Genomic DNA, 57671 nt, shown 5'->3' with positions numbered 1-57671 from the left:
AATGCTTACCAATATTTCCGATAGTAGGAATATTTCAATTGAAAATTTAAATCATATTGCGGATACCTTAGGGACCAGGACACCAAAATACGCGGCTTTGTCGGGATTGATTGATGATGTCATATTTTTTGATGAATATGAATCAAAGATCAAAGAGGCTTTGGCAATTGAGGATGATGTGGATATTAACTATGTTGCCATATCAGATTATATTAATACCGCAAGCAAAATAAAAATCAATAGTGGCAAGGATAAGATTGCGGTGATTTATGCCCAAGGCGAAATATGGTACGGTGAGGGTGGTTCGGATGTAATTGGTCAAGGAATTATTAATGGTGCACTCAAAAAGGCCAGGGAAGATGATGATGTTAAAGCAATAGTGCTGAGGGTGAATTCTCCAGGAGGAAGTGCATTGGCTTCCGATATTATCTGGCGCGAAATTGAAATTACCAAGGAGTCCAAACCAGTTGTGGTTTCTATGGGCGACGTAGCCGCTTCTGGAGGATACTATATTGCTGCAGGAGCCGATAAAATTTTTGCGGAACCCACTACCATTACTGGGTCTATAGGTGTTTTTGGTACCATACCCAATATTAGTGAATTGGCCAAAAATATGGGTGTAAATGCGGAACAAGTGGGTACCAACAGAAACTCAGTGGAGTATTCCCTATTTGAACCCATGAACGATAATTTCAGAAAGAATGTACTTGAGGGGATAGAGGCAACTTACGAAACGTTTTTGGATAGGGTAGCTCAGGGCAGGGGTATTTCCATGGCCCAGGCAGATAGTTTGGCCCAAGGTCGCGTATGGAGTGGGGTGGATGCTTTGCGTCTGGGTCTGGTAGATGAATTGGGTGGACTGGATGAGGCTATTGCCGAGGCAGCTAAAATGGCAAAACTAGACAATTATGGAGTTAAAAAACTTCCAAAGTATAAATCGGATTTTGAGAAATTTATGGAAGATATGGGAGGTGCCAGTGCCAAAAGCAAAGAGATTTTTATTCAGCAGGAAATTGGACTGGAAGCCTATGCAATTCTTAAGGAAATAAAATCCGCAATGGAAAATAAAGGGGTTCAGGCCAGAATGCCTTTTACATTGAATATCAAATAGAAAATATTTAATCCAAAAATGGATTGAGACCAAAAGACCGTTCAAAAACATTTGGACGGTCTTTTTTTATTTTTAATAAGTTTCGGGACTTTCGGTTTTAAGCAATATAATCTTAATTTTTGCCCCAAAGTTTCTGATGTTTCAAATAGCAGGGCTGCCCCTTACGGTAATCATCAATTGAACCATTACTTAGATTTTTGTGATACGTCCAAAATCACATCTTTATGCGATTTCGGAAAGAGATTATGTTCTTTAGGTTTAACACAAATTAAATCATTAGGTACGATGACTAAAACAACTTTGATGTGTATATTTTTTTTATGTTCCAGTTTTGTTTCCTTAGGACAGAAATCATTGGATGAAATTAAGAAGGAATATGACAGTTTAACAAAAAACTGTAATTATGGCAACAATCCGGATACAGGAAAATATTATGACATCCGGGGCTTTAAAATGTATTGCGAAACTTATGGTGAAGGGCATCCATTGCTTTTAATTCACGGCAACGGAGCAAGTATCAGTGCTTTTGTTAAACAAATACCCTTCTTTTCAAAAAAGTATAAGGTTATTGTCGCCGATAGCAGAAATCACGGTCAATCTGTAGATAAGTTGGATTCCCTTTCCTATGAAATGATGGCAGATGATTACGCCGCCTTACTTTCGCAAATGAAAATTGATTCCGCTTACGTTTTGGGATGGAGTGACGGAGGTGTAAATGGTTTGCTAATGGCGATAAGACACCCTGAAAAAGTAAAAAAGTTGGCTATAACAGGAGCTAACCTGCAACCGGATTCTACGGCAGTTTCACCGGATGTATTGAAAAGGGTTGCCAAGACATATAATATGTTTGAGGAAATGTTTAGTACAAAAGATGCTAAAACTCCACTGGATTCCATAGTTTATAAGTATATAAAGTTATTGGTGGAACAGCCAAATATAACGGTGGACCAACTACATAAAATAACCGTACCAACACTGGTTATCGGAGGAGATCACGATGTTATTAAACCAGATCATACCTTAAAGATATTTCACAATATTCCTAATTCATATTTGTGGATTTTGCCAAATTCCGGGCATTATACATTGGTGACCCATACAGATGAATTTAATAAAGTTGTCGATGATTTTTTCACCACAAAATACAGGAAAATTGAGGATAGGGATAGGGATTTTTAATTTTAGAAACCTAAGTTTCGCATTTAAGCTTTGAAATTGATATAATAAAAAGGCCATCCCACTATTTGTGGAACGGCCTTACTCTATTTGGGTTTAATTATTTATTAGTTTTTCACCAAGTTTATTTCCACACGCCTATTTTCTGCACGTCCTGCTTTGTACATATTGGTAGCAATTGGTTTGCTTTCGCCATATCCAATGGAAGTCAATCTAGAGCTGTCGATTCCTTTTTCAACTAAGAAGTTTTTAACGGAAAGTGCCCTTTCCTCGGATAGTTTCTGATTGAACGGCACACTGCCTATGCTATCTGTATGCCCCTCGACCGTGAATTTGGCATTGGGATATTCGTTAAGTATTTTTATGATATCTACTAAAACATTAGTAGACTCAATTTTGATCGTGGCCTTTCCAGAATTGAACAAAATGGTCTTGGCATACTCGTTTAAGGTTTTTTGTACCTCCTCAGTAACTTCGGGACACCCGTTGTTGGCTACTGTTCCAGCTACATCAGGGCAATTGTCATCTTTATCCAGTACTCCGTCACCGTCCGTATCAGGCCAAGGGCATCCATTATTATCGGCTACTCCCGCTTCTTCCGGGCAGTTGTCGTCCTTATCCAATACACCATCATTGTCCGTATCTTCCCAAGGGCAACCATTGTTTTCTACAGGTCCTGGAACCTCTGGACATTGGTCGTCCTTGTCCAACACCTTGTCATCGTCTGTATCCTCCCAAGGACAACCATTGTTTTCTACAGGTCCTGGAACCTCAGGACATCCATCTACCTTATCCAATACGCCATCTTCGTCCTTGTCTTTTGGTCTGGATTGGTAAATTGGAATTTTTAATCCTGCATAGACATCCGCACCTTTGGATTTGTCACTGGTCAATACTGTTAAAATGGAACCAGAACCAACATACAGTGGTCCTGCTCTTAATCCAGCTCCCCACTGTACGCCTAAGTTTTGTACATAGCTTACAGGAGAATAAAAACTAAACCACTTGGTTTCAAACCTAGGGGTAAGCGAGACAATGTTGGCAATACTATTGGTATTGGTATTGCTTTTTGAAGTTATTGATAAATCGGTATTTAGGTTCATATAAAAATGATTGTTGATATTCCAATCAGCATTTAGATGTAAGGCTGTAGGCAAAACTGCTTTTGATGCGTTTCCAGACCTGATTTGTGTGTAAAGGTTGTTTAGTTTATCTTCAAATCCTTCATCGTTGTCAAAATCGTCTTCACTTATAGAATTGGTAATGTCATAGGCATTTTCTGTGCCTTTATATTTTAGGCTACCTAGGTCTGTTAAGGATAGTCCAAATTTCAATTTGTATTTATTGATATCTTTTGCAGCATAGGGGTTGCCATCCTTGTCAGTAACCGTATAGTCTGCAAAATTAGGGCGCCATTCATAAATAAAACCTAGGTCTACTCCAAAGCCGTCTGCACTCTTAACAAATTCATAGTCTTCAAAATCGTTAGTTATGTTATCACTATTACCGTAGGATATTTCACCTTGGGAATCAATGCTTCCTGTAGTTCCGGAACCGTCCGCATCATAATCTATAACTATATTCTTTCCGCTTGAATAAGCGTTGCCATATCCCATTAAGTATTTTAGAGAGATACCTCCCTTAAGAAAATGTTGTTCCTCGTTCATTAGCACTGTGGCATAGGTGATTCCTGTTTCTGCCCAGGCATTGGCGCTCATTTGATAGTCGCCTTCATTCACATTGAAATCTTCATTTTCGTCGAACTCATTGGAAATATTATCATAGGTATCGCCATTTATTTCGTTAACATTGAAAAATACCCTGCCTCTAGTAAAGACAGCCAATGAATTTCTGGAATTGATGTTGAACATAAATGAAGGTCCCAAAATATCAACATTGCCATAAGCGTTATTGGCATTTTTTGGTGATTTTGTTCCATCATCATCAAAATCAAAACTGTCCTTAAAGATATCTCCAAACTTTGCACTGTAATAGTCGTTTCCTATTAAGCCGCTTACCCCTATAAGGTTTATATCCGTCTTAAATCTAGAGTCCACTATATTGGCCGGATTGGAAATTATGCCATGTACCCCATTGTAATTGTCAGTGCCTAGTCCAATATAGGATTGGCCCTTCACCATTGTGGTAAATAGAATTAGGAATGCTACTAAAATACTTTTGTTCATGCTTAAAAATTTAGTTTATTTCTTTTTTATTGTTAATCGCCCCCTGTTCTCGTAAATTTGAGTTTTTTCAAGCGTCAAATTGTAGGAACGCTTTAATTGGGATTAAATTATAATATGTTAAAATTTTTAATTTTTCTATGGGGAATTCGGTCTTAAAGGAAGAGGATAAGAAGCTGGCTTTTAGGATTTATCTTTATTTGGGAGCTTTGTTCATTACCTCCTTGGTAGTTTCCAATCTAATTTTTCAAAAGTTTTTTTATTGGAGGCCTTTTGGGGATGTTACCGTTTTAGGAGCTTCCTTATTTGAAATTTCGGTTGGTATTTTGCCCTATCCCCTTACTTTTTTGATCACCGACCTTATTTCGGAAATATATGGTAGAAAAAAGGCGAACCAAATTGTTACTGCGGGAATTTTCGCATCCTTTTTTTCTATGGGGATTGTATTGTTGGCCAACTGGGTGCCTGCATTGCCGAATTCACCGGTTAGCGATGAAGTGTTTAGCCATGTTTTTGCACTATCTCCAATTGCCGTTCTTGCTTCAATGTTGGCCTATCTTTTTGCCCAATATATAGATATAGGTATTTATCATTTCTGGAAAAAATTGACCAACGGGAAACATCTTTGGCTACGTAATAATTTTTCGACTTTTCTTTCCCAATTCATCGACACCTTTACGGTAGTGGGTCTTCTGTGTATATTTGAAGTGTTGCCATGGTCCATGTTCTACGGACTCGTTGTAAGTGGTTTTGTTTTTAAAGTAATTGTGGCCTTCTTCGACACCCCTTTTCTGTATTTTTTCGTATATCTATTTAGAAGGCGGTTTAATTTGAAAGTAAACCAGGAAATTGATCTTGAAGCATAATAAAACTTGCTTTTCTCTGTTCTTAACGAATAGCCCAATATTGTAATTATTATCTAGGGTTATAATGGTAGGGGTCCAAGCTAAGACCGTTATTTGTCTTAGTGTTAAATATTATTTAAACTGGATGGGAATTTGAATTTTGCTTGGCGATTTATTGTAGAATTGCGTCAATATTTTAATGCATATGTTTAATCTAATGTCCGTGTTTTAAGTATAATATGGCATTAGGTTTAAATGAAGCAATATATTGATGGACGATTTGGGATTGCTTAGGGATATTTTAGGTTCTAATATATTTCTCAAATAGTTGAAAATACAAGATATAAATATCTAATGACCCCAACTAATGGGGTTGTTCTAATTAGTAAAACAAAAGGCTAAGTGAGCCTGTATAACCAACGTAGGTCAGATATATAGGAAAATTATAAATAACAACAGATGAAAAAGAAAATTTTAAAGATTGTTGGAGGCTTTTTTTTGGTAATAGTTTTATTGCTAATTGCAACCCCATTTTTCTTAAAGGGCAAAATTGCGGATATAATTAAGAATAAGGTGAATAATAGTATTAAGGCCACGTTCGATTTTTCCGAAGCGGATTTAAGTCTATTCAGAAGTTTTCCCAATGCCACCGTTACCTTAAATGATATAACCTTAATTAATAAGCCACCTTTTCTGGGGGATACTTTATTTGCTTCCAACAAGGTAACCTTGGATATGTCTATAAAGGAACTTTTTAAGGATGCCAATGAGCCAATTATAATAAAAAGTTTAATCCTGGATGGTCCACAATTAAATGTGAAAGTGGACAAGGAAGAAAAGGCAAACTATGATATTGCCATTAACGACGGTTCTTCCTCAGTGGATACATCTTCCACAGAAAGTGGTTTTACCTTGTCCATGGAATCCTATGCAATTAATAATGCGAATATAAAATATAATGACCTTTCAAGTGGAATATCCTTTGTGATTTCTGAAATGAACCATAGTGGTAATGGTGACCTTTCCTTGGAGAATTCTGAATTGGATACAGAGACCAGCGGTTTGGTTTCCTTCGAAATGGACAGCACACAATACCTAAATAAGAATCCGGTTCAATTGAAGGCCCTTATTGGGGTGGATTTAAAAGAAAATAAATATTCCTTTTTAAAGAATGAGGCCATGGTAAATCAACTGGCCTTGATATTTGAAGGTTTTGTTAAATTGAATGAAGATAATCAGGAGGTGAACATTAGTTTTAAAACACCTTCTTCCGACTTTAAAAACTTTTTAGCGGTTATCCCAGCGGCATATTCCAAAAATATAGAACAGGTATCCACTACCGGAAACTTTACGGTTGCGGGTGAGTTTAAGGGCAATGTGGACGATGATCATATTCCCCAGTTCAAAATCGATATAAATTCTGATAATGCTTCCTTTAAATATCCAGACTTGCCAAAATCAGTTCGAAACGTATTTATAGATACTGAAATTTCCAATAATACTGGAATTGTGGAAGATACTTATGTAGATATCCGTAAGTTATCCTTTATGATAGACGAGGACAAATTTAATATGGTTGCCAAAATAAGTGACCTTATGGGTAATACTAAGGTGAATGCCAAGATAGATGGTAAGATGAATTTGGCAAATATTTCCAAAGCTTATCCGGTGCCGGCCGATTTAAATTTAAAGGGAATTTTGAATGCCGATATTTCCACTGCTTTCGATATGGCATCCATAGAAAAAAAGAAGTATGAGAATACTAAGACCAACGGTACCCTAAATTTAAAGGACTTTGAATATAAATCTGATGAATTTCCAAACCCTATTATTTTAAAAAGCACTTCAGTTACTTTTAATCCAGCCACGGTAACCCTAAACAAATTGGAAGGGGCAACTGGCAAGACCGATTTTGATGCCTCCGGGACCATCAATAATCTACTGGGATTTATGTTCAACAATGAGAATGTTGAGGGCAATTTCAATCTAAAGTCCAACACTTTTGCCATTAATGATTTTATGGTGGCTGAAACAGCCACTGGGAAAAGTGGAGGAGAAAATGGGTCCCCAACTACATCTACAGAGGAAAAAATAAAGATACCTTCCTTTTTGGATTGTACCATAAATGCCAGCGCCAATACCGTAATCTATGACAATCTTACCTTAAAAGATGTAAAAGGAACTCTACGAATTAAGGACGAGAAGGCCATTCTGAGCAATATGACATCTTCAATATTCGATGGTAAATTGGCCTTGAACGGTGAGGTGTCCACCAAGGATGCTACACCTACCTTTGCCATGAAATTGGGGATGGAAAGTTTTAAGATCGCGGAGACCTTCAAGGCATTGGAAATGTTTAGGACATTGGCGCCTATAGCTAAGATTCTTCAGGGAACCTTAAATTCAGATGTGCAGATATCAGGAAGTTTAAATGATGATTTTACTCCCAATTTAAGTACCATTTCTGGTAATATTTTGGCCGAGTTAATGACCAACCAAATTGATGCCAAAAGCGCACCTTTGCTTAGTGAGTTGGATAGTAAGCTAAGTTTTTTGAATCTTGAAAAATTAAATTTAAAGGATTTGAAAACGACCTTGACGTTCGAGGACGGTGTGGTAAAGGTTAAGCCATTTACGATTAAATATCAAGATTTTGCCATAAATGTAGCCGGTAGCCACACATTTGATCAAAAATTGAACTATGCGGCAACCATTGAAGTGCCTGCTAAATATTTGGGAAAGGATATTACCAATTTAATCGCTAAAATTGATGAGAAATCCCTGGAAAATTTAACAATTCCAGTGACAGCCAATATAGGTGGTGGGTATACCAGTCCTACGGTGACAACCGACCTTACTTCGGGCATTAAAAATTTAACGGCCCAACTTGTTGAGATTGAGAAACAAAAATTGATAAATAAGGGCAAGGACAAGGCCAAGGATTTTATTGGGGAACTGATCACTAAAAATCAGAAAGCAACAGATTCCACCAAAAAGAAAAATCAAGAGAGCGCCAAAGAGGTTATCGGAGGCCTATTGGGGGGCACAACCAAAAAGGTAGACTCCACAGGGAAAACGGATACTGCGGTCATAGCTAAAAAGGAAGCCCAGAAAGAAGTGGCTAAAAAAATATTGGGCGGGCTTTTGAGCAAAAAGAAACAAGTAGCAGAAAAACCAAAAGATAGCGTACAGTAATCAAATACTGGATGATTTAAATCCTAAATGCAATATTTTAATTGTTTAAGGGTGTAAATTAATAGGTGCATACCAATATGGAGGATTGGAATGCACCTATTTAATATTTAGTCATAATAGTTGCTCCAATGTTAAGATCGCTCAGTGGTGGTGTTTTAATCCTGAGTTGATGACAAAACCTCTTCCAAAACTGTAATTAAATCCTTTGGACTTTTCAGGTAGGTTACCATTTTGTCATTGTTTTCTCTTTCAAGATTAATTGGACTTCCAGAGAATAAAAGGGGGGTTTTGGTCTCCGATGATAATCTATGAAGCTTTTCTTCAACCACTGAAGGGGTTGTGGTAATAAAAAAGGTTAATAGATAATTGGGCTTTACCAGCTCTGCCATGGTCTTTACGTTGTCATATGGTACATTTTGTCCGAGGTAAAAAACCCTCCAACCCAGTTTTTTTGCAATAAAGGAAGCTAATAATAATCCTATTTCATGGTTTTCCCCTTCGGCAAGGAACAAGATTATCTTTGGTGCGTTGTCCGGAGCGATCGGCAATAAATCTATTGCAGAACATATTTTTTGACGGATTAAATTTGAAACAAAATGCTCCTGTGCCGGCATAATCTTATTTATACCCCAAAGAACTCCAACTTTATGTAGAAATGGATAAATTACCTCGGTAAAGGTGGTCAATATGCCATTTTTAATAATTTGGGATTTAATTATATTGTCAAATTCCTGTTCATCCAAATTAATCATGCTTAATACCAAGGCCTTTACTTCATCCTCTTGGCTTGAGTTGATTAAAGATTCTGCAACTTTTTTGTGAATTTCTTCGTCGGACATCTTTCCTATTGCCGATAATCGAACTCCTTGACTTCTTAAGATACTTATGTTTAATAACTTCTTTAATTGACTGTCCGTATAAAATCGAATATTGGTTTCAGTTCTTTCCGGAACTAAAAAATCATATCTACTTTCCCATTTTCTCAAGGTATGTGAATTAATTCCTGTTAAGGAAACGATTTGTGCCATGGAATACCTGCTCATAGTATTGTCTAATAAATTATAGTGTAAAGTTAAACAAATATTATAAATCAGAGGGGCATTTAGTTAAAGTGTCTAAGTTTGTGTTTAAGAAAGTTGTACAAAAGAAAATAAAGACTATATTTGTCTAAGTATAACCCTAAAATAATTAGACATGACAAAAATTAGCATTTACTTTTTAGCATTATTCAGTTCTCTGTTACTGGTTGTATCATGTAGTAATGATGATGACAATAACATAATTGATGAGCCCACTTTGACCACCATTGTGGAAACGGCTCAGGACACGGACATTTTAAGTAGCCTTGTTGCTGCTTTGGCAAAGGCGGATGAAAACGCTGATTCAGATTTGATAGGAGCATTGAATGGTAATGGACCTTTTACCGTTTTTGCGCCTACCAATGGAGCCTTTACTGCGCTCTTGGCAAGTTTGGATGGATTTGATAGCTTAAGCGACTTTGATACACCGGAAGAACGGGAACTTCTTGCTATGATATTGAAATATCATGTAGTGGTAGGAGCGGCGGCTACTTCTAGTTCGCTTACCAATGGTCAAGAATTTACCACCCTACAAGGAGAAAAAATCACGGTTAGAATAGACGGAGATGTTTACGTACAGGATCCAACCGATACGGATGCAAAAGTAGGGCCTGCAGATGTCATGGCTTCCAATGGTATAGTCCATGTAATAGACAAAGTATTGGTTCCTCAAGCAGTTTTGGACGCCTTAACGCCTGAACCAATGCCTAACATTGTAGAATTGGCAATGGATACCGAATTTTTATCTCTATTGGTAGGAGCCTTGGTACAGGCCGATGCCGGTTTGGTAGACATGTTGCAGACAGACGGTCCTTTTACAGTGTTCGCACCCACCGATACCGCCTTTGTTGCTCTATTGGAAGCATTGGGTGACGACTACAATAGTTTGGCCGATTTTGACACTACTGAGGAAAAAGCATTGTTGGCACAGATCTTAAAATATCACGTAGTCGCAGGAACGGCAGCCTTTTCTGGGGATCTGTCCAATGAACAAATGATAGAGACCGCCCAGGGAGAATCTGTAACGGTAAGTTTGACCGGAGGAGTCTTTATACAGGATAAAACCGATGTGGACGCGGCCGTGGCACCGGCCGATATCGCTGCCAGTAACGGGGTGGTACATGTGATTGATAAAGTGTTATTGCCACAGGAAGCATTGGATGCTTTAATGTCATCAACACCAAATATTGTTGAATTGGCAATGGATACCGAATTTTTATCTCTATTGGTAGGAGGATTGGTGCAGGCCGATGCCGGTTTGGTAGACCTGTTGCAGACCGATGGTCCATTTACAGTGTTCGCACCCACCGATACCGCCTTTGCTGCCCTTTTGGAAGCATTGGGCGATGACTACAACAGTTTGGCCGACTTTGACACTACTGAGGAAAAAGCATTGTTGGCACAGATCTTAAAATATCACGTAGTCGCTGGAACGGCAGCCTTTTCTGGAGATCTGTCCAATGATCAAATGATAGAGACCGCCCAGGGAGAATCCGTAACGGTAAGTTTGACCGGAGGAGTCTTTATACAGGATAAAACCGATGTGGACGCAGCCGTGGCTCCGGCCGATATTGCTGCCAGTAACGGGGTGGTACATGTGATTGACAAAGTATTATTGCCACAAGAAGCAATAGATGCCCTATTGCATTAAGATTAGGGTTAGTATGCTTTAGTTTGGTTACCGAAACTGACGGCCATTCAATGGTCGTCGGTTTCTTTTAATAATTCACCTTATTAATATTATTTAAACATTAAATATCTTATATTTTGAAAGCGCTCTTCGATTCTTCTAGTTTAAGGTGCAGTAAATTGGTTACCCGTACCTATAGTACTTCATTTTCTTTGGGCATTAGATTATTCGCGCCCAAAATAAGACCTGCAATCTACGCCATTTATGGTTTTGTAAGATATGCCGATGAGATCGTGGATTCATTTCACGACTACGATCAAGAGGAATTGCTGACCGAATTTATCCAGGAATATAAACTGTCCTTGAAAAGAAAAATTAGCCTAAATCCAATTATCAATTCTTTTCAGGCCGTGGTACATAAATTTGAACTTTATGAATATGCCGATGTTTTTTTAGAGAGGATGCAATATGACTTGGAGGTATGTGAATACACCACAAAAGAAGCTTATGAAAATTATATTTATGGATCGGCCGATGTTGTTGGTCTTATGTGTTTAAGGGTGTTTGTGGATAATGATAATGAAAAGTTCAATTCCCTTCAATCGTCAGCCAAATATCTTGGGTCAGCATTTCAAAAGGTTAATTTTTTGAGGGATATTAAAGAAGATCTTGAAAGTTTGGGCAGGTCCTACTTTCCCAATGTACATCAAAAGGAATTGACCGATGAAGTGAAACAGGAAATCATTGCGGATATTGAGCAAGACTTTGAAAAGGCCTATCAAGGACTGGTTCAATTGCCGATTGAAAGCAGACTCGGGGTCTATATTGCCTATAAGTATTATTCAAATCTCTTGAGAAAACTTAAAAATACCAAATCCGAAAAAATACTGACAGATAGAATACATATTTCCAATCCTATGAAAATGGTAATATTGGCAAAGGGCTACCTGAGGTATAAGTTAAACGCTATTTAGTGATTATTTCGAAATTTCCAAGTAATGGTACTACTCCAATACCCATAACGATAAGGCCCTTATTAAAAACATGAATTAGATTAATAGAAGTAGATGGTAGCTATAATATACTTGCTTATTACATTGGTGACTTTTCTTTTTATGGAAGTAGTTACCTGGTGTACCCACAAATTTGTAATGCATGGCTTCTTATGGACTTTACATGCAGATCACCACGAGCCCAAATACCCGCACATATTTGAAAAAAACGATACATTTTTTGTGATTTTTGCCATTCCCAGTATTGCGCTTTTTTATTTTGGAGTTTCCCCAACACTTAACTATTTGTTTTTTATTGGCTTGGGGGTCCTTCTTTACGGCATGGCCTATTTTTTAGTTCATGATGTGCTGATTCACCAAAGGTTTAAGTGGTTTAATAATGTCAAAAATAAATATCTACTGGCTTTGAGGAAAGCCCATAAAATTCATCATAAGAACATGGGTAAGGAAGATGGGGAATGTTTTGGGATGTTATTGGTCCCCAAAAAATACTTTAGGTAAAACTGAAGAAAGTTTTTCCAAATTAGGTTGATAAAATAACTTCTAATTCGATTTCTATCCGAATTGGTCTAGGTAACGCCATGCAACCCCATATCAGGATAAATAATCCCTCAAGGCATTCTTCCTATTGTTTATATATGTGGAACATCACAATATTATATTCGCTATTACCCCTCAATTCCGCTTTTATAAGCGGCTAAAGCTCTTTCCCTAGCAAATTTATGTTCCACTATGGGTTCGGGATATTCAAGGGAGTCAAACTCAGGAATCCACTTTTTTATATATTTGTAATCCTTGTCAAACTTTTTTTGTTGGGATAAGGGGTTGAAAATTCTAAAATAAGGAGCTGCATCGCAGCCAGTCCCTGCTGCCCATTGCCAGTTACCATTGTTGGACGATAATTCATAATCCAACAATTTTTCGGCAAAATAACTCTCTCCCCAACGCCAATCGATTAGTAAATGTTTGCATAGAAAGCCCGCTGTAACCATCCTTACCCGGTTATGCATAAAACCAGTTGTATTAAGTTGCCTCATTCCGGCATCCACCATAGGATAACCTGTTTTGCCTTGGCACCATAGTGAGAACTCTTCCTTGTTGTTTCTCCACTTAATATTATCGTATTTAGACCTAAAATTTTCAGTGATTACCTTGGGAAAATGAAATAGTATTTGCATAAAGAATTCGCGCCAAATTAATTCACTTAAAAATACGGCATTGCTTTTATCAATTCTGGAAATTATCTGTCTAATGCTTATTGTCCCAAATCTTAAATGAGGACTTAGGTAACTTGTAATATCTTCATAGGGAAAATCCCTTTTGTCCCCATAGAGATGCAACTGTGATAAATCAAAGTCCTTCACTTTTATTTCCGACTTTTTAAACCCAATTTCTTCCAAAGACATTGTGGTGTAATTAGCCTGATAAAGATTATTAAGCTTTGAATCCTTTAGCTGTTTGGGGTTATCCCCTTGAAATTTAGTAAGCCATTTATTTTTGTAGGGTGTAAAAACAGTATATGGTTCTTGATTGCTTTTTAAAATTTCATTTTCCTCGAATACAACCTGATCTTTAAAACTCAAAAAATTAATCCCTTTTTTGTTGAGTAATTCAGAAATTTCTTTGTCCCTGGCTATGGCATAAGGTTCATAATCCTTATTCGTATAAACATTGGTAATATTAAACTTGGAGATCAACTCCAACCACACTGTATATGGCTCTCCGTGTAAACATAATATGTCCGAACCTTGGGCCTTTAAGGAATCTTTTATTTTTAGAATTGATTGATGGATAAAACCAACACGGGCATCATCTTTTGGTAATTCATTTAAAATATGGCTGTCAAAGATAAAAATGGGCAGGACGGGAAGGTTGTTGTCCAGCGCTTCTGCAAGTGCTGTATTGTCCTCGATTCTTAAATCGCGTCTAAACCAAAAAATAGAAATTGGTCTTTGGTCATTGGAGGCTGTTGAAATGTCTGGAGGGCTTTTTTCTGGCACAATATTTTAGATTTATTACAATTAATTTGATGTCATGGTTTGGAGAGCAATGGGAGTCGAGCTTTTTTGTTTAAACCATAATGCTATTTATTATTTAAGGGTAATAAGCAATTAATTCATTAGCACATTAATTTAATGTTTAATTGCTCAGCGCTTGCCGCCCTTTTATTAAATTATCTAATGTACTTCCAACCCCACAACATACCCCTCACTCCCCCTAACGTTAAAGACTGTATTGTCCCCAAAAATCAGATACTGACCTTTAATGCCTTTTAATACCCCTGAATATATTGGTGTTTTGTCCAAGTTAAGGCTTTTTACTTTTTTCGGATATTGTAGCACTGGAAATTCCAAATGGGTTTCTGTATTGCTTTCTATATAATAGTGGGCAGCCTCCTCCGGAATATATTTTTTTAATTTATTTCTATATTCCACTAAATCCTCATCGTCAACCTCATTGGTCAACATTTTTCTCCAATTTGTTTTGTCGCCAATGTGTTCTTTTAAAGCCACCTCTGTAACTCCGGCCAAGTAGCGATTGGGGACTTCAACAATTTCTATTGCTTCATGGGCGCCTTGGTCTATCCATCGGGTAGGGACCTGGGATTTTCGTGTTACACCTACCTTAATATTGCTGGAATTGGCAAGGTAAACGATATGTGGTTGTAACTGCACCTTTTTTTCGTATTCCAAATCACGATCTTCCTTGTCCAAATGTGCGGTACTCAATTCGGGCCTCATGATCCAGTCCCCCGCGGTCGGAGTTTCGTAAAAACATGTTCTGCAGAAACCTTGTCTAAAAATGGGACGATCCTCGCCACAATTGAGACATTGGTGTTTAATAAAAGTAATTTTAATTTCTTTGTTCAATACTTGGTTGAGGTTTAAAAAGTCCCCTTCAAATATTAAGTAATATTGTATGGGATCTGCCAATTCGGTTTCCATTTTTCTTAAAACACCTTGATACTGCATATTTTTTGCTTAATGTAAAATCTATTTGAATATGAATTCAATTAAAGCTATTTTTAGCTAATTTAACTTAGGGCCTGTTTATAAATTTTTAAACTTGTTCTTAACCCAAAACCCTGCTCTAATAAGGGATAAAGATACCTAAAAATGCCAATAACATTATTCAATTCCATCGCTTCTTGGCTGTTGAAAAAGCGTTATCATCAGATAGAACTTTTTTTAAAGTACCCTGAGGAGGTACAGGATGAGGTGTTGCACCAGTTGTTGTCCTTCGCCGAGGATACGGAAATAGGAAAAAAGTATGATTTCGAATCTATCAAAAATTATGAAACTTTTATTGAGCGGGTGCCTATTGTCTGTTATGAGGAGGTAGAACCTTTGATAGAGCGGTCAAGAAGAGGTGAGCAAAATATTTTTTGGCCAACCACCATTAAGTGGTTTGCAAAGAGTAGTGGTACTACCAATGCCAAAAGTAAGTTTATTCCGGTGAGTTCGGAAGCCTTGGAGGATTGCCATTATAAATCCAGTAAGGATTTGCTATGTCTGTATTTGAACAACAATGAAAACTCGCAATTGTTTACCGGGAAGAGTTTACGGTTGGGTGGGAGTAAGGAATTGTATCAGGATAACGGCACCATTTTTGGTGATCTTTCGGCAATTCTTATAGATAATATGCCATTCTGGGCGGAATTGAGTAGTACACCAAGTAACAAGGTGTCGCTTATGAGCGAATGGGAGACTAAACTACAGGCAATTATTAGGGAAAGTGTTCAGGAGAATGTGACAAGTCTTGCGGGGGTGCCCTCATGGATGTTGGTGCTGTTGAATAATGTCTTGGAGGAAACTGGGAAGAATCACCTTTTTCAGGTTTGGGAGAATTTGGAAGTTTACTTTCATGGAGGGGTTAGTTTTAATCCGTATATGGACCAATATTCCAAATTATTGCCCAGGAAGAATTTCAACTACTATGAAATCTACAATGCCTCGGAAGGTTTTTTTGCCATTCAGGATAGAAATCATGCGGACGATCTTTTGCTGATGTTGGATTATGGTATTTTCTATGAATTTATTCCCATGGAAACATATGGCACAGATGAACAAATTACACTTCCATTGTGGAAGGTGAAGATAGATCAAAACTATGCGGTAATAATTACGACCAATGCAGGGCTATGGCGTTATAAGATTGGTGATACGGTAAGATTCACCTCTATCAACCCATATAGAATCAAGGTTACTGGCAGAACCAAGCATCATATTAATGTATTCGGGGAAGAATTGATTATCGAAAATGCGGAAGAGGCATTGAAAACAATATGTAAAAAAACAGGGTCCGAAATAAAGGATTATACCGTGGCACCTATATTTATGGATGGTAAAGAAAAGGGCGCGCACGAGTGGATCATAGAATTTAGAACGGCCCCTGAAGAATTGGCATATTTTACCGAAATTCTTGATAATGCACTAAAATCCTTGAACTCAGACTATGAGGCCAAGCGTTATAACAATATTACCTTAAAGCTTCCCAAGGTGCATATTGCAAGACAAAATCTATTCTATGATTGGCTAAAATCCAAAGACAAGTTGGGAGGGCAACATAAAATTCCAAGATTATCCAATAAAAGGGACTACATCGAGGAATTGCTTCAGATGAACAAATAAATGAGGTTAACACTCTCTTTATGTTCATCTTAGAGGTATCAAATGTTTCCCGTTAACTTTTTAAACTTTTTATTATGGCGAATAGATTAGTAATATTGTCGGATATGTGGGGGTCTAAAAAAGGGCTATGGATTACTTCTTATTTAGGTTACCTACAGCAATATTATAATATTACGTTTTACGATTGTCAGCATTTGGCTGATATAAGTTTGGCGGTGGACTCTCCAGAAAATATCCAAAAGGAATTTATAGATGGTGGAGTGGAAACAGCGGTGGCCCATTTGCTAAAAAAGGAAAATGAACCTAGTCATTATTTGGCCTTTGGCATAGGAGGCACCATTGCATGGAAAGCTGCACTTAAGGGATTGCCGATGAAATCGCTTTATGCCATTTCCAGTACAAGATTGCGTCTGGAAAACCACAAACCACAAGGGAATGCACAATTGCTTTATGGACAACATGATGAGTTTAGACCAACCACGGAATGGTCGGTTCAATTAGGTGTAGAGTTGGAAATTGTTAAGAATTTTGGACATGAACTATATACCGACGAGAAAATAATCAGCAAAGTATGCCAAGATTTGTTGGCTAAGGTAATGCAAAAGCAATCCGTGGCCTGATGACCTGAATTCTTCTTTTGAGAAGAAGGAATATAATTAATAAAAGCTAAAAGCAGTCTTATGAGACTGCTTTTAGCTTTTTAATAGTTTCAAAGGATAATTTCTCCTCGGCATAAGGTTTTGTTACCTTAAATTCGGTTTCGTTCGTACTTGGAAATTCGAACATTGCGTCTGTGAAAATGGCTTCACATAAGGAGCGCAAACCTCTTGCACCCAACTTATATTCTATGGCCTTTTCTACAATATAGTCCAATGCCTGATCCGTTATTTTAAAGGAAATCCCATCCATCTTAAACAATTTTTCGTATTGTTTAATTATGGCGTTCTTAGGCTCCGTTAAAATGGCCCTTAAGGTTTCCTTATCCAACGGATTCATATGTGTGAGTACGGGTAGTCTACCAATAATCTCAGGTATTAATCCAAAATCCTTTAGATCCTTGGGTACAATGTATTGTAAAATATTTTCGTTGTCTACCTTTTCTTCAGCTTTGGACGCGCTATAGCCTACGGCCTGCATGTTCAACCTTTTGGTGATGTGCCTTTCAATTCCGTCAAAGGCACCTCCGGCAATAAACAAAATATTTTCTGTATTTACTTCTATAAATTTTTGATCTGGGTGCTTTCTGCCTCCTTTGGGCGGTACATTAACTACGGTACCCTCCAACAATTTAAGAAGTCCTTGCTGTACGCCTTCTCCGGATACATCTCGGGTAATAGAAGGGTTGTCGCTTTTACGTGCAATTTTATCAATTTCATCAATAAACACGATACCGCGTTCTGCCTTTTCCAGATTATAATCCGCAGCCTGAAGTAAACGGGTAAGTATACTTTCCACATCTTCCCCTACGTAACCTGCTTCGGTAAGAACGGTAGCGTCAACAATCGCCAAAGGAACATTTAGCATTCTGGCTATAGTTTTGGCCATTAGGGTCTTACCGGTCCCGGTCTGACCTACCATTACTATGTTACTCTTTTGGATTTCTATATCGTCCTCCTTGCTCTTTGGTTGTAGCAATCTTTTGTAATGGTTGTAAACTGCAACCGACATTACTTTTTTGGTACGGTCTTGACCAATAATATACGTATCCAAAAATTCCTTTATTTCCAAAGGCTTTTTTAATGTTAGCTCAGAGGAAAGGTCATTGTTCTTGGTCTGCTTGGATTCCTCTGCAACTATTCCATGTGCCTGCTCTATACAACGATCACATATATGCGCATCCAGGCCAGCAATCAATAAATTGGTTTCTGGCTTTTTCCTACCACAAAAAGAGCATTCTAAATTTTCTTTTGCCATATCATTTTATCACTTTCAATAATAGTAACGAAAAAATCTACATTTTGGTTCATCCATAAACGAAGGAACAGTGATTTTTCGATACTTTTAGTCGTCTCTAATCCTTATCCCTTACTAAGATCTCATCGATCATGCCATATTCCTTGGCTTCGTCTGCTTTCATCCAATAATCCCTATCGCTATCATCACTGACTTTTTCAAGGGGTTGTCCTGAATGTTTTGCAATTATCTGGTACAATTCATCTTTAAGTTTCAATATCTCCCTAGCCGTAATTTCGATATCACTGGCCTGTCCTTGGGCACCGCCTAGAGGTTGATGGATCATTACCCTGGAATGGGTTAACCCGCTGCGCTTTCCTTTTTCTCCCGCGCAAAGAAGTACAGCTCCCATAGAAGCCGCCATTCCTGTACATATGGTGGCAACATCTGGTTTTATGAACTGCATGGTATCATAGATGCCCAAACCGGCATAAACACTTCCGCCAGGCGAATTGATATATATTTGTATGTCCTTGGAAGCATCGGTACTTTCCAAGAATAATAACTGTGCTTGTACAATGTTGGCAACTTGATCATTGATTCCTGTTCCCAGGAAAATAATACGGTCCATCATTAATCGGGAGAAAACATCCATTGCTACTGCATTTAGCTGTCTTTCTTCAATAATGTTTGGAGTAAGGTTGGTGGGGTACATACTACTTAGAATAGTATCGTAATACATGCTATTTATTCCCTGATGTTTAATAGCGTAGTTTTTGAATTCTTTCCCGTAATCCATATTTTTAATCAATAGTTTTTTAAAATAAAAAAAGTGTCGAAAATAAAATCTTCGACACTGTAAATATACTTATTTTTAGTGAAACTTGATTTTAATAGCTCTTATCTCGGCGTAATTAAAATGTAATGTTCAACTAAATTGAATTACCCGTATACTTCCTTCACAAAGTCTTCGTATGTAACTTCTTTTGGTTTTAAATTTGCCTTTTCCTTATAAAGGGTCAATAGTTTTTGACTCATTAATTGCTCCGATAGTCGTTTTACCTCATCTTGGTTGGAAAGGACCCTTGCAGCAATACTATCCAATTCTTCCTCTTTGGGATCCAACTGGCCAAATTGTGCCATCTGTTGCTTTATAAAGCCCTTCGCAAATTCTTTAAGCTCGTCAAATTGGATTTGAATACCGTTTTCTTGGATGATTTTGCCTTCGATAAGTTGATAGCGCAACCCTTTTTCGGATTTTTCAAATTCTTCGTTCGCTTCTTCCTCTGTCAATTGTTTTTCACCTGTCATCTGAATCCATTTGGTCAGGAATTCGGTAGGAAGGTCAAATTTGATATTTTCTATAAAATGTTCCGTAACATCATTTAGCAACTTCTGATCGGATTGTTGCTCAAATTGCTTTTCGGAATCTTCTTTGATCCGCGCCCTAAGTTCCTTTTCAGAGCTAATGGCATCCTTCCCAAATAACTTGTCAAAAAGCTCCTGATCTAATTTTGCAGGTTCCTTTTCGTTTATTTCCTCAATAGTGAAGGTAACATCGATATCCAATTTTTCGGATTTTTCACCGTCGATACCTAAGGAACTGCCCAGTAAATGATCTTCCTTGAACAACCCTTTTGTTTTTAAAGTAACAACATCGCCCACTTTTTTGCCCAATAGGCTTTCAAGTGCTTTTTTACTTTTTATTTTTTCAATCTCGATAACGGTCTTATTGTCTATTTCCTCCGCTTCGTTCTTGAAAACACCATTTACTTCATCCTTTTTTCCTACTTCAGTCTTGCTGATCAATTTGCCGTATTGCTTTTGGATACGTTCCACTTGCTCATCGATCATTTTTTTGTCGGCAGTAATCTTGTAGTGGGTTATGGCCTTTTTCGATTTAAGGTCTACATTGAAATTTGGAGCAAGTCCCAATTCAAATTCAAATGCGAATTCTTCAGAATCCCAATTAAAGTTGTCCTGTTGTTTAGGAAGTGGATTTCCCAAAACATCCAACTTTTCTTCCGTAAGATATTTGTTGAGATTGTCTTGCAAAAGCTTATTTACTTCATCAACCAAAACGGCTTTTCCATATTGTTTCTTGATCAATCCCATAGGTACTTGACCTTTTCTAAAACCTGGTATATTTGCTTGTTTTCTGTAGTCTTTTAAGATTGTTTCTACCTTGTCGTAGTAATCCTCTTTGGTTACCGCAACTTTTACTACTGCATTTAGTTCGTCAATCTGCTCTTTAGTGATGTTCATTTCTATGTCTAATTTTGCTAAAATAAAATGGGATGCAAAAGTACTACATTTTCTAATCTCCAACAAGTTTTTAAATTACTGAATGTCAAAAAGGTACCCTATATTTTTTTGTCATCATTTAGAAATGAATAAAATATAGATTGTAGAAAGGATAGTAAAAGGCTAAAAAGTAGTGCCCACCATATATTATTTACCTGAAAACCATCAATAAAATAGTCGGCCAAAAGGATTATTACGGCGTTTATGATGAGTAAGAATAGTCCTAGGGTGAGAATGGTGACCGGTAGCGTTAAAATGACCAAAATTGGTTTTACTATAAAATTTAATAAACTTAGTACAATGGCGACAATGATGGCCGTGGTATAAGAGTCCACACCGACCCCAGGTAATATTTTTGCCAAAATAACAACGGCTATGGCACTAAGGAGAATTCTTAAAATTAGATTCATATTTCTATTTTTTTTGAGTTAAACAATTGTTTTGGACAAGGGAATAATATCATTAAAAGTAAACATTTATTTCTTCAGTTATAATAAGATCTTACCGGGCTGGATTTCGTGGATTTAAATGCCCGCTCTAAATTCTATCCTGAAAAATACCCAGTTCTACTTGACAAATTTAAGTGATTTCTCTAAAAACTGGCTTGGATTCTCCGCATGCAGCCAATGCCCCGCATTATCTATTGTTCCTATAGTAGCCAATGGGAAATGTCTTTTTACAGTGGCCAGGTCCTCTTGTGTTATGTACTCTGATTTGTCTCCCCTTAAAAAAAGTGTTGGGCCTGTATAGGTGTCCGTAGACCCGATGTTTTCACCAATTTCCTCCATTTTTCCACTTAAAACCTTGAGATTGAAACGAAAACCCAAAACTCCTTTTTCCTTCCAGTACAGATTCTTTAATAAAAATTGGCGAATCCCGACATTTCCGATGTATTTGGACAATTGTTCGTCAGCGTCATTTCTAGAGCTAATATGGCCAATATCTATGGCATTGAGGCCATTGATAATTTCTTGATGATGGGGTGGGTAGTATTTTGGTGCAATATCGGCTACAAGAAGCTTTGATGTTAAATTTGGGTAGTGACAGGCAAAAAGCATGGCAGTTTTTCCTCCCATAGAATGACCGAGTATAATGGCGCTTCCCAAATGATGGTGTTCCATGTACTGTTTTAGGTCCTCTGCCAATACTTCATAATTGAACTCATTGGAATGGAAGCTTTTTCCATGGTTGCGCAAATCTACAAGATGGGCCTGAAAACCCTCTTCGGCATATTTTGCTCCCATCGATTTCCAATTATCCGACATTCCTAGAAATCCATGTAAGATAATTATAGGTTGACCTTCCCCTAAAATATTGGAATGTAAAATAGGCATTATTTTAACTTGTTTAGATACATATTAACTACATTTTCCAGACCTAGATAGAGGGATTCGCATATTAGGGCATGGCCAATGGAGACCTCCAATAAGTGAGGGATATTTTCCTTAAAATATTTAATGTTATCCAAACTAAGGTCGTGTCCGGCATTTAGTCCCAATCCCAATTGATAGGCCACTTTGGCAGCTTCCGTAAATGGAGTTACCCCATTTTTGTTTCCTTTGGCATATTCATGGGCATAACTTTCGGTATAAAGTTCAATACGGTCGGCCCCGGTTAAGGCTGCCCCTTCTATCATTTTAATATTGGCATCCACGAAAATGGAAGTTCTGATTCCATTATTTCTAAAGGTATCAATTACTTCTTTTAGAAAATCCTTGTGCTTTACAGTGTCCCATCCGGCGTTGGAAGTAATGGCGTCAACAGCATCGGGTACTAAGGTTACTTGTGTTGGTTTTACTTCCAAAACCAAATCTATAAAGGACCTTATAGGGTTTCCTTCAATATTATATTCCGTTTGGACCACTTTCTTTAAATCCCTGGCATCTTGGTATTTAATATGTCTTTCATCCGGCCTAGGGTGTATGGTGATGCCCTGTGCTCCAAAATCTTCAATGTCTTGGGCTACTTTTAACAGATTGGGCACGTTTCCCCCTCGTGAATTTCTTAATGTTGCAATTTTATTTACATTAACGCTAAGCTTTGTCATAGGACTTTAGTATAATTAAAAAAGCAAAAATACAAATTAGGCATACCTTTTGCTCTTTTTAGTATGAAAGAATTCGTTTTCCAGACCTTACTTTGTCCATAGGATGCACTTTTGTAAATTATTAATTGGTGGGCATTTTAAACATAAGGGTAAGAAAGAGTTTGGAGTATTAATAATTAATCTGGATTGATTTTTTATAGCTGTTAAAAGACACTGTCTTTTGACAATAATACTTTGGAAGTTTAGGGTTCTTAGAAATTTTTATTAGTATTTTGCGTTATAATATGAAGTTATGAATATTCAAAACAACATAATTGCCACATTGCCGATTTTTAAAGTAGGTGATTCCTTGAAAAAAGTGATCAAATTCTTTAAGAACTCGACCTATTCCCATATTGCAGTGGTAGAAGAGAATTTATTTATAGGTGTTTTGGATGAAAAGGATCTTGATAACTATGAAGCGGATAAAAAGATAGAGGATTACCGATATAACTTGGAAACTTTTTTTGTCCGAAAAGAAACCTCTTGGCTCGATGTATTGGAAATATTTTCCAAAAATGAGGCCAACTTATTGCCAATCCTGGACGAGGAAGGCCAGGTGGTTGGTTATTACGATTTAATAGATATTGTTGATGAGTTTATAGACACGCCATTTTTCACCGAGCCAGGGGGAATCCTAGTCTTGGCAAAAGGTGTAAAGGACTACTCTTTTAGTGAAATTGCCCAAATAGTGGAAAGTAATAACGTTAAGCTTTTAGGTGGTTTTATTACGGATATTCGCAATGATGTTATTCAGATTACCGTTAAAATAGGTACTTCCCATTTAAATGAAATTATACAATCTTTTAGAAGGTATAACTATACCATACTTTACGGTAATAACGATGATTTATTTATTGAGGATTTAAAACAGAGGTCCGATTACCTGGATAAATACCTAAATGTCTAACTCCTATGAAAGTTGCCATTTACGGACTTACCTGTCAGAATAGTGCATTGGATTATATTGTAGAGTTGCTGGACGAACTTCACAAGGAAAATGCCGAAATTTACTTTGAAAAAGATTTTTACAAGCTAATAATGGCCAAGCGGAATGTGGGTGAATTTCCTGTATTTACGGATTCCAATGGCCTGGATTCCACTTTTGACATGTTTGTCAGTTTTGGTGGGGATGGTACAATTTTAAGGGCAACGACCTACGTTCGTGATCTAGGGATACCTATAGTAGGGGTAAACACGGGTAGATTGGGTTTTCTATCCACATTTAGGAAAGAAGAAGTGCGTAAGGTGGTCAAGGAATTTGTATCTGGCGCCTATACAATAGTGGAGCGAAGTTTGGTGGAGGTAAGTTCCCAGTCCAATATTCCCGAATTTAAGATATTAAATTTTGCGCTAAATGAAATTACGGTGAGCAGGAAAGATACTACCTCTATGATTACTGTAGAAACTCACCTGAATGATGAATATTTAACCTCTTACTGGGCCGACGGCTTAATTGTTGCAACCCCAACTGGTTCAACAGGTTATTCCCTTAGTTGTGGTGGGCCGGTTATTGCCCCCACTGCAAAATCATTGATACTTACCCCAATTGCCCCCCATAATCTCAATGCCAGACCTTTGGTGATTTCCGATGATACGCTTATAAGGCTTAAGGTTTCGGGGCGTGAAGAAAGTCATTTGGTGTCCCTTGACTCAAGAATAGCTACAGTGGCAAGTGGTAAGGAGATTTTTATACGAAAGGCCCCTTTTACCATTAAAATGATCGAGTATACTTCCGAAAGTTTTCTAAAAACGTTGCGAAATAAATTATTGTGGGGCGAAGATAGACGTAATTGATTGTTTTTGGTGCGACAATAAAATAGGACAAAATCTGTTTATCAAGTGAGAACATGAATGTAATAATTTACTAGTCTAAACTACTGAAATTGTTATATTTGCAAACTTTTATAAATAATGAGGTTATTTTTTGCGGCAATTCTGCTTTTCATTTTTAGTGAAACTAAGGGACAGACATACGAAGTTGGCCTATTTGCTGGGGGTGCCAATAATATAGGTGATGTTGGAAGGTCTAATTTTATTTTACCATCGGGTCCGGCTTTTGGTGGTTTGTTTAAATGGAACAAAAGTAAGCGCTATGCATGGAGAGCCAGTATAATTTATGGCGAGTTTACGGCGGACGATGCCAAATCGGATATCCCGTCTAGACAACAGCGGAATTTTATAATGGACAATAGTGTTTTGGAGGCGTCGGCAGGTTTGGAGTTTAATTTTGTAGAGTATAATTTGCACCAATTAGGTCCGGCATTTACACCTTATCTATATACAGGTGTCACCTATTTTAGATATGGTTATCATTATTTTGATGCGGCACAATTGCAGGATATTGGACAAAAAGATGGGTCATTTGCGGTACCTATGACGGTTGGAGCAAAATTAAGGATTAGTCAGTTTTTTATAGTCGGTGCCGAAATAGGGGCTAGATATACGTTTACGGATAATCTGGATGCAAGTAATCCAGAAGGGTCCAATTATGAAGAGTTTAGATTTGGAAATATTTTTAGTGATGATTGGTATGTTTTCTCAGGGGTTACTTTAACGTATACGTTCGGAAGGAAACCTTGTCAGGATTGCTTTCAGTAATTTTAAAATAAATAGTTTGGAAGAGGTGAAAATGAAATCATTGCCAAGACACTTAGCCATAATAATGGATGGTAATGGGAGATGGGCTAAAGAGAAAGGAAAATTAAGGGTATTTGGCCATGAACAAGGAGTTAAAACAGTTAAAAGAACTGTCGAGGACTGTGCTAAATTGGGATTGGAGTATCTTACCCTGTATACCTTTTCTACTGAAAATTGGAACAGGCCCAAGCTGGAAGTGGATACCCTAATGCGGTTATTGGTGTCTTCCCTTAAAAAGGAATTAATAACCTTGAACGACAATAATATAAAGTTAAATACCATTGGCAATATAGCCTCCTTGCCTAAAAGTGCCCATAAGGAATTGTTGGATGTGATGGCGAAAACCAGTGCGAATACCGGTATGACTTTGACCCTTGCACTTAGTTATGGATCTAGGGAAGAGATAAAAAATGCTGTTCAACAGATAAGTATCAAAGTTAAAAATAATATAATTTCTCCCGAAAATATTGACGAAACCATTATTAATACCCATCTTTACACGCACAATTTACCGGATGTAGACTTGATGATTCGAACCAGCGGAGAGCATCGAATCAGTAATTTTCTACTTTGGCAGATTGCATATGCAGAATTGTATTTTATTGATGTATTTTGGCCGGATTTTTCGGAGCAGCATTTATTGGAAGCCATTAAAAATTACCAGAACAGAGAACGAAGATTTGGAAAAACTAGCGAACAACTCACCTAGCGACATGAATAGGTTCATGTCCCTTGAACTTTTTATTACACTTTTATTCTTAATTTTTACTACAGTTATCTCGGCACAGGATTCCTCCTATGAAGATGGTAAAAGGTATATACTTGGAGGATTGGAGGTAACCGGATTGCAAAGTTACAATGAACAGACCGTAAAGACCTATACGGGCTTAAGGATTGGGCAGCCCATAACCGTACCTGGCGATGAAATCAGCGCCGTTATCAATAAATTATGGGGACTGGAACTTTTCACGGACATTAGCTTTTATATTACCAATATTGAAGGTGAAAATGTTTTTCTTGAACTTAATATAATTGAGAGGCCTACCCTTTCCAATGTAACCGTTTACGGGGTTAAGAAAAGAAAGATAGATGAAATTTTAAAGGATACGGATCTTAAGAAAGGGAAGAAGATAACCGAGAGTTTAATTGCCAATTCCAAGAATTACATCCAGAACAAGTACAAAAAGAAAGGTTACCTTAATGCGAAGGTTACCATAGCTACGGCAAAGGATACTACCGATGCCAATACCCAGACTATGGTCATCAATGTTAAGCAAGGTGACAAGGTGAAAATCAACGATATTGTTTTTGAAGGAAACGAAAAGTTGTCCGACAAGCAACTTAGTAAGGCCTTGAAAAAGACCAAGAAAAGAAAGTTCTACCGATTTTGGAAAAAATCCAAGTATATCGAAGAAGATTACAAAACCGATCTTGTTTCCCTAGTAGATAAATATGCTGAAAAAGGTTTTAGGGATGCCCGAATTATATCGGATACCTTTGTAAAGGTTTCTGATGATCTAATCGATGTGAAAATCAAGGTAGAGGAGGGGAATAAATATTATTTTGGCGATATAGATTTTGTAGGAAATACTGTTTATTCGGACCGTCAATTGGCTCAAATGCTTGGGATTAAAAAGGGGGATACCTATAATGGGGTATTGTTGAGGAAACGAATCGCAGATGATACAAAACCGGATGCCGAGGACTTGACCAATATGTACCAAAATTTTGGTTATCTGTTTTCCAGTATCAACCCCGTCGAGATCTCTGCAGAAAATGACACCATCAATTTTGAAATTAGAATTATAGAAGGTAAAGAGACGTTCCTTGATCATGTGACCGTAGTTGGTAATGATAAAACCAATGACCACGTTATTTTTAGGGAGTTGCGTACCAGACCGGGCCAACGATACAATAAATCGGATATCATTAGAAGTATCAGGGAATTGGGACAATTGGGATTCTTTGATGCTGAACAGATAAAGCCGGATATCCAAAACCCTGATCCAAATGCTGGAACAGTGGATATCGCTTATAATTTGGTGGAGGCAGGCTCCAGCCAGATAGAGCTCCAAGGTGGTTATGGAGGAGGTGGTTTTATAGGTACGTTGGGACTGTCTTTTAGTAATTTCTCCATGAAGAATTTATTTAATGGGGAGGCATATAAGCCGGTACCTATGGGTGATGGGCAGACATTTGCCCTGCGTTTGCAAGCGAGTAGGACCTATAGGGTGTATAGTTTAAATTTCTCCGAGCCATGGCTAGGGGGTAAAAAGCCGGTAAGGTTTAATATGTCCCTTTCCAGAACCCAACAGTTTTATTATAACCCTTACGTAAGTAGTAAACCGGATAAGAGCAAGCAATTTTCCATCACTGGCATTACGGCCGGTTTGGCAAAAAGGGTGCAATGGCCAGATGATTTCTTTACCATATCTCACTCTTTGGGATATCAATTATATAATTTCCAAGATTATAATTTAGGACTTTTCAATTTCGGAAATGGAAAATCGAATTCAATAGCATATACCCTTGGAATCTCGAGAAATGCTACTGGCGGTGGCCGTATTTATCCAAGAACTGGGTCTAATTTTGAGCTGACAGCTAAGTTTACCCCTCCATTTTCTTTGTTTAATAATATAGATTATAAGCAACTTAATGAAGATCAGGAGGTAGCCATTGAGGAGTTGGATAGTGACGAAATTGAGCGCATAGATCAAGAACGCTTTAGGTGGTTGGAATTCTATAAGGTTAATTTTAAGGGAGATTGGTATACTACTTTAGTAGATAAATTAGTTTTGAGGACCAATGCCGAATTCGGATTTCTAGGAAATTATAATGAAGATGTTGGCAAGGTTCCCTTCGAGCGATTTTTCGTAGGTGGTGACGGAATGGGTTCCTATACTCTGGACGGAAGGGATGTTATTTCCTTGAGGGGTTATGAAAATCAATCCTTAACGCCTTATAGTACAGATCCATTAAGTGGCGGACAAGTACAGGATGGCGGTGTTGTATATAATAAATATTCTTTGGAGCTAAGATATCCGTTGACGCTAAAGCCGTCAGCTTCCATTTATGGGCAGGTATTTTTAGAGGCTGGAAATGCCTTCAACAATTTTCAAGACTTTAATCCGTTTGAATTGAAAAGATCTGCCGGAGTGGGACTTCGTATTTTTATGCCAGCATTTGGATTATTGGGAATTGATTTTGGATATGGATTTGATCAAGATTACAACCCCAATTCGACTGGTCCTAGCGGTTGGCAAACCCACTTCATCATTGGACAACAGTTTTAATATATAGAAATTTGCAATTGTTTTATATGTTAAATGGTTCATTCTAAAATATTTAGTTATTTTGGCACGATATTTTCTATAGTATAAAAAGAAGATAGCATGAGAATTAAATCAAAAGTACTTTTGTTCCTAGTTGCAACTACGTTTGTTGCTACTATTTCAGCGCAAAGAGGGGTTAGGATTGGTTATGTGGATATGGAATATATCCTAGAGAATGTGGAGGAGTACAGGGAGGCTAATGAGCAACTGGCCACCAAAGTGCAGAAATGGAAATTGGAGCTGGATAAGGAGAAGGGTGAAATTGATCAGATGAAGAAGGATTTAATGGCAGAGAAAGTGCTGTTAACGGAGGAATTGATTTCAGAACGTCAGGAAGAAATCCAGATTTTGGAAAAGGAGATGTTCGATTATCAGCAGGATAGATTTGGTCCCGAGGGCGATTTGGTTCTTCAAAAAAGACGATTGATCCAGCCTATTCAAGATCAAGTTTTTAATGAAGTTCAGAAAATAGGGGCAAATAAAAAATATGATTTTATTTTTGATAAATCGGCAGATGTTGTAATGTTGTATTCCGAGAAAAGACACGATATTAGCGATCTTGTTTTAAGAGGAATATCAAGGACCAGAAAAATAAGTGCACCCAATAAAAAACAGGGGGTAAGAAATAATTTTGAGGATCTTGAAGAAGAGGAAGCGGAGGAAAATATAAGCGATGCACTGTTGGAAAGACAGGAAAAGGCAAAGCAGGCGGAAGAGGCCAGGACCAAGACCGCAGAAGAAAATAGGGCAGAACAGCTTAGGATTAGAGAAGAACGGAAAAAGGCTTACGAGGAAAGAAGGAAAAAATTATTGGAGGAAAGAGAGGCCAAAAGAAAAAAGGAAATAGAAGAGAGAAGTGGTAAAAGCGACTCAAAGGAAGATGATGGAGAAGAATCAAAAGAAAATTAATAGCATTGAATTAATTATAAACCAAATTACTTTTATATAACTAAATCTTTAAATTAACACTCAAACATTAATTAAAATCATGAAACAAATTAAAAAAATAGCAGTAGCCATAGTTTTGTTCGTAGCAGCATCCAGTTTTGTTAACGCACAGGCAAAAATTGCGCATATAGATGTACAGAAATTGTTGTCTGAAATGCCGGAAATGAAAGCAGCGGATGCGGAACTTAAAAAATTACAGGAAACCTATAGGGCGGATATTGAAAGTTCTATGACAGAACTAAAAAATAAGTACACGCAGTATTCAAATGAGTCTTCTTCCAAATCTGAAGAGGAAAACCAAAAAAGAGCTTTGGAACTTCAAGGTTTTGAAAAGAATATTGGTGAGGCACAGCAAACGGCTCAACAAGAATTGCAAAAGAAACAAGCTGAACTTTTAGGTCCAATCACTGAAAAGGCTAAAAAAGCTATAGAATCTGTAGCTGCAGCTTTAGGAATCGACTACGTTATGGATGCTACCCAAGGAGGTGGATTGATCGTGGCCAAAGGAAAGGATATATTACCAGATGTTAAGAAGCAATTAGGCTTCTAGTCAGGGAATTAAATAAATAGGAAAAGGCCATGCAATTGCATGGCTTTTTTTGTTTGTGAAACGCTGTTTTAAAAAATTGCTTTGCCTCGAATTTAAAGCAGTTGCTTGGGCTGATCCTACTTTTCGGCGGGATTAATATGCGTACAGTGTCTAGATGCTTGAGTAGATAATTTTAAAAATATCTTTTTTATATGGGCTCTAGCGGTTTTAACCCGTGGCTTATTACTGGTGCTAAGTCTTTGTTAATGCTGATTTGTTATTTGGAATGGACTTGGGAAAATTTATAAAAAATTCCTTTGAAAACCAGTAAAAGGGTAGGGCCCTAAGCGTTTTAAAAGGATATAACAAGAGATATCGACATGAACACCCTTTCATGATCTTACCCTATTCAACGTCATTCCAAGGCGTCTACCTTTAGTGTTCCCAAGTATTCTACGAGATCCACTAAATCCTGTTCTAGCATTATTTGGGCCAGACCTTGTGTCATTAAAGATTGTTCCAGGGCCTCCTGTTCGGCAATATCCTTTAATTCCAATGTCTTTTGGGTGCCTCCCATCATTTTTATAGTAATTTCATCTTCGGTCCTGCTTAATATGTAACCCGTATAGGCCTTGCCGTCTTTCATTTTGAAGGAGTACCCTTCAAAGCCAAAATTGATACCCGTACTAGGGTAAATTATACTGGAGTATAGGAATTGTTTTGAGAGCTTATTGCCAATATCCGATAATTCCGGTCCAAATTCTATTCCTGTGTCAGCGGCCAAATGGCAAGAGCTGCAATAAGTGCTATAAATTTCCTTACCATGAAGAGCATTGCCTTTGCGTTCTGCCAAGGCAGCAATATTCAAGGTTCCCTCTCCTTGAGTGCTTAAGAATTTTGGAGCCTTGGTTCTGATCTCATTATTCCAACTGGTCATCAGCTTTAGTACTGCCGTTGTTTTATACTCTTCGGCTAATTCACCATCCTCCAGTAATTGATATAATTCGTGCTGTCCAGATCCAGTATTTCCCAAGGTTTCTATCATTTTTCTGGTAACGGCATGGCTCAACCCCTTATTTGTAATGTTTTTCTTTAACAGTTCAATGGCAGCGGGGTTGGATATTCCGTTGAGCATGTCCATAACTGCGATTTTAGAGGATTCCGGAACTTTGGAATTAAGAAATTCATCAATCAAAGGAGCGCCGTTATTATTGAACAATATATTTGCAGCTTCCTTTCCAATATCTTTGTTGGTTCCGTTGACCACTACCCGCAACAATGCCTCATTTTGATTTTTTAGATCGAGGTTTTTAATGGCCATGATCCATTCTGGGGTTCCTTCAATTTTGGGTAGTACTTCCTTTACTATTTTAATATGTTTTGAGGACCCATGAACAAATGTAGGATCCATCTTGCCTATGGCATAAGCCTGAATTTGGTTCTGCAAAGGATGATTCCAGGCCAACATGTTAATTAAATAGTTATTTTTATTCGGATGATCCTTAAAATCAAAAGCCCTAAAATAGGAGGCCAATTTGGAAGATGGTACATTCTTATCTTCTATTAGGTCCACCATCATAGGAACCGATTCTTTGGCACCGACACGCCATACAATTTCCTTTCCTGCTTCGCTTTTCCAATTGTCTCCGACTTTATTCTTCCAGGTATTAAAATACAGGTCAGGGAATAGATCGCCTCCTATGCCAAGAGCTTCCAAATACCAACGATCACCGGCAGTATGCTGTAAGGCCAAATTGGCCCATTGCTCAGCAGCGGTTTTAGTGCCAATATGCCTTAGCGCTATAGCCATCTCCCGCCTTACCTGTTGCGATTTATCGTTGGTAAGTATGGACAAGTATTTTTCCAAATTTTCTTTCCCTTTATATCGCGCCATACGAATACCCTGAATTCGGAACTTGGGATCTTCATCTTTAAGTGCCATTTCTATATATTCGTTGCTTTTGGTCGGAATTTGCAACCCTAACCAAAATGCACGTGCTTTTGCAATACCACCCTTAGCTACCAGACCCTTTAGAAGTGGTTCTGAAGCTTCGCCCATGGAATACAATTTTTGCCAGGACTGATAAAAAACGTCCATATTTCCCGAGAGTATTCCTTTTGTTGCTCCATCCTCCGTATTTGGATTTATTGAAACGGGACGATATTCCTGGTTTGTGGACAAACGGTAAATCCTTCCCTTGGCAATGTCTTCCGCCTTATGTCCGCCAACACCGCCATCATACCAATCGGAAATAAAAAGCGAGCCATCCGGGGCAATGGTAACGTCGTCCGGTCTAAACCAATCATCCTTACTTTTTACTAAATTTTCCACCTTTGCAGTATAGCCTGCCCCAGATTCATCTATAATGTAGGAGCGAACTACATTGTGACCTGGTTCTGCATGTATAAGTTGGTTATGAAACTTTTGAGGCAACATGTCATCCTCATAAACAAGTATGCCACATGGGGACCCTGATCCGGTCTGTAATAAATTTGGGACGGTTCCGGGGTCGTTTAAATGCCAATGCCTTTTGGGTATTTCAATTTCCCAGCCAGTTCTTCTTTCTTGCCAGCTGGCCCCTGTTGACAAATCCCGATATCCGTAATTCCCATATTCCATGATATGGTTTATTCGGGTTCCCCGATTGCCGTCATCGTCATTGTCTGATTGCCATAGACCACCATAAGAGTCAATAGCAATCTCAAAAGGATTTCTAAAATTGTGTCCTAGAACTTCTAGGTTTGATCCGTCCAAGTTCATTCTAAAAGCCATGCCTTCGCGATACGGCTTGCCATTGGCTATTATTTCCTGTCCATACATGTCCTTTACGGCCTTACCTTTTTTGTCCAATAATTGTTCGCCGTTATTGCCAAAGTTGAAATATAGCCGGCCATCAGGACCAAAAACAAAGGCATGTACCCCATGGTCATGGTCTACACCTTCTATACCCGAAAATAAGATTTCTTTCGAATCGGGAAGGTCGTCCCCATCCTCATCCGAAAAGACAAAAACATTTGGACTTACGGATATGATAACTTTATTTCCCAACACAGCTATGCCCAGTGCGGCATTTATGTCTTCTCCTTGATAGAAAACCTTGGAGGTGTCAGCTTTGCCATCACCATTGGTGTCCTCAAGTATTAAGATACGATCCCCGGTATCGTCATAACTATTATCCGGATTGGCGAATAATCTATAATTCCTGGCTTCACAAAGCCATATCCTACCTTTTGCATCAATGGCCATGTTGGTAGGGTTGGTTACCATGGGCTCGGACGCAAACAGCTCCAGATATAATCCATCGGCCACCTCCATAGAGGCCAAAGCATTTTCAGACAATCTTTTATCCTGTTCGGAAAGTGTTGGAAAATCGATAGGGGTTTTAGGTTCATTCTTGCAACCGTATAGGGTGGTTATAAATAAAACGATTACTAGGGTTTTGATGGTAATTTGGTTTTGCAACATTTGTTGGTATTTGGTTGTATCATCACAATTTACCAAAAAACCACCAAGTATTATAAAAATAATGAAATGACCTATAAGCGCGACATTCTCTAGGGATATTCTGAGAAATGGCCTGGATTTAGTTATAGTTTATTCATATTTGGTATGGATTTTATTGAACTTGCCACCTAAATATTAAAACAATGGAGGAAAAGCGCTATTTTAGTTAGCAGAATAAATATGCTGGGAACCACAAAAGTGAACGGTATTACTGTTCGGTATGTAAAAAAAGCTTTTCATCTTTCAATAAATCAAATCTAAAGTCAACTATAATCTTTTAAAATATGAAAAATATATTTAGTCTTGTTGCAATTACTTTTTTTGGTTTCATGGTATATGGTCAGGATAATATGTTGTGTGTTGGAAGTCATTGGACCGAGGATGAAGCAAATATTGTGATGAAAAAATTTGCCTCGGAATGGAGCGACAAGGAATCCTGGGAACAAAGGTCATCGAGAATCAAGAAAGGTATTGTGGAAGGTATGCAACTGGATAAGATGCCAAGAATAACTGGCAATTTCAATCCTATTATTAAAAATACCAGGTCTATGGATGGTTATATTGTAGAAAATATAGCCATAGAGAGCTTTCCAGGTTTTTATATTACGGGCAACTTGTACAGGCCCATTAAAATGGAGGGCAAATATGCGGCTATTTTAAGCCCTCATGGCCATATGAAAGATAAAAGATATACGGACTATATTCAATGGCGTTGTGCTGCCCTAGCTAGAATGGGAGCGGTAGTTTTTGCATATGATATGGTGGGTTATGCCGAAAGTAACCAGGTGAACCACAAGATGCCTATTGCATTGCTGTTGCAAACTTGGAATAGCAAACGGGTCTTGGAATATTTGTTATCCAGGTCGGATGTGGATAAGGAACGTGTAGGGATGACCGGTGCCTCTGGAGGAGGTACACAGACCTTTGTCCTAACAGCTATTGATGATCGTATTAAAGTTGCAGCACCCGTGGTACAGGTTTCTGCCCACTTTTTCGGCGGGTGCGTTTGTGAGAGTGGAATGCCCATTCACAAAAGTGCAGACCACCAGACCAATAATGTGGAAATTGCTGCCCTTTGTGCTCCTCGACCCTTGCTATTGGTTTCGGATGGATCAGATTGGACACGGAATACTCCTAGGGTAGAGTATCCTTATATTCAAAAGGTATATGCCTTATATGATGCTGAGCACAAGGTTGAAAATGTTCATCTGCCGGCCGAAAGACACGATTATGGATATAATAAAAGAACGGCTCTCTACAATTTCTTTGACCATCATCTTGATCTCAACGCTGGGAATATTCCTTATGAGGAAGGTTATAAGGAGGATTTTGTTACAATTTTGGCCCCTGAGGATTTAATGGTTTTTGGCAAAGAAAATCCAAGGCCTAAAAATTCACTTCAGGGTGATGACGCAGTTATAAAATATCTGAAAATATCAATCGATTAAAATTAAATAGTTATTCATGCAAAATATACTTGTATCAGCCGATTGGCTTAAGGAACATTTGGATAAGCCCGAAATAGTAATTTTGGATGCTCGGTTACGATATGATGCAACAGATTCGGATATGGAGGATATAAGGGTCAAAGGAGCACGTATTTTTGATTTGGAAAATGAGTTTAGTGATAAAAATAGCCCGTTTCCGAATATGCTGCCCAGCTCGGCCCAATTCGAAATATCCTGTAGAAAATTGGGTATTAATAAATCCAGTAAAATAGTGGTTTATGATCATTTCGGTATATATATAAGCCCAAGGGTCTGGTGGATGTTCAAAGTTATGGGACATGACAATGTGAGTGTCCTTAATGGTGGTTTCCCTGAGTGGGATAGCAAGGGGTATGTGTCGGAAAAAGGAATTAGGAAGAAGGTTGGTATTGGTAATTTTAAAGCACACTTCAATCCTGAATTGGTAGTGGATTATGAACAAATCAAATATAATATTGAAGAGAAGAAGGCCTTGGTAATTGATGTCCGTTCTTCAGATCGCTTCCTTGGCCTTGTTCCAGAACCAAGGAAGGAATTAAGAAGAGGAAATATTCCAAACTCTATCAATATGCCGTATGAAACTGTACTTAAGGATGGGAAATATAAATCGGAGAATGAATTGAAGGAGATTTTTAGTGATTTAAAAAAGGAAGGGCGGCCTCTGGTGTTTAGTTGCGGTTCCGGAGTCACGGCCTGCATTGTTCTACTTGCTTCTGAAATGACCCTCGGAAATACCAAAAAGGTTTATGATGGATCGTGGACGGAGTACGCACAAGTTGCGGACTAATTTCATATTATTCCTAATCTATTTTTAGAAAGTTAAATTTGTCCAACAAAAGATGACCTTGAGCCAGAAAATATTAAATGGACCAGTCAAAGGATGGGCGGGATTCATTTTTTTAACTTGCTTCTTGGTGGCATGTCAGGAAAGTCACGTTAAAAAAATTAAAGTCGCCACTGCTGCAAATATGGCTTCTGCCATGGAGGAGTTGACAAAAGTCTATGCCAACAAATCTAGTTTGGAATTTGAATTGGTTGTGGGTTCGTCGGGTAAATTAACAGCACAAATTTTGGAAGGGGCGCCATATGACATTTTTGTGGCGGCAAATATGAAATATCCGGAAGCGGTTTTTAATGGGGGCAAGGCGATGAGTTCTCCTAAGGTCTATGCAAAGGGGCAATTGGTGCTTTGGTCAATGATTGAGAATATGCCGGTTTCAATTGCTGGGCTATCAAATTCCCAAATAGAACACATTGCTTTGGCAAACCCAAAAACTGCCCCATACGGAGTTGCTGCCACGGAAGTTTTGCAGCACTACGGATTGCAGGAAACCTTAGGACCCAAATTGGTTTTTGGGGAAAGCATTGGTCAGACAGATCAATTCATTATCTCCAAAGCTGCGCAGATTGGATTCACGGCCTTATCAACGGTACTATCTCCGGAAATGAGAGGTAAAGGTAGGTGGATTCTAATAGATCCTTCACTCTATTCCAACATTGGTCAAGGTGTGGTGCTTGTGAATCTAAAAGGGGATAATAATCATGAAGCCAAGGGCTTTTATGATTTTCTTTTTTCCAAGGATGCCATGGAGATATTAAAAGAATTTGGATATTTGGTGAATGAATAGTTTTCCTGGGCATATTACAGATATTAAAACTTATGGAAATATGTCCATTGTTTATGTAGAGGTAGATAACCAAATTGAACTAATTTCGGTAGTAATAGATACGCCTCAAACAGCCTCATATTTAATAAAGGGCAACAAGGTAAATGTCCTTTTTAAGGAAATGGAGGTTGCAATTAGTACGCAAAAAGAACTGGACGTTAGTATAGAGAATAAGATTCCTGGAATTATTACCAATATCGAAATAGGCGTATTAATGAGTAGATTAATTTTGGAAACCAGTATTGGTGAAGTCGTTGCCATAATAAGTAGCTTAAGTGTAAAGCAATTGGGATTGGTTGATAAAATGAAAGTGAAAATTATGGTTAAATTAAACGAGATAATACTGGCACCATAATGGATTGGCAACCTCTGGTTCTTACTTTTAAACTTGCCTTAATAACCACGGCTATATTGTTTGTGGTTTCAATTCCCATTGCCTATTGGCTCTCCAATACCAAATCTAAAATAAAGCCAGTGATAGAAACTCTGGTCAGCATGCCCTTGGTGCTGCCACCAACGGTATTGGGTTTTTATATGTTGGTGGCTTTTAGTCCGGAAAATGCTTTTGGGAATTGGTTGAATGAATGGTTGGGAATAAGACTTATATTTTCTTTTGGCGGTTTGGTGGTGGCTTCGGTCATATATAGCCTTCCGTTTATGGTACAACCTATTCAAGCCGGGCTTTCCTCCCTGCCATCTACACTAAAAGAAGCTTCATACACCATGGGGAAATCAAAAATGACAACCCTTATAAAAATATTATTGCCCAATGTTAAGCCCGCGCTTTTGACAGGCATTGTCTTGTCCTTTGCCCATACGGTTGGTGAGTTTGGCGTGGTTTTAATGATTGGAGGTAATATGCCAGGAAAGACCAAAGTAGCCTCTATTGCCATCTATGACGAGGTAGAAGCGATGAATTACTCCGCTGCCAATAGTTATTCATTGATATTGTTTTCCATAACCTTCATTATTCTACTTTTGGTTTATCTTGCAAATGGGGGATATTTTAAGCGCTTTGTTCCATGATACGGCTAAACCTAAAAAAAATACTTAAGTCGACCGGAGGAAAAATGGTCCTTGATTTGGAATTGAACATTGCAAAGGGGCAATTTGTTACCTTGTTCGGGGAATCCGGGGCCGGGAAAACCTCTACTTTAAGAATGCTTAGTGGCTTGTTGAAACCAGATATCGGAACTATTACTGTAGACGGGATAACTTGGTTTGATAGCAATAAGAATATTAATCTTGTTCCACAACAACGAAAGGTGGGTTATGTATTTCAAGACTACGCCCTGTTTCCTAATATGACGGTTAGGCAAAATTTGGAATATGCCCTTCAAAGGAACCAGGATAAATCTATAATTGAGGAGTTGTTGGATTTTGCACAGCTCAGCGAATTGCAACAAAGAAAACCGGAAACCCTTTCGGGGGGACAAAAACAACGAGTGGCATTGGCCAGAGCATTGGTGCAAAGACCGGAGATTTTAATTTTGGATGAACCATTATCAGCCTTAGATTTAAAGATGCGGATAAAATTGCAGGAGTACATTCTGCAAATCCATAAACAATTCAAACTCACTACGATACTGGTAAGTCATGATATTGGGGAAATTGTAAAATTATCGGATTGCGTATTTGAGCTTCAAAATGGTAAGGTAATCAAGAAAGGCGCGGCCGCCGATTTCTTTGGACTTAACAAGACCAGTGCTAAATTTAGGTTCTCTGGAGAAGTCCTGAAAATAGAAAGGGAGGATGTTATTTATGTAATTTCTGTACTTATTGGGAATGATATTATTAAGGTGGTTTCGGACCGTACTGAAGCTAATGGTTTAAAGGTGGGAGATCAGGTTCTTGTGGCTTCAAAGGCTTTTAACCCTATAATTCAAAAATTATAGGAATTGGTTTTGCCAGATATTAATGATTTCTTGGTTTAAACGGTCATCTCTGTAAATAGGCTCTCCAGATTTTTGTTTTTCCTACTTAATTGAAGTGTCTTTAACTGATTATCATGGGCAAAGTCGAATACCACAGGGCGCATATCCTTGGTAGTGTTAAAGGTAATCTCGTAAACAAAACCACCTATATTTTTAACCGCGGTCACATTGGGCAATTTATTCAGAAATGCTTCTTCCACTCTAAAATCGAATTCAACCACCAATATCTGGTCCTGTCCGTCCCTTAATTCCGAAAGTTTTTTATCTGCTACCAAGGTTCCTTTGTTCATTATCAGTACCCTGTCACAAACGGCTTCTACCTCTTTCATGATGTGCGTGGAAAGTAGAATAGTCTTTTCTTTTCCAATTTCCCGGATCAATTTTCTAATTTCCAACAATTGATTGGGGTCTAAACCCGTTGTTGGTTCATCCAAAATCAAAACCTCTGGGTCGTGCAAAAGTGCGGCGGCTAGTCCTACCCTCTGCCGATAACCTTTGGAAAGCTGTCCAATCTTTTTGTTGGCTTCGGGGGTAAGGCCTGTTTGGGCAATTACCGTATTGATCATATCCTTGTCAACTTTATATACGTCGGCATTAAATCCAAGATATTCCTTCACATACATGTCCAGATACAAAGGATTGTGTTCAGGGAGATAACCAATACTTTTTTGAACGCTCTGCTTATCTTTTTGTACGTCAAATGAATTTACTGCTGCCTGTCCTTCATCCGGGGTGTGGTAAGTGGTCAAAATTTTCATCATGGTGGATTTCCCAGCGCCATTGGGTCCTAAAAAGCCGACAATTTCTCCCTTTTCAATAGTAAAGGAAACCTTGTTCAATGCTATTTGTTTACCAAAGGATTTGGTGATGTTTTTTACTAGGATGGACATGCGTTTACTTTTTATCAAAAATAATGCAAATTAGTGAAATCTAGTTTTATTTATTCTTGATAAAATATTGAAGGTCAATGTTGGATAGTTGTTTTCTGTAAAGCTGGGTGTATTTATTTATACTTGATAATTCGTAAAATTGAGCCAATTTAGGGACGGAATTCACATTTTTTTTAAAATATAATAAATTAAATAAAAAAATTGTAGCTTAGGGAATGATTTATAAATATAATTATTACTTTAGCCGCAGTTTTACAAGAAAAATGACAAAGCAATATTTCTGGAACGGTTTTTATTTTTACTTCTTTTTTAAGGGAGGAAGGGGACTGTTCTAGCATATTTTAAAGTATATATAGATAAAAGTCCTGTGAAAACCAGGACTTTTTTTTTGGATATAACTTTCAAAATAAATGGTAAAATCCAAATGTAGTAAAGCTGAAAGGCTTTAATAGACAGGCAATTAAATTGTAATAAGGTGAAGTTAAAAATTGCAATACAGGGTATAAAAGGTTCTAACCACCATCAGGTGGCTAAGGATTATTTTGGCGATGATGTTACATTCGTTGAATGTTCGTCCTTTGATAGTTTGGTGGATCATCTGATAAATAAAACTGCGGATAAAGGGGTAATGGCCATTGAGAATTCCATTGCGGGGTCCATTATTCCCAATTATGCATTGGTGTTCCACAAAAACCTTCATATTATTGGTGAGCAGTATTTAAATATTCATCATAACCTAATGGTTTTAAAGGGTCAGACGATAGAGGATATACAAGAGGTTAGATCGCATCCCATGGCCCTGCTACAATGCCATGAGTTTTTTAAAAATTATAAGCACATTAAACTGGTGGAGGATGTAGATACGGCGGAGACGGCAAAAAGAATTCAGGAAAATCAGTTAAGGGGAATAGCAGCAATTGCGCCAAAAGTTGCGGCGGAATTGTACGACTTGGAGATTATACATTCGGAAATTCAGACGATAAAGGATAATTCCACTAGGTTTATAATAGTGAAGACCCAGAATAAAGCTTTGCCGGAGAATGAAATTAATAAGGCATCTGTGCGTTTTATCACTGACCATAAACGAGGAAGTCTTGCTGCAATTTTGAACGTTATGAGCGATTGTAATCTGAATCTAACCAAGATACAGTCTTTACCGGTAATAGAAACGCCATGGAAGTATTCTTTTTTCGTAGATGTTACCTTTGAAAAGTTTAAAAATTTTTCCAAAGCAAAAGCCTTGTTGGAAATTATGGCGGAAGAATTTAAAGTATTGGGAGAATATAAAAATGCCAGAATATTATGATTGGGGCAAATAGATTAAATACAGTTGAAGAATACTACTTTTCTAAAAAACTTAGAGAAGTAAGGGGGTTAATGGCCGAAGGTAGACCTATAATAAATATGGGTATCGGAAGCCCTGATTTGGAACCATCCATAGAGGTTCAGAATGCAGTGAAAGATGCTCTGAGCCATGATGGAGCGCATCAATATCAAAGTTATCAAGGATTGCCCGAACTAAGGGAATCGTTTACATCATTTTATAAGAATAAATTTGGTGTAAGTGTAAATCCTCAGACTGAGGTATTACCGTTGATGGGGTCTAAAGAGGGAATAATGCATATTAGCTTGGCCTTTTTAAATCCAGGAGATGAAGTGTTGATTCCTAATCCGGGATATCCAACATATACATCGGTTACCAATTTGGTAGGGGCGGTACCAAGGTACTATGACTTGACCAATAATAACGGTTGGTTTCCAGATTTGGAAGCATTGAGGTACCAAGACCTTGCTAAAGTGAAAATAATGTGGACCAGTTATCCACATATGCCCACAGGGGCGACGGCAAGTAGAGAACAATTAACGAAGCTTGTTGCTTTCGCCAAGGAAAACGATATATTATTGGTGAATGATAACCCTTATAGTTTTGTGTTGAACCAACATCCAATAAGTATTTTGGAGATAGAGGGTGCAATGGACGTGGCTTTAGAGTTAAATTCATTGAGCAAAACCTTTAATATGGCAGGCTGGCGTGTGGGGATGGTTTTCGGTAATAGTGAACATATTAATGCTGTTCTAAAGGTGAAAAGTAATATGGATTCCGGAATGTTCTACGGTATTCAAAAAGGGGCCATAGCTGCCTTAAACAGTAGTGAATCATGGTTTAGTGATTTGAATAGGGTATATAATGAAAGGAGAGAATTAATGTTCGCATTGGCCGATAAGTTGAAATGTACCTATGATAGAAATTCAGTAGGGATGTTCGTGTGGGCTAAATTACCGGCTGGGATTTCGTCTTCGGAAAAGTTTATTGACGCCGTCCTTTATGATAAGAACATTTTTATTACCCCTGGGACAATTTTTGGTTCAAATGGAGAGGGATATATTCGATTCTCCTTATGTGTTACGGCCGATAAGATTAAGGAAGCAATAGGTAGGTTTTAAAAAGTAGATAAGAAAGAATTAAGAAAAGAGAAGACAGAAGAAAATATAAAGTATCTGAGAGTAATTCTCTGTCTTTTTTCTAACATTTTTTTTCTGATAATAATAAAAGATGAATGTATTTGTAATCGGTATCGGTTTAATTGGAGGGTCTTTAGCCAAGGATATTAAGCGCAACCGGCCGGACTCCAAAATTTACGGAATAGATGCCAATGAATGTCACTTGGATGAGGCCTTGTCATTATCTTTGATCGATGAAAAATCGGACTATGGTCAACTTCATTTGGCCGATTTTGTAATCGTGAGTATTCCGGTGGATGTTATGGTTCTGGAATTGCCCAAAATATTGGATGCTGTAAATGATGATGCCATAGTGCTGGATGCGGGATCCACGAAGTCCTTGATCTGTAAAGTTGTGGAGAATCATCCTAAAAGAAGAAATTTTTTGGCTTGTCACCCGATTGCAGGAACCGAGTTTTCCGGACCTTCTGCGGCCATAGAAGGATTGTTTATGGGGAAGACGAATATCATATGTGAAATAGAGAAAACGGCCTTTAAATTACAGGAAAGGGCACTGGAGCTTTTTCAACAATTGGGTATGCGGATACGTTATATGAATCCGGAGGCACATGATAAACATATTGCTTATGTTTCACATTTGTCACATATTAGCTCTTTTATGTTGGGAAAGACCGTTATTGAGAAAGAGAGGAATGAACGTGATATTTTTGACATGGCCGGAAGTGGTTTTGAAAGCACTGTGAGGTTGGCCAAAAGTTCACCAGCTATGTGGACCCCGATTTTTAAACAAAACAAGGAAAATGTAGTTGAAACTTTGGGAGAATATATTCAAAATTTGAAAGAGTTTAAAGCAATGTTGATTGCCGATGATTATGAAGGCATATTTAATGAAATGAACAGTACAAATAAAATAAAGGAAATATTAAACGGAATACCACTTAACAAAAAATAGAGTATAGAAATGGAAAATTCAAAACAAATGAGAACATGGTTGGACGATATGAAATTGGACCATCCGTTAGTAATTGCCGGGCCCTGTAGTGCGGAAACAGAGGAGCAAGTGCTTCGAATTGCCAATGAGTTAAAAGATACCGATGTAAATTACTATCGTGCTGGTATCTGGAAACCAAGAACACGTCCTGGAATGTTTGAAGGAGTGGGAGCTTTAGGTTTAAAGTGGTTGCAAAAAGTTAAGGCGGAAACCGGCATGAAAACCTGTACTGAGGTAGCTAATGCTGCTCACGTAAAGTTGGCATTGGAACATGACGTAGATTTATTGTGGATCGGTGCCCGTTCAACGGTTAGTCCATTTATTATGCAAGAAATTGCAGATGCTCTAGAGGGAACAGATAAGATTGTTTTGGTAAAGAATCCTGTAAATCCCGATTTAGCTTTATGGCTTGGTGGAATTGAAAGATTGTATACTGCTGGAATAAAAAATCTAGGTGCCATACATAGAGGTTTCTCTACATATGAAAAAACAAAATATAGGAACATCCCTGAATGGCAATTGGCCATTGAATTTCAAAATAAATTTCCGGATTTACCTTTAATTAATGATCCTTCGCACATTACAGGAAATAGGGAAATGATTTTTGATGTTTCCCAAACCGCCTTGGATCTTAATTTTGATGGTTTAATGATTGAGACTCATTTTGATCCGGACAATGCGTGGAGTGATGCTGCCCAACAGGTAACTCCAGCCAAATTGATCCAGATTATGAGAGATTTGAAAATTAGAAAAGAATCTGATACAGAGGCAGGGTATAATGCTGAACTTAGTAACCTAAGAGCGCAAATAGATGTTCTTGATAGCCAGTTAATCGAAATGCTCGGGAAGAGAATGAAAATATCCGATGCCATTGGTGCCCTAAAAAAGCAGAAAAACGTTGCCGTATTGCAAAGCAATCGCTGGAATGCTATTTTGGGTAATATGATTTTGGAAGGTGAAGCTAAGGGTTTAAGTGAGGAATTTGTTTTAAAAATGTTTAAGGCAATTCACCAAGAATCCATTAATCACCAAGAGAAAATAATAAACTCATAAACTATTTTATTGGTTGACCGTTAAAACCACGCCTAATGGCGTGGTTTTTTTGTTAAATGCATTGTACTTTTACATTGGATGTAGATAGGTCGCCTGGAAAAATTAAAGTCTTGGACTTGCAAAGATATTCTCGGGCTTAGTGCAGAAATTTGTTTGTTGCTCTGTTAAAAAGTTAATTGTTTCATTAAATAAGTGTAACAAATGGACTTTTGTTTCATCTTTGCCAAGAAAATAAGTAGATTGAATAGTCTGATGTTTCCCCAAATTTTAATGGAAAAATTAAATAACAAAAATTTAAGGATGATGAAAAATGTTTTGCTAATAGGATTCCTTTGCCTATCACTCATAGGGTTTTCGCAAAGAACAATTGATAAATCCGTGGGTGATTTTAATGAAGTGAAAGTTTATGATTTAATAGAAGTTAACCTTATTAAATCGGATGAAAATAAGGTTTTGGTAAAAGGGGACAATGTTGATGATATACAAATTGTAAATAAGAATGGAGTTCTTAAGATAAAAATGGAACTGGATAAAAAGTTTCACGGGGAAAATACCTTTGTAGAGGTGTATTTTAATAATATAGACTTAATTGATGGGAATGAGGGCGCAAGAATTACGGTCAACGAAACCTTAAGCCAAGAAAAGATAGAATTAAAGACCCAAGAAGGTGCCAAAATAAAAATAGGACTTGATGTGCATCAATTGATCGTACGATGTGTAACTGGCGGTAATGTTGAGGCATCTGGCAAGACTATAAATCAAGAGGTCGTCCTAAATACGGGAGGAGTTTTTGAGGGGAAACCACTTCTTAGTCAGAAGGCCAGAGTTAAAATAACCGCTGCCGGTGAGGCTGCAATATTTGCTTCGGATGCAATAGATATTAATATAAAAGCAGGTGGGGATGTTTTTGTTTATGGAAATCCAAAAGAGGTAAATAAGAATACGTTTGCTGGAGGAAGAGTGAAAATTATGGAATAGTATATCCTTAAATAGGACTGCAAACACTGAATCCATCCATTTGGCGGGATTCAGTGTTTTTTTGTTGACCTAGAAGATTACTTCTTAAATATGTAACGTGTTATAAAAATTCCTTGGCCATCATCCTTGCCACTATCGCTTTCAACTGCGCTGGTAACAAAGGCCAGTTCCCATCCTTCGGCCACCATGGCATTAATTTTTGATGATATCAAAGCGTCATTGGCAGCAATATTTTGGAATCTAATTCCCCCAATATTGTAAAAATTCAAAAGCTTGGTTTCTTCAAAATTCTTCACCCGAATATCACCGCGGTCAGATTTATTTCTACTGTTATCTTCATCGGTTTGTTCACTGGTAAACTCTTTGTAATCCCTGTCCTCTGTGGCGCTAATGATCCTAGATCTCCCCAGACCACTCGGAACAATGGATTCTACACTGGTGATCACTTTAAATTGTTGGGCATTAACCTCCATAACTGCAGCAAAAACAAAGCAGGTAATAATTATAAATTTTTTCATTTTCGTGTTTTTTTATGGTTTATAATTGATTAACAACGATCAATTTTAAAAGCTAGTATAAAACTAAAGTTGTTTCTTTGTAGGTAAATCTGTCAGAACTCGTTAATGGAAGGAACTGTATATAAATCTACTGGAAGTTGGTATAGCGTAAAAACTGGCGATGGAGCTTTTTACGAATGTCGGATTAAGGGGAAATTTCGCCTTAAGGGGATAAAGAGTACCAATCCTGTATCCGTTGGCGATAGGGTGGTGTTTGACCTAGATGGGGCTGCTGAGAACTTTCAAGGCATTATTACCGAAATTAAGGATAGGAAGAATTACATTATTAGAAAATCGGTAAACCTATCAAAGCAAACCCATATAATTGCGGCTAATTTGGATCAGGTTTTCCTAATTGTAACCTTAAATAATCCACCCACTTTTACGAGTTTTATCGACCGGTTTTTGGTGACATCAGAGGCATACCATATTCCTGCTGTTTTACTTTTTAATAAAATAGATACTTATAGTGAGGAGGAACTGGATGAGATTAAGTATTTAGCAAACCTATATAGGGAGGTTGGATACACCTGTATCGGGATATCTGCCAAAACCGGAAAAAATGTGGATCAGGTAAAGGAATTGATGGTGGGTAAAACAAGTATGTTTTCTGGGCATTCCGGAGTGGGTAAATCTACTTTGGTCAATGCCATAGAGCCACAATTGGATCTAAAGACAAAAAATATTTCCTCCCAACATATGCAGGGTCAACATACTACAACTTTCGCAGAAATGTTCGATTTGGAATTCGGAGCAAAAATAATTGATACCCCTGGTATCAAAGGGTTCGGGATAGTAGATATGGAAAAGGAAGAAATAGGGGATTATTTTCCTGAATTTTTTAAGTTGAAAGGCGAGTGCAAGTTTAATAATTGCCTGCATTTGGACGAGCCTCATTGTGCGGTAAAAGAGGCCTTGGACAATAATGAGGTGGCTTGGAGCCGATATAAAAGTTATGTGCAGATGATAAGTGGGGAACAAGAGCACTATAGGGTAGATATTTACGGGGAAAAATAATGCGTGCAACGATACAAAGGGTAACCACGGCCAATGTAACGGTGGATCAGACAATAGTTTCAGAAATTTCGAACGGACTACTTATTTTTCTCGGGATCGAGGAGGCCGATAACGAGGAGGATATAAAGTGGCTTTCCAATAGGATTGCAAATCTGAGAATTTTTAATGATGCACAGAACGTAATGAATTTGTCCCTTCTTCAGGTCAAAGGACAGGCCTTGGTGATAAGTCAGTTTACGCTTCATGCCTCCACAAAAAAAGGAAATAGGCCCAGTTATATTAAAGCTGCAAAACCAGCCATAGCGATCCCACTATATGAAAGCTTTGTAACACAATTGGAAAAGGATCTTGGACAGAAAGTGGGAACTGGTATTTTTGGGGCGGATATGAAAGTTGCCCTACTCAATGATGGACCGGTAACCATACAAATAGATACAAAAAATAAGGAATAATGAATATAGAAAATGCACAAGAAGCCGTAGACGAATGGATCAAGACCCATGGGGTACGGTATTTTAACGAGCTTACCAATATGGCCCAGCTTACAGAGGAAGTGGGGGAGGTGGCCCGTATTATAGCCAGGCGTTATGGTGAACAAAGCGAAAAGGAGTCGGACAAGAATAAAGATCTAGGGGAAGAATTGGCAGATGTACTTTTTGTAGTGTTATGTTTGGCCAATCAGACCGGAATAAACTTGCAGGAGTCTTTTGATAAGAAATTAAACCTTAAGACCAAACGTGATCATGATCGCCACCACAACAATAAAAAGCTGAAATAGTGCTATATTTGTCGTTTGTTTTTGTGCGTTCATTCAAAAACAAAAAATTAAGCAAATAAGTCTAAAAAATACCATATAAATTGAAGCTACATTTATCTGCCCCTTCGCAAACCTTAATAAAATCCGAAGTAAAAATCACGGGATCCAAAAGTGAATCCAATAGGTTGTTGTTGTTACAGGCCTTGTTTCCCAACATAAAAATCAATAATCTTTCCAATTCAGACGATGCAGAAGTAATGCAAAAAGGGTTGCTTATCAGTAATGGGGTAGTGGATATTCACCATGCAGGTACGGCAATGCGTTTTTTAACAGCTTATTTTGCTTCACAGGAAAATAAAGAAGTTACCCTAACAGGTTCTAAACGAATGACCGAAAGACCAATAAAAGTATTGGTAGAGGCATTGCGCAGTTTGGGTGCTGAAATCAATTATGTGAATAATGAGGGTTATCCGCCAATAAATATTAAGGGCAAAAAACTGTTGAAGCATAAGGTAAGCCTACCTGCAGATATTAGTAGCCAATATATATCGGCATTACTTTTAATAGCGCCAAGCCTTGAAAATGGCCTGGAATTGGAATTGGTTGGTAAAATTACTTCGGTGCCTTATATAAAAATGACCTTGGGCCTGCTTTCGCAAATTGGGGTGGTCAGTTCTTTTGAAGGGAATACGATCAAGGTATCGCCGAAAACTACAATTGAACCATCTATTCAAGTAGTGGAATCGGATTGGAGTTCTGCATCATATTTTTATAGTATTGTAGCAATGTGCGCCATAGGTACGGAGATTTCTTTAACGGCCTATAACAGAAATAGCCTTCAAGGGGATAGTGTACTTAAGGAAATATATAAGGATTTTGGAGTTGAAACAAGCTTTCAAGATCATCAGGTTATCTTGAGAAAGACGGCAAATCCACTAAATACCACCTTTAATTTTGAGCTTGCAAATGCTCCTGATATAGCACAAACCATTGCTGTAACTTGTTTCGGTTTGGGAGTAGGTTGTCATATGACTGGTCTACATACCCTTAAAATTAAGGAAACAGACCGATTGGAAGCTTTAAAGACAGAATTGACCAAGTTGGGTGCCCCTATATCGGTGACCGATAAAACTCTGACTCTGGAGCCTTCCAAAGAAGTAAAAAAAGAAATCGCCATAGATACGTATAACGACCATAGAATGGCTATGGCTTTTGCTCCACTTGCCTTAAAAACTTCCCTGTTTGTCAACGATGCGGAAGTGGTTTCCAAATCATACCCTGACTTTTGGGAGGACATAAAAAATTTAAAATTTAAGGTGCAAACCGTCTGATTTTTATTTAAATGGGGTTTTACTTGACATCGCCCCTTGCATCGTCGTATATTTGCAGCCGCTAAACATGAATCTAAAATTTAAGGAAAATACTAAATGAAATTATCGCACTTCAATTTTGAACTTCCAAACGAATTATTGGCAGAGTATCCAGCAGAGAATAGAGATGAGTCCAAATTAATGGTCATTCATAGAGAAACGGGTAAAATTGAGCACAAAATGTTCAAGGACCTTATAAACTATTTTGATGAGGGCGATGTAATGGTACTTAACAACACCAAGGTTTTTCCCGCTAGATTATACGGTAATAAGGAAAAGACAGGAGCCAGAATTGAGGTTTTTTTATTGCGTGAATTAAATGAGGAGCAACGTCTTTGGGATGTTTTGGTAGATCCTGCTCGTAAAATAAGAATTGGAAATAAACTTTATTTCGGTGATGATGAAACTTTGGTTGCCGAGGTAATAGACAATACAACCTCTAGAGGAAGAACATTAAGGTTCCTTTACGATGGTTCTTACACCGATTTTAGAAGAAAGTTAAAAGAACTTGGAGAAACTCCTTTGCCTAAATATATTAAGCGAAAGGTAGAGGCCGAGGATGAAAAAAGATATCAAACCATTTATGCCAAGCATGAGGGTGCAGTAGCTGCCCCTACGGCCGGTTTGCATTTTTCCAAACATTTGTTGAAGAGATTGGAGATCAAAGGAATCGACTTTGCGGAGGTAACCTTGCATGTTGGTCTTGGGACTTTTAATCCTGTGGAAGTAGAAGATCTTTCCAAGCACAAGATGGATAGTGAAGAATTGATTATCGATGAAAAGGCAACCGAAATTGTGAATTCGGCTAAAGTTAAGAAACGTAGAATATGTGCCGTAGGTACTACCGCTATGAGGGCTTTGGAAAGTGCAGTATCTTCCCAACAGACACTAAATACGTTTGACGGTTGGACAAACAAGTTTGTTTTCCCTCCATACGATTTTAGTATTGCAAATGCGATGGTGACCAATTTTCACTTACCGAAATCTACCCTATTAATGATGGTTTCGGCCTTCATGGGGCATGACTTAATGAAGAAGGCGTATAAGGAAGCAATTTTGGAAGGATATAAATTTTATTCTTACGGTGATGCCATGTTGATTATATAGGTATCCAAAATAATATTTAAATCCCGCCAGTATCACAGATAAATCTGTATTGGCGGGATTTTTTTATAGAATCAATTATCTTTAGGAAGTGGAAATCGCAAAAAACAAAAGAGATATAAGGGCATTTACCAAAGAACAGCTTAGGTCGTTCTTTGAAACCCAAGGTGACAAAGCCTTTAGGGGTAATCAGGTCTATGAATGGTTGTGGCAAAAATCGGCCCATACCTTCGAGGATATGACCAATATCTCTAAGGAAACAAGGCAAATGCTGGAGGATAATTTTGTGATTAACCACATAAAGGTAGATCAAATGCAACGCAGTAGTGACGGAACCATTAAAAATGCCGTTCGTCTACACGATGATCTTATTGTGGAATCCGTTTTGATTCCGACCAAAACCAGGACCACCGCCTGCGTCTCCAGTCAGGTAGGTTGTAGTTTGGATTGTAAATTTTGTGCCACAGCCCGGCTAAAGCGGATGCGGAACTTAAATCCGGATGAGATTTATGACCAAGTGGTGGCCATTGATAATGAAAGTAGGCTGTATTTTGATCGTCCATTGAGCAATATTGTTTTTATGGGCATGGGAGAGCCATTAATGAATTATAACAATGTACTTAAGGCCATAGATAAGATTACTTCACCGGAAGGTTTGGGGATGTCACCTAAACGTATTATTGTGTCTACCTCGGGAGTGCCAAAGATGATACGAAAAATGGCAGATGAGCAGGTGAAGTTTAAGTTGGCGGTATCCCTGCATTCCGCTATTGATGAAATCCGGACATCCATTATGCCATTTAATGCGAAATTTACTTTGGCCGACCTTCGCGAGTCACTTGAGTATTGGTATCTAAAAACCAAGAGTAGGATAACGTATGAATACGTCGTTTGGGATGGTATTAACGATACCCAAAATGATGCAAATGCTTTGGTAGATTTCTGCAGGTTTGCCCCTTCCAAGGTTAATCTAATTGAATACAACCCTATTGATGACGGGGAATTTCAACAGGCAAAAAATGCTGCCATCGAAATGTACGTTAGTACCTTGGAGAGAAATGGCATTACCGTTACGGTAAGGCGTTCTAGGGGCAAGGATATTGACGCTGCCTGTGGACAATTGGCAAATAAATCCTAAATAGACTGTGTCCAAAGGCCTGCGGGCAAGGTGGATTCTATTTCCAAACACAAATTCGCTGAAATCTATAAATTACGGTCACATTACCATTATTGGCTGGTGATTACTATGTTTTTTTGCCTAATTTTACGCAACAGAACAAGCAATCCAAAACAGCCTAATCTATCCGTTGAAAATTGTATCCCAAATAAAGGAACCGATTAATCAGGAAATGGAACTTTTTGAAAAAAAGTTTTATGAATCCATGTCTTCCAAGGTTGCGCTATTAAATAGAATCACTTACTATATCGTTAACCGAAAAGGGAAGCAGATGCGGCCCATGTTTGTATTTCTTACCGCCAAACTTCTGAACAACGGACAGGTCAACGAAAGGACTTATAGAGGGGCGTCGGTTATAGAATTGATACATACCGCTACCCTGGTCCATGATGATGTGGTAGATGATAGTAATAAACGTCGAGGCTTTTTTTCGGTAAATGCTTTGTGGAAAAACAAAATCGCCGTTTTGGTAGGGGATTATTTGCTTTCCAAAGGGCTACTGTTGTCCATAGATAACGGAGATTTTGATCTTCTTAAAATTATTTCCGTCGCTGTACGTGAAATGAGTGAGGGAGAATTGCTGCAAATAGAAAAAGCCAGGCGACTGGATATTACCGAGGAGGTGTATTACGATATTATAAGGCAGAAAACCGCAACCCTAATTGCTGCTTGTTGTAGTTTGGGCGCTTGTTCTGTTAAGCCCGACTCCACAGATGTGGAGACTTTCAGGAAATTTGGTGAGTTAATAGGGATGGCCTTTCAAATTAAGGATGATTTGTTCGATTACGGGGAAGAGAGGATTGGCAAACCTACTGGTATAGATATTAAGGAACAAAAAATGACCTTGCCCTTGATTTTTGTACTCAACAAATGTTATAAGGCAGAAAAAAAGTGGTTGATCAATTCTATTAAGAATCACAACAAGGATAAAAAACGAGTCAAGGAAGTTATTGCCTTTGTAAAAGAGAACGGTGGCCTTGAATATGCCGTGAAAAAGATGCTCGCCTATAAGGAGGAGGCATTGGCCTTATTGGCGACCTACCCAGATTCAGAATATAGGAGTTCACTGGAACTTATGGTGAACTATGTGGTAGATCGAAAGAAGTAAATCTATACTGCTGTAAATCAATCATTTGTATTTTCTTTATTTCTGTGGGGGACTATTGGGTAATTGAAATCGTCTGTCCTAATATCAAACAAATTTTAAGGAATTGAAAATAATTTCTTTGGACCACGTTTCAGAGTATTGTGCTTATGTGCTTTTCAAAATAGAATTTACTATAATTTCTATCTAGGACAGCGCTTTGATTTATAATAAAGCAATGGAATTTAGATTTTTCAATTTTCGATACTGTGTTGCATTTCCTCAGTGAATTCATCTTTAAAATAGGTTCTTTTACAGTGGGAACAGCTTATTATGGTTGAAGTGCCTACTCTAAAAAGGGAAATCCAGAACAAGTGGAAATAAGTCGTACTTGTAACCGCTGCCAAGGTTCCCTTATTTTCACAGAAGGGACATACAACGTTTGTTAAAGATTTTGAAATTGTTTTTCCCGGTTTTGTTCCTAGAAATAATATCATTTTCTGTTTGTTTATACTTCTAAATGAAAATGGCAATTTAATCAATATTTCTCTGATATGGATAGCCTTTCCTTTTTCCAACAGGTCATAAAGTACTATCTTTAGCCTGCTAAAAATGTAAAGATTGATTACAAAATCCACCATAGACAAAGTATACGAAACAGCCCGTTTAGAGGAGGTGATCGGGGATTTTGTGCAACTAAAGAAATCAGGCTCCAACTTTAAGGGATTAAGTCCGTTTACCGATGAGCGCAGCCCCAGTTTCATGGTTTCTCCAGTAAAACAGATATGGAAGGATTTTAGTAGCGGCAAAGGAGGGAATGTTGTAGCCTTCTTAATGGAGCACGAACATTTTTCCTATCCAGAGGCCATTAAATATTTGGCCAGGAAATACAATATTGAAATTGAGGAAACAGAGCAGAGCAACGAGCAAAAGGAGCAGACCAATGAACGGGAAAGTATGTACCTGGTTTCTGAATATGCCCAAAAATATTTTTCCGAAGTTTTGTGGGAAAGGGAACAGGGCAAGGCCATTGGTTTAAGTTATTTTAAGGAGCGTGGGTTTACAGATGATACCATTAAGAGGTTTGATCTGGGCTATTGCCTAGATCAGTGGGACGGCTTTACCAAAGCGGCCTTATCCAAGGGGTATCAATTAAACTATTTGGAAAAAACTGGACTTACAATTGTAAAACATGATGCTGCCAATCCTGGGCAGAATAAGACCTTTGACCGTTTTAAAGGGCGTGTAATGTTTCCCATACACAGTATGAGTGGAAGGGTTTTGGGTTTTGGAGGTCGGATTTTGACTAATGATAAGAAAGCGGCCAAATACTTAAATTCTCCTGAAAGTGATATTTACCATAAAAGCAAGGTGCTTTATGGTATTTACTTCGCCAAACAAGCTATTGCCAAGGAAGACAATTGTTATTTGGTAGAAGGGTATACAGATGTTATCCAGATGTACCAGCGGGGTATACACAATGTAGTGTCTTCAAGTGGAACGGCGTTGACCTCGGATCAGATAAGGTTGATAAATAGGCTCACAAAGAATATTACGGTTTTATTTGATGGGGATGCGGCCGGATTGCGGGCATCACTTAGGGGGATAGACCTTATTCTGGAGCAAGGGATGAACGTAAAGGTATGTACTTTCCCTGAAGGGGAGGACCCTGATAGTTTCTCCAAGAAAAATGATTATGAGGATGTGGTGCTCTATTTACAGGAGAATTCAAAGGACTTTATTCAGTTCAAGGCTTCTTTATTGGTAGAGGAATCCGCGAACGACCCAATTAAGAGAGCGGACACGGTAAGGGATATTGTAAATAGTATCTCCAAGATTCCAGATCGGATACAAAAGGAAATCTATATACAGGAGTGCGCTCAGATCATGAATATTTCGGAGGCCGTCCTGTTCAATACTTTGGCTCAGATAGGAAAAAAGGATGTTGCTGATTCCAATAAAAAAGTAAAGCAGGAACAACAGGCCTTTGATGTGGTCAAGAACGAACCTTTACGGCAAAAGGTGGATGTTCAATATGAACTTGAGCGAAAGATTATAGAGATGTTGTTGCTTTATGGGGATTTGGAGCAAAAATTTGAGGATTTGGTACTAAAGGAAAACGAAAAAGGCGATTTGGAACTGGAGCCAGAATCTTTGGAAGCCAAGGTGTACGAAAAAATTTATCTAGACCTTCAAGATGATGAAATTGAGTTGGCCAATGAGCAGTTCAGAAATATCTATTATAAAATAATGGAAGACCTTAATGAGAAGGAAAATTTTTCGATTACTACCTTTATTGCCAGTTTAAATCAAGAATTGGCGTCGGAAATATCTTCCATATTAATGGAGGAAGAAAAATATGCCCTACATCAATGGGAGCGAAAGGATATATATCCCAAGGATAAAAAAGTAGGAATTTCCCAGTTGGTGAGCGAAACTATTTTAACGCTGAGATGTTATTTGATAAAGAAAAGAATTGGCTCCCTTCAGGAGAATACATTAAATAAGAATGAGGGGAATAATGAGGCATTGGAGGAGATAATGAACTATATTCAGCTTAACGTTCTACTGAACAAAAAACTAAATAGGGTTCTTTCTTAGGAATTCTGGCAAATGGCCGTAAAAACAAAGACCGCATCCCAATTGAATTGGGATGCGGTCTTTGTTTAGATATTATGGTCTACGGTAACTTAGTAGAGTTCCAATGCCTTGGCTTGCTGTAATAAATCTACTAGGTTGTCTACATTTAATTTACGCATTAAACGCGCTTTGTAGGTACTTACCGTTTTTTCGTTCAAATCCAATCCTTGCGCCACTTCCTTGTTGCGTTTTCCACTGGCCAACAATTTAAGGACTTCAACTTCCCTGGTAGAAAGTTTCCTAAAGAACCTTCTTGGTTTTTGTGTTCCCTCGTCAAAAGCAAGGCGTTGTGCCAGTTCGTTGGTAATAAACATATTACCTTCGCTAACTTTTCTAATGGCACTTATAATGTAGTCTATCTCAGAAGTTTTGGATAAGTAACCAAAAGCTCCAGCTCGTATGGTGCTTAATGCATAAACATCTTCCGACTGTCCACTGTAGATCAACACCCGTATATTTGGGTACTGTTTTTTAATTTTTCTAAGGGTTGCAATGCCATTAATTTCAGGAATGTCCATTTCCAGAAGAATAACGTCCGGGGTAAAAATTTCCAGCTTATTAAATAATTCCGTGGTAGTAGATGCATCGGCAATAACTTCAATATCTGAAACAGGGTTCAAGACTTGTTGTACGCCCATCCGAACAATAGGATGATTATCAGCAATTAAAATTTTGATCATTTTTGGTTATTTTTCTAGATTTCAACATCAATAATCATGTCTAAAATACTGACATGCAATGTAGGGTTAAAATATCTAATTCGATAAGCAAAGCTTCATTTTTTTATTCAAAACCGAAAATTTTTGCATATTTTTTCGATTTAATCACTTGGTTCTTAGGTGAGAGGTTCATTTTAGTGAATTTGGAATTTCACAAACTGGTATTGGGAGCATTTTATGTTTGTTGGCGCGGTTAAATTTTTTGTATATCTGAAAAACCTCTTTTTGTCTATCAGAAAAATCCGTATCCACTTTTCCTTCTTCGTGCATTTGCATGGCCCATTCCAATTCTGGATAGGATGCGCCTATTTGGTCTTCGTCAGTTCTGTCGTCGCCCCATAATCCATCTGTAGGAGCCGCCTTTATTATATCGTCGTTGATCCCCAAGACTTTTGCAATTTCATATACCTCGGTTTTTAATAGATCGGCGATCGGACTTAAGTCAACACCACCATCCCCATATTTGGTGTAGAACCCTACACCAAAATCTTCTACCTTATTACCGGTTCCTGCTACCAGTAGTTTGTTCAATGCGGCAAAGTAATATAAGGTGGTCATTCTTAACCTTGCTCTGGTGTTCGCCAAGGACATAAATCTATCCTCCTCATTTTCAACTGCTGGCAAAGAATTTACCAAACTATCGAAAGTTGGTGTAAGGTCTACTAACTGTCTGTCAACATTTTGGTAATTGGCCTTTAGCCACTTAATATGATTGGATGCGCGCGTAACTTGGCTGGCTGCCTGATGTATGGGCATTTCCAGACATAATAGTTGTAATCCTGTTCTGGCACATAAGGTTGAGGTTACCGCAGAATCTATACCTCCCGAAATTCCTATTGTAAATCCTTTTATATTTGCTTTGGTAGCGTAATCCTGCAACCAGTTAACAATGTGGTCTATTACTTTTTCGGTCTGCATCTGAACAATTTATAAGGTTTAAAAACTTAACTTTGCACGGTAAAAATAAAGCCTAGATTTTAAAATTTAAAACATTAACCGAATTACTTTAGCATGCGAAAGGCCATATTCCTCATTTTTCTCCCAATTATTATTTTTTGCAGTTGTGAGGGTAGCGATAAAGTGGCCGATGAGGTCGCACAAATAAATGTAGATTTAAAGGTTTTTAGGTTCGATAGGGAGTTTGCCCAAGCACGGCCTAAGGATATTCCTCTTTTGAAAAAAGCATACCCTTATCTTTTTCCTGTCCATTATTCTGATAGCATTTGGATTGCCAAATTAGAGGACACTGTACAGGTAGAAGTTCTTGATGAAGTTGGGAAATCTTTCCCGGGCTTTGATAATGAACAGGAAAATCTTGAACTTTTGTTTAAGTATGTTAAGTATTATTTTCCTAAATATAAAGTCCCTAAGGTGATTACGGTGACATCGGACGTGGATTATAACAATAGAATTATTCTTACGGATAGTTTACTTCTTATAGGTCTTGATAATTATTTAGGAGCATCCCATAAGTTTTATCAAGGCATTTCCAAATATATTGCCAATGATTTGGATGAGCAATATATGATTCGTGACATCGCAAGTGCGTTTGCCAAGACTGTGGTACCATCACCTAGGGACCGGACGTTTTTATCACAACTTATTTATTATGGCAAAGAGCTGTATTTAATGGAAAAGCTTATGCCCCAAAATACCGATGCCGTTACAATGGGTTATGCCCCT

General features: G+C 38.0%; 52 protein-coding genes (2 of these 52 running past the window's edge). 36 read left to right on the top strand and 16 right to left on the bottom strand.

Annotation, left to right across the window (positions count from 1 at the left end):
* Positions 1-1111, top strand: the 3' portion of a protein-coding gene (gene sppA, locus H4O18_RS04070; protein WP_187581830.1) for a signal peptide peptidase SppA. 650 nt of this gene lie to the left of the window's left edge; only the last 1111 of its 1761 coding nucleotides appear in the window; its start codon lies off the left edge, out of view; its stop codon occupies positions 1109-1111.
* A 285-nt stretch (positions 1112-1396) separates the two neighbouring features.
* Positions 1397-2290 carry an alpha/beta fold hydrolase gene (locus H4O18_RS04065; protein ID WP_246473962.1) on the top strand — a complete coding sequence of 298 codons (894 nt, stop codon included), beginning with the start codon at positions 1397-1399 and terminating at the stop codon, positions 2288-2290.
* A 104-nt stretch (positions 2291-2394) separates the two neighbouring features.
* On the opposite strand, the gene H4O18_RS04060 is transcribed toward H4O18_RS04065, so the two are convergent.
* Positions 2395-4473 carry a DUF5723 family protein gene (locus tag H4O18_RS04060; RefSeq protein ID WP_187581828.1) on the bottom strand — a complete coding sequence of 693 codons (2079 nt, stop codon included), beginning with the start codon at positions 4471-4473 and terminating at the stop codon, positions 2395-2397.
* 137 nt (positions 4474-4610) lie between these two features.
* Here H4O18_RS04060 and H4O18_RS04055 point away from each other — a divergent pair, with 137 nt between their 5' ends.
* Together H4O18_RS04055 and H4O18_RS04050 are read left to right on the top strand one after the other, a co-directional pair.
* Positions 4611-5336, top strand: coding sequence for a queuosine precursor transporter (locus H4O18_RS04055; RefSeq protein WP_187581827.1), 726 nt, complete (start codon positions 4611-4613; stop codon positions 5334-5336).
* Between the two features lie 438 nt (positions 5337-5774).
* Positions 5775-8510, top strand: a complete 2736-nt coding sequence (locus tag H4O18_RS04050) for an AsmA family protein (protein WP_187581826.1) — start codon at positions 5775-5777, stop codon at positions 8508-8510.
* A 155-nt stretch (positions 8511-8665) separates the two neighbouring features.
* Here H4O18_RS04050 and H4O18_RS04045 read toward each other — a convergent pair whose 3' ends face one another.
* Positions 8666-9553, bottom strand: coding sequence for a MerR family transcriptional regulator (locus H4O18_RS04045; RefSeq protein WP_187581825.1), 888 nt, complete (start codon positions 9551-9553; stop codon positions 8666-8668).
* Between the two features lie 151 nt (positions 9554-9704).
* Between H4O18_RS04045 and H4O18_RS04040 the strand changes: the two genes are divergently transcribed.
* The 3 genes from H4O18_RS04040 to H4O18_RS04030 all read left to right on the top strand — a co-directional run bounded on the left by H4O18_RS04040 (position 9705) and on the right by H4O18_RS04030 (position 12733).
* Positions 9705-11240, top strand: a complete 1536-nt coding sequence (locus tag H4O18_RS04040) for a fasciclin domain-containing protein (RefSeq protein ID WP_187581824.1) — start codon at positions 9705-9707, stop codon at positions 11238-11240.
* Positions 11241-11356: 116 nt separating this feature from the next.
* Positions 11357-12193, top strand: coding sequence for a phytoene/squalene synthase family protein (locus H4O18_RS04035; protein ID WP_187581823.1), 837 nt, complete (start codon positions 11357-11359; stop codon positions 12191-12193).
* A gap of 93 nt (positions 12194-12286) precedes the next feature.
* On the top strand, positions 12287-12733 hold the full coding sequence (locus H4O18_RS04030; protein ID WP_187581822.1) for a sterol desaturase family protein: 447 nt from the start codon (positions 12287-12289) through the stop codon (positions 12731-12733).
* Positions 12734-12900: 167 nt separating this feature from the next.
* Here the strand turns inward: H4O18_RS04030 and H4O18_RS04025 are convergent, their stop codons facing one another.
* Complete coding sequence (locus H4O18_RS04025; protein WP_343065407.1) at positions 12901-14232, bottom strand: cryptochrome/photolyase family protein; 1332 nt, start codon at positions 14230-14232, stop codon at positions 12901-12903.
* Between the two features lie 177 nt (positions 14233-14409).
* Positions 14410-15204 carry a DUF2797 domain-containing protein gene (locus H4O18_RS04020; RefSeq protein WP_187581821.1) on the bottom strand — a complete coding sequence of 265 codons (795 nt, stop codon included), beginning with the start codon at positions 15202-15204 and terminating at the stop codon, positions 14410-14412.
* A 144-nt stretch (positions 15205-15348) separates the two neighbouring features.
* Here H4O18_RS04020 and H4O18_RS04015 point away from each other — a divergent pair, with 144 nt between their 5' ends.
* Both H4O18_RS04015 and H4O18_RS04010 read left to right on the top strand, forming a co-directional pair.
* Positions 15349-16863: a GH3 auxin-responsive promoter family protein gene (locus tag H4O18_RS04015; protein WP_187581820.1), complete on the top strand. Its 1515-nt coding sequence runs from the start codon at positions 15349-15351 to the stop codon at positions 16861-16863.
* 74 nt (positions 16864-16937) lie between these two features.
* Positions 16938-17483 (top strand): hypothetical protein, encoded by a 546-nt coding sequence (locus H4O18_RS04010; RefSeq protein WP_187581819.1) that lies wholly within the window; start codon positions 16938-16940, stop codon positions 17481-17483.
* A gap of 58 nt (positions 17484-17541) precedes the next feature.
* On the opposite strand, the gene clpX is transcribed toward H4O18_RS04010, so the two are convergent.
* The 6 genes from clpX to H4O18_RS03980 form a co-directional block, all read right to left on the bottom strand.
* A complete protein-coding gene (clpX, locus tag H4O18_RS04005) occupies positions 17542-18777 on the bottom strand; it encodes an ATP-dependent Clp protease ATP-binding subunit ClpX (protein WP_187581818.1) in 1236 nt (411 codons plus the stop codon).
* 97 nt (positions 18778-18874) lie between these two features.
* Positions 18875-19555, bottom strand: coding sequence for an ATP-dependent Clp endopeptidase proteolytic subunit ClpP (clpP, locus tag H4O18_RS04000; protein ID WP_187581817.1), 681 nt, complete (start codon positions 19553-19555; stop codon positions 18875-18877).
* Positions 19556-19698: 143 nt separating this feature from the next.
* Positions 19699-21021 carry a trigger factor gene (tig, locus tag H4O18_RS03995; protein WP_187581816.1) on the bottom strand — a complete coding sequence of 441 codons (1323 nt, stop codon included), beginning with the start codon at positions 21019-21021 and terminating at the stop codon, positions 19699-19701.
* Between the two features lie 98 nt (positions 21022-21119).
* Positions 21120-21470 carry a phage holin family protein gene (locus H4O18_RS03990; protein ID WP_187581815.1) on the bottom strand — a complete coding sequence of 117 codons (351 nt, stop codon included), beginning with the start codon at positions 21468-21470 and terminating at the stop codon, positions 21120-21122.
* 156 nt (positions 21471-21626) lie between these two features.
* Positions 21627-22394, bottom strand: coding sequence for an alpha/beta fold hydrolase (locus H4O18_RS03985; RefSeq protein WP_187581814.1), 768 nt, complete (start codon positions 22392-22394; stop codon positions 21627-21629).
* Positions 22394-23107 (bottom strand): pyridoxine 5'-phosphate synthase, encoded by a 714-nt coding sequence (locus H4O18_RS03980; RefSeq protein WP_187581813.1) that lies wholly within the window; start codon positions 23105-23107, stop codon positions 22394-22396. Before H4O18_RS03980 ends, H4O18_RS03985 begins: the two co-directional genes overlap by 1 nt.
* A gap of 292 nt (positions 23108-23399) precedes the next feature.
* Between H4O18_RS03980 and H4O18_RS03975 the strand changes: the two genes are divergently transcribed.
* From H4O18_RS03975 to H4O18_RS03945, 7 genes are all read left to right on the top strand, one after another.
* Positions 23400-24056, top strand: a complete 657-nt coding sequence (locus H4O18_RS03975; protein ID WP_187581812.1) for a CBS domain-containing protein — start codon at positions 23400-23402, stop codon at positions 24054-24056.
* Between the two features lie 5 nt (positions 24057-24061).
* Complete coding sequence (locus H4O18_RS03970; RefSeq protein WP_187581811.1) at positions 24062-24943, top strand: NAD kinase; 882 nt, start codon at positions 24062-24064, stop codon at positions 24941-24943.
* A 117-nt stretch (positions 24944-25060) separates the two neighbouring features.
* Positions 25061-25747 (top strand): type IX secretion system protein PorG, encoded by a 687-nt coding sequence (porG, locus tag H4O18_RS03965; protein ID WP_187581810.1) that lies wholly within the window; start codon positions 25061-25063, stop codon positions 25745-25747.
* Between the two features lie 31 nt (positions 25748-25778).
* Positions 25779-26495, top strand: coding sequence for an undecaprenyl pyrophosphate synthase (gene uppS / locus H4O18_RS03960; RefSeq protein ID WP_246473985.1), 717 nt, complete (start codon positions 25779-25781; stop codon positions 26493-26495).
* Between the two features lie 4 nt (positions 26496-26499).
* Positions 26500-29079: a BamA/OMP85 family outer membrane protein gene (locus H4O18_RS03955; RefSeq protein WP_187581927.1), complete on the top strand. Its 2580-nt coding sequence runs from the start codon at positions 26500-26502 to the stop codon at positions 29077-29079.
* A gap of 105 nt (positions 29080-29184) precedes the next feature.
* On the top strand, positions 29185-30027 hold the full coding sequence (locus H4O18_RS03950) for an OmpH/Skp family outer membrane protein (RefSeq protein WP_425489121.1): 843 nt from the start codon (positions 29185-29187) through the stop codon (positions 30025-30027).
* Between the two features lie 79 nt (positions 30028-30106).
* Positions 30107-30616, top strand: coding sequence for an OmpH/Skp family outer membrane protein (locus tag H4O18_RS03945; protein WP_187581808.1), 510 nt, complete (start codon positions 30107-30109; stop codon positions 30614-30616).
* Between the two features lie 394 nt (positions 30617-31010).
* Here the strand turns inward: H4O18_RS03945 and H4O18_RS03940 are convergent, their stop codons facing one another.
* Positions 31011-34061 carry a PVC-type heme-binding CxxCH protein gene (locus tag H4O18_RS03940; protein ID WP_187581807.1) on the bottom strand — a complete coding sequence of 1017 codons (3051 nt, stop codon included), beginning with the start codon at positions 34059-34061 and terminating at the stop codon, positions 31011-31013.
* 323 nt (positions 34062-34384) lie between these two features.
* Here H4O18_RS03940 and H4O18_RS03935 point away from each other — a divergent pair, with 323 nt between their 5' ends.
* From H4O18_RS03935 to H4O18_RS03910, 6 genes are all read left to right on the top strand, one after another.
* Entirely contained in the window at positions 34385-35548 is a 1164-nt protein-coding gene (locus H4O18_RS03935; protein WP_187581806.1) for an alpha/beta hydrolase family protein, read from the top strand.
* Between the two features lie 16 nt (positions 35549-35564).
* Positions 35565-36374, top strand: a complete 810-nt coding sequence (locus H4O18_RS03930) for a sulfurtransferase (RefSeq protein WP_187581805.1) — start codon at positions 35565-35567, stop codon at positions 36372-36374.
* A gap of 127 nt (positions 36375-36501) precedes the next feature.
* A complete protein-coding gene (modA, locus tag H4O18_RS03925) occupies positions 36502-37215 on the top strand; it encodes a molybdate ABC transporter substrate-binding protein (protein ID WP_343065406.1) in 714 nt (237 codons plus the stop codon).
* A gap of 40 nt (positions 37216-37255) precedes the next feature.
* Positions 37256-37609: a TOBE domain-containing protein gene (locus tag H4O18_RS03920; RefSeq protein WP_222942327.1), complete on the top strand. Its 354-nt coding sequence runs from the start codon at positions 37256-37258 to the stop codon at positions 37607-37609.
* Positions 37609-38280 (top strand): molybdate ABC transporter permease subunit, encoded by a 672-nt coding sequence (modB, locus tag H4O18_RS03915; protein WP_187581802.1) that lies wholly within the window; start codon positions 37609-37611, stop codon positions 38278-38280. Before H4O18_RS03920 ends, modB begins: the two co-directional genes overlap by 1 nt.
* Positions 38277-39149 carry an ABC transporter ATP-binding protein gene (locus tag H4O18_RS03910; RefSeq protein WP_187581801.1) on the top strand — a complete coding sequence of 291 codons (873 nt, stop codon included), beginning with the start codon at positions 38277-38279 and terminating at the stop codon, positions 39147-39149. The genes modB and H4O18_RS03910 overlap by 4 nt, the downstream gene beginning before the upstream one ends.
* 35 nt (positions 39150-39184) lie before the next feature.
* On the opposite strand, the gene gldA is transcribed toward H4O18_RS03910, so the two are convergent.
* Positions 39185-40078 carry a gliding motility-associated ABC transporter ATP-binding subunit GldA gene (gene gldA, locus H4O18_RS03905; RefSeq protein ID WP_187581800.1) on the bottom strand — a complete coding sequence of 298 codons (894 nt, stop codon included), beginning with the start codon at positions 40076-40078 and terminating at the stop codon, positions 39185-39187.
* A gap of 475 nt (positions 40079-40553) precedes the next feature.
* Between gldA and H4O18_RS03900 the strand changes: the two genes are divergently transcribed.
* From H4O18_RS03900 to H4O18_RS03880, 5 genes are all read left to right on the top strand, one after another.
* Positions 40554-41384: a prephenate dehydratase domain-containing protein gene (locus tag H4O18_RS03900; RefSeq protein ID WP_187581799.1), complete on the top strand. Its 831-nt coding sequence runs from the start codon at positions 40554-40556 to the stop codon at positions 41382-41384.
* Positions 41381-42523, top strand: a complete 1143-nt coding sequence (locus H4O18_RS03895) for a pyridoxal phosphate-dependent aminotransferase (RefSeq protein ID WP_222942326.1) — start codon at positions 41381-41383, stop codon at positions 42521-42523. The genes H4O18_RS03900 and H4O18_RS03895 overlap by 4 nt, the downstream gene beginning before the upstream one ends.
* A 109-nt stretch (positions 42524-42632) precedes the next feature.
* Entirely contained in the window at positions 42633-43493 is an 861-nt protein-coding gene (locus H4O18_RS03890) for a prephenate dehydrogenase (protein ID WP_187581798.1), read from the top strand.
* 9 nt (positions 43494-43502) lie between these two features.
* A complete protein-coding gene (locus tag H4O18_RS03885) occupies positions 43503-44585 on the top strand; it encodes a bifunctional 3-deoxy-7-phosphoheptulonate synthase/chorismate mutase type II (RefSeq protein WP_187581797.1) in 1083 nt (360 codons plus the stop codon).
* Between the two features lie 300 nt (positions 44586-44885).
* The gene (locus tag H4O18_RS03880; protein ID WP_343065405.1) at positions 44886-45563 is read left to right on the top strand and encodes a head GIN domain-containing protein; all 678 of its coding nucleotides are present in this window, start codon (positions 44886-44888) and stop codon (positions 45561-45563) included.
* 77 nt (positions 45564-45640) lie between these two features.
* On the opposite strand, the gene H4O18_RS03875 is transcribed toward H4O18_RS03880, so the two are convergent.
* Positions 45641-46081 (bottom strand): hypothetical protein, encoded by a 441-nt coding sequence (locus H4O18_RS03875; RefSeq protein ID WP_187581796.1) that lies wholly within the window; start codon positions 46079-46081, stop codon positions 45641-45643.
* A gap of 105 nt (positions 46082-46186) precedes the next feature.
* Here H4O18_RS03875 and rsgA point away from each other — a divergent pair, with 105 nt between their 5' ends.
* From rsgA to H4O18_RS03840, 7 genes are all read left to right on the top strand, one after another.
* Positions 46187-47137 carry a ribosome small subunit-dependent GTPase A gene (gene rsgA / locus H4O18_RS03870; protein WP_187581795.1) on the top strand — a complete coding sequence of 317 codons (951 nt, stop codon included), beginning with the start codon at positions 46187-46189 and terminating at the stop codon, positions 47135-47137.
* Positions 47137-47589: a D-aminoacyl-tRNA deacylase gene (dtd, locus tag H4O18_RS03865; protein ID WP_187581794.1), complete on the top strand. Its 453-nt coding sequence runs from the start codon at positions 47137-47139 to the stop codon at positions 47587-47589. Before rsgA ends, dtd begins: the two co-directional genes overlap by 1 nt.
* Entirely contained in the window at positions 47589-47915 is a 327-nt protein-coding gene (locus H4O18_RS03860; protein WP_187581793.1) for a nucleotide pyrophosphohydrolase, read from the top strand. The genes dtd and H4O18_RS03860 overlap by 1 nt, the downstream gene beginning before the upstream one ends.
* Before the next feature lie 80 nt (positions 47916-47995).
* Complete coding sequence (locus H4O18_RS03855; RefSeq protein ID WP_187581792.1) at positions 47996-49225, top strand: 3-phosphoshikimate 1-carboxyvinyltransferase; 1230 nt, start codon at positions 47996-47998, stop codon at positions 49223-49225.
* Positions 49226-49321: 96 nt separating this feature from the next.
* The gene (gene queA / locus H4O18_RS03850) at positions 49322-50371 is read left to right on the top strand and encodes a tRNA preQ1(34) S-adenosylmethionine ribosyltransferase-isomerase QueA (RefSeq protein ID WP_187581791.1); all 1050 of its coding nucleotides are present in this window, start codon (positions 49322-49324) and stop codon (positions 50369-50371) included.
* 94 nt (positions 50372-50465) lie between these two features.
* A complete protein-coding gene (gene rlmN, locus H4O18_RS03845) occupies positions 50466-51506 on the top strand; it encodes a dual-specificity RNA methyltransferase RlmN (RefSeq protein ID WP_187581923.1) in 1041 nt (346 codons plus the stop codon).
* Between the two features lie 169 nt (positions 51507-51675).
* Positions 51676-52653, top strand: coding sequence for a polyprenyl synthetase family protein (locus H4O18_RS03840; RefSeq protein ID WP_187581790.1), 978 nt, complete (start codon positions 51676-51678; stop codon positions 52651-52653).
* Positions 52654-52883: 230 nt separating this feature from the next.
* On the opposite strand, the gene H4O18_RS03835 is transcribed toward H4O18_RS03840, so the two are convergent.
* Positions 52884-53126 (bottom strand): zinc-ribbon domain-containing protein, encoded by a 243-nt coding sequence (locus tag H4O18_RS03835; RefSeq protein WP_187581922.1) that lies wholly within the window; start codon positions 53124-53126, stop codon positions 52884-52886.
* Between the two features lie 124 nt (positions 53127-53250).
* Here H4O18_RS03835 and dnaG point away from each other — a divergent pair, with 124 nt between their 5' ends.
* Positions 53251-55230: a DNA primase gene (dnaG, locus tag H4O18_RS03830; protein WP_187581789.1), complete on the top strand. Its 1980-nt coding sequence runs from the start codon at positions 53251-53253 to the stop codon at positions 55228-55230.
* A gap of 89 nt (positions 55231-55319) precedes the next feature.
* On the opposite strand, the gene H4O18_RS03825 is transcribed toward dnaG, so the two are convergent.
* Both H4O18_RS03825 and nadE read right to left on the bottom strand, forming a co-directional pair.
* Positions 55320-55949, bottom strand: a complete 630-nt coding sequence (locus tag H4O18_RS03825) for a response regulator (protein WP_187581788.1) — start codon at positions 55947-55949, stop codon at positions 55320-55322.
* A gap of 168 nt (positions 55950-56117) precedes the next feature.
* Positions 56118-56906, bottom strand: coding sequence for an NAD(+) synthase (nadE, locus tag H4O18_RS03820; RefSeq protein WP_187581787.1), 789 nt, complete (start codon positions 56904-56906; stop codon positions 56118-56120).
* Between the two features lie 93 nt (positions 56907-56999).
* On the opposite strand from nadE, the gene gldB reads away from it, so the two are divergent.
* Positions 57000-57671: the 5' portion of a gliding motility lipoprotein GldB gene (gldB, locus tag H4O18_RS03815; protein ID WP_187581786.1), read on the top strand. The gene runs 294 nt beyond the window's last position; 672 of the gene's 966 nt are visible here — the first part of the coding sequence; the start codon lies at positions 57000-57002; the stop codon falls past the right edge of the window.

Origin of the sequence: Arenibacter arenosicollis (assembly GCF_014397245.1) — a bacterium.
Lineage (GTDB): Bacteria > Bacteroidota > Bacteroidia > Flavobacteriales > Flavobacteriaceae > Arenibacter > Arenibacter arenosicollis.
The sequence above is the reverse complement of the archived record's forward strand: the minus strand, read 5'-3'. Positions and strand labels throughout refer to the sequence as shown.

Bases quoted from the DNA above. Each gene is read 5' to 3' on its own strand.
- H4O18_RS04065 (WP_246473962.1), top strand. From the start codon at position 1,397: ATGACTAAAACAACTTTGATGTGTATATTTTTTTTATGTTCCAGTTTT.
- H4O18_RS04060 (WP_187581828.1), bottom strand. From the start codon at position 4,473: ATGAACAAAAGTATTTTAGTAGCATTCCTAATTCTATTTACCACAATG.
- H4O18_RS04055 (WP_187581827.1), top strand. From the start codon at position 4,611: ATGGGGAATTCGGTCTTAAAGGAAGAGGATAAGAAGCTGGCTTTTAGG.
- H4O18_RS04050 (WP_187581826.1), top strand. From the start codon at position 5,775: ATGAAAAAGAAAATTTTAAAGATTGTTGGAGGCTTTTTTTTGGTAATA.
- H4O18_RS04045 (WP_187581825.1), bottom strand. From the start codon at position 9,553: ATGAGCAGGTATTCCATGGCACAAATCGTTTCCTTAACAGGAATTAAT.
- H4O18_RS04040 (WP_187581824.1), top strand. From the start codon at position 9,705: ATGACAAAAATTAGCATTTACTTTTTAGCATTATTCAGTTCTCTGTTA.
- H4O18_RS04030 (WP_187581822.1), top strand. From the start codon at position 12,287: ATGGTAGCTATAATATACTTGCTTATTACATTGGTGACTTTTCTTTTT.
- H4O18_RS04020 (WP_187581821.1), bottom strand. From the start codon at position 15,204: ATGCAGTATCAAGGTGTTTTAAGAAAAATGGAAACCGAATTGGCAGAT.
- H4O18_RS04015 (WP_187581820.1), top strand. From the start codon at position 15,349: ATGCCAATAACATTATTCAATTCCATCGCTTCTTGGCTGTTGAAAAAG.
- H4O18_RS04010 (WP_187581819.1), top strand. From the start codon at position 16,938: ATGGCGAATAGATTAGTAATATTGTCGGATATGTGGGGGTCTAAAAAA.
- clpX (WP_187581818.1), bottom strand. From the start codon at position 18,777: ATGGCAAAAGAAAATTTAGAATGCTCTTTTTGTGGTAGGAAAAAGCCA.
- clpP (WP_187581817.1), bottom strand. From the start codon at position 19,555: ATGGATTACGGGAAAGAATTCAAAAACTACGCTATTAAACATCAGGGA.
- tig (WP_187581816.1), bottom strand. From the start codon at position 21,021: ATGAACATCACTAAAGAGCAGATTGACGAACTAAATGCAGTAGTAAAA.
- H4O18_RS03990 (WP_187581815.1), bottom strand. From the start codon at position 21,470: ATGAATCTAATTTTAAGAATTCTCCTTAGTGCCATAGCCGTTGTTATT.
- H4O18_RS03985 (WP_187581814.1), bottom strand. From the start codon at position 22,394: ATGCCTATTTTACATTCCAATATTTTAGGGGAAGGTCAACCTATAATT.
- H4O18_RS03980 (WP_187581813.1), bottom strand. From the start codon at position 23,107: ATGACAAAGCTTAGCGTTAATGTAAATAAAATTGCAACATTAAGAAAT.
- H4O18_RS03975 (WP_187581812.1), top strand. From the start codon at position 23,400: ATGAATATTCAAAACAACATAATTGCCACATTGCCGATTTTTAAAGTA.
- H4O18_RS03970 (WP_187581811.1), top strand. From the start codon at position 24,062: ATGAAAGTTGCCATTTACGGACTTACCTGTCAGAATAGTGCATTGGAT.
- porG (WP_187581810.1), top strand. From the start codon at position 25,061: ATGAGGTTATTTTTTGCGGCAATTCTGCTTTTCATTTTTAGTGAAACT.
- uppS (WP_246473985.1), top strand. From the start codon at position 25,779: ATGAAATCATTGCCAAGACACTTAGCCATAATAATGGATGGTAATGGG.
- H4O18_RS03955 (WP_187581927.1), top strand. From the start codon at position 26,500: ATGAATAGGTTCATGTCCCTTGAACTTTTTATTACACTTTTATTCTTA.
- H4O18_RS03945 (WP_187581808.1), top strand. From the start codon at position 30,107: ATGAAACAAATTAAAAAAATAGCAGTAGCCATAGTTTTGTTCGTAGCA.
- H4O18_RS03940 (WP_187581807.1), bottom strand. From the start codon at position 34,061: ATGTTGCAAAACCAAATTACCATCAAAACCCTAGTAATCGTTTTATTT.
- H4O18_RS03935 (WP_187581806.1), top strand. From the start codon at position 34,385: ATGAAAAATATATTTAGTCTTGTTGCAATTACTTTTTTTGGTTTCATG.
- H4O18_RS03930 (WP_187581805.1), top strand. From the start codon at position 35,565: ATGCAAAATATACTTGTATCAGCCGATTGGCTTAAGGAACATTTGGAT.
- H4O18_RS03920 (WP_222942327.1), top strand. From the start codon at position 37,256: ATGTCCATTGTTTATGTAGAGGTAGATAACCAAATTGAACTAATTTCG.
- modB (WP_187581802.1), top strand. From the start codon at position 37,609: ATGGATTGGCAACCTCTGGTTCTTACTTTTAAACTTGCCTTAATAACC.
- H4O18_RS03910 (WP_187581801.1), top strand. From the start codon at position 38,277: ATGATACGGCTAAACCTAAAAAAAATACTTAAGTCGACCGGAGGAAAA.
- gldA (WP_187581800.1), bottom strand. From the start codon at position 40,078: ATGTCCATCCTAGTAAAAAACATCACCAAATCCTTTGGTAAACAAATA.
- H4O18_RS03895 (WP_222942326.1), top strand. From the start codon at position 41,381: ATGATTGGGGCAAATAGATTAAATACAGTTGAAGAATACTACTTTTCT.
- H4O18_RS03890 (WP_187581798.1), top strand. From the start codon at position 42,633: ATGAATGTATTTGTAATCGGTATCGGTTTAATTGGAGGGTCTTTAGCC.
- H4O18_RS03885 (WP_187581797.1), top strand. From the start codon at position 43,503: ATGGAAAATTCAAAACAAATGAGAACATGGTTGGACGATATGAAATTG.
- H4O18_RS03880 (WP_343065405.1), top strand. From the start codon at position 44,886: ATGATGAAAAATGTTTTGCTAATAGGATTCCTTTGCCTATCACTCATA.
- H4O18_RS03875 (WP_187581796.1), bottom strand. From the start codon at position 46,081: ATGAAAAAATTTATAATTATTACCTGCTTTGTTTTTGCTGCAGTTATG.
- rsgA (WP_187581795.1), top strand. From the start codon at position 46,187: ATGGAAGGAACTGTATATAAATCTACTGGAAGTTGGTATAGCGTAAAA.
- dtd (WP_187581794.1), top strand. From the start codon at position 47,137: ATGCGTGCAACGATACAAAGGGTAACCACGGCCAATGTAACGGTGGAT.
- H4O18_RS03860 (WP_187581793.1), top strand. From the start codon at position 47,589: ATGAATATAGAAAATGCACAAGAAGCCGTAGACGAATGGATCAAGACC.
- queA (WP_187581791.1), top strand. From the start codon at position 49,322: ATGAAATTATCGCACTTCAATTTTGAACTTCCAAACGAATTATTGGCA.
- H4O18_RS03835 (WP_187581922.1), bottom strand. From the start codon at position 53,126: ATGATATTATTTCTAGGAACAAAACCGGGAAAAACAATTTCAAAATCT.
- H4O18_RS03825 (WP_187581788.1), bottom strand. From the start codon at position 55,949: ATGATCAAAATTTTAATTGCTGATAATCATCCTATTGTTCGGATGGGC.
- nadE (WP_187581787.1), bottom strand. From the start codon at position 56,906: ATGCAGACCGAAAAAGTAATAGACCACATTGTTAACTGGTTGCAGGAT.